Raw genomic sequence first — 57267 nt, forward strand, 5'->3', positions numbered from 1 at the left:
TGGTGGCGTTTCTCCTTTTTCGCGCCCACCCGGTTGCCCCCCCCGACCTTGTGTGTGTGGCGGCAAAATCACTGCCACACATGGGGGGCCGGCGCGCCCCGGGTCGGCGTGGCGCCGGGTCGGCCCGGGGCGGGCCGGGCTCCTCGACGTCGTGCCGGTGCGACGCACACGGCCCCGCGGGGCGCCTACTCGGCGGCCGCCGCGGACGCCTTCGGCGAGCCGCTCGCCTTGTCACCGGGCTCGGCGCTCTTGCCGCCGTTGGCCTTGCCCACCGCGGCGACGGCCTCCTTGGCGGCCTTCTCGGCGTCCTTGCGGATGGTGTCGGCCTTCGGGGCCTCGGCGCCCGCGTAGCCGGCGCCGTTGTAGTCGAGCGTCACGATCACGTTGCCCGTGCGGGCCACGACGACGGCGAACTTGAAGGTCTCGCCCGTCTTGCTCAGGTCGTAGGTCACGACGGTGGCCGCGTCGCCGATGCCGTTCACGGCCTCGGACTTCACCGCCTTCGCGCCCTCGGCGCCCTTCGCCGCGCCGACCTGGTCCTCGTACTTCGCCGCGGCCTGCTGGTCGCCGCTGCCGAGCTGCTGGTCGCTCTCCCAGCGCTGGAAGCTCACGTCCAGCCAGCGGTACTGCGAGCCGTCGACGCCCTTGTCGTCCAGGCCATTCCACGCGCAACTGCCGCGCGAGGACACGTCACTGGACTTGCCCGCGTCGCCCGACTTGTCCTTCGCCCCGGGCACCAGGTCCTCGATCGTCTTCTTCCCGACCGCCTTGCAGGGCTCCGGCAGCTCTGCGTACGTCGCCTCGGCGACCTCGGGCTGCTGCGAGGGCTTCGCGGACGCCTCCGCCGACCGGGGCGCGGAGCTCTCGGACTTCGCGTCCGAGCCGGAGTCCGACGAGCAGCCGGAGACGACGAGGATCGCCGGGACGGCCGCGGCGGCGAGGATGCGGGTGATGCGGGCGGATGAACGGTGCATGGTGCCTACAGGTCCTCTGGGGCTTCGGGGGCATGCGGTGCTTCTGCACGGGTCGGGGGTGCGGGGACCGCGTGGGGATCCGGTGTCCTGCTGTTCACAGGTCACGACACCGTAGCCCGACGCGCATCTCCGCGTCCGGTCCGCGGGCGGGGGCGAGGGGGCTACTCGTCGAACAGCTCGGACAGCTTCCGGGCCAGGCCCTGGGCCTTCTCCTGCATGTTCTTGCTGCTCGGAGGCTCGGCCAGGGTGGTCGGCTGCTCGTCGTAGGCGACCGTCACCAGCACGTTCGACGTGCGGAAGACCACAGTCACCGTCCGGTGCCGGGACGCCTCGGCCAGTTCGTCGTCGATGAAGGCGTCGTCGCCGAGGTCCTTGAGGACGCGGGGTTCGAGGCCGTCGGCGGGCGGGGTGGCCGAGGGCTCGCCCGGCGAGGGGGCCCCCGCCGAGGGCTCACCGGACGACGACTCCCCGGCCGACGGTTTCCCGGCCGACGACTTCCCGGCCGACGGTTTCCCGGCCGAGGGCGACGGCGAGGCGGCCGGGCTCTCCGGGCGGCGCGGGTCGGACGGCGCCGGCAGGTCGGCGGCCAGCTCCCGCCGCGTGTACAGGCCCTCCGCGCGGGACGCGTCGCTGACGCCGGGGTCGTACGACACGACGCGCTCGAAGTCGAGCCGCAGCCGGTGGATCGCCTCGTCGCGCTCGGACGGCGCCTTCCAGGTGCAGCCGACCCTGCGGTCCGTGTCGTACGTCACCTTCGGCTCGCCCGCGAACAGCTTCGCGCGCTCGGTGCGGTCGAGGTCCTTCGCGCCGGGCAGCAGCGAGGTGAGCGTGGCGTCGTCGACGGCGCGGCAGGGGTCGGACAGCGTCCGGTACTTGCCCGGCGGGGCGGCGTCGGGGGTGCCGTCGGACGAGCCGGGCTTCGCGTTGCCCCCGTCGTCGGGCCCGCCGGAGCCCCCGGTGCAGCCGGCGAGCAGCGTCGCCGACAGCGCGATACCGAGTGCGTACGCTCTGCGCTGCACGTTCCCTGGCCTCCCTGCGGGGGGCCCGCGGGCGCCCCTCCGTCCGGAAATTCGTTGTCGGCCCCGGGGGGCCGCCGCCCACAATGTCTATCGCACGCATGGCCGTGCATGCCGAACCCGCGTACCTTTTGCCGCTTTCGGCACCTTTTCCAGTCGTGAGAATCACCGGGGGCGGAGTCATGTCGTACGTGGAGGTGCCGGGGGCGCGTGTCCCCATCCGGATGTGGGCCGACCCGGCGTCGGTCGAGCCCGGGGCGATGCAGCAGCTGCGCAACGTGGCGACCCTGCCGTGGGTGAGGGGCCTGGCGGTCATGCCGGACGTCCACTACGGGACGGGGGCGACCGTCGGGTCCGTCATCGCGCTGGAGGGGGCGGTCTGCCCGGCGGCGGTCGGCGTCGACATCGGCTGCGGGATGTCCGCGGTGAAGACCTCGCTGACCGCGAACGACCTGCCGGGGGACCTGTCCCGGCTGCGCTCGAGGATCGAGCAGGCGATCCCGGTCGGCCGCGGGACGCACGACGCGCTCGTGGATCCGCGGCGGTTGCACGGCTATCCGACCGCGGGGTGGGACGACTTCTGGGGGCGGTTCGAGCGGACGGCGGAGGCGGTGCGGTTCCGGCGGGGGCGGGCCGAGCAGCAGATGGGGACGCTCGGAAGCGGAAACCACTTTGAGGAGGTCTGTGTCGATACGTCCGGTTCGGTGTGGCTCATGCTCCACTCCGGCTCCCGAGGCATCGGCAAGGAACTCGCCGAGCACCACATCGGCATCGCGCAGAAGCTCCCGCACAACCAGGGCCTGGTCGACCGCGATCTCTCCGTCTTCGTCGCCGACACCCCGCAGATGGCGGCCTACCGCGAGGACCTGTTCTGGGCGCAGGAGTACGCCCGCCACAATCGCTCGATCATGATGGCGCTCCTGAAGGACGTCGTCCGGCGGGAGTTCAGGAAGGCGCGGGTCACCTTCGAGCCGGAGATCAGCGCGCACCACAACTACGTGGCGCAGGAGCGCTACGAGGGCGTGGACCTGCTGGTCACCCGCAAGGGCGCGATCCGCGCGGGGACCGGTGAGTACGGGATCATCCCCGGCTCGATGGGCGCGGGTTCGTACATCGTGAAGGGCCTCGGGAACGAGGCCGCGTTCAACTCCGCCTCGCACGGCGCCGGTCGGCGGATGAGCCGCAGCGCGGCGAAGCGGCGGTACACGGTCAAGGACCTGGAGCGGCAGACGCGGGGCGTCGAGTGCCGCAAGGACGCGGGGGTGGTGGACGAGATCCCGGCCGCCTACAAGCCGATCGAGCAGGTCATGGAGCGGCAGCGGGACCTCGTCGAGGTCGTCGCGAAGCTGAAGCAGGTTGTCTGCGTCAAGGGCTGAGATGCGGCCCGGGCGGACGGCGCGCCCGCGCCGGGGGCCCTGCACCCCGCGGCCCGTGCCCTCCCGCGCTCACTGCTCGCGGTGGACCTTCGCGTTCGACGCCTGGGCGCGGGGGCGGACGACGAGGAGGTCGATGTTGACGTGGGAGGGGCGGGTGACGGCCCAGGTGATGGTGTCGGCGACGTCGTCTGCGGTGAGGGGGGCGGCGACGCCGGCGTAGACCTTCGCCGCCTTCTCCGCGTCACCGCGGAAGCGGGTCGTGGCGAACTCCTCGGTGCGGACCATGCCGGGCGCGATCTCGACGACCCGCACCGGCGTGCCGACGATCTCCAGCCGGAGGGTCTCCGCCAGCACCCGCGCCCCGTTCTTCGCGGCGACGTACCCCGCCCCGCCCTCGTACGTCGCGTGGCCGGCCGTCGAGGAGACGATCACCACCGTGCCGTCCCCGCTCGCGGTGAGCGCGGGGAGCAGCGCCTGGGTGACGTGCAGCACGCCGAGGACGTTCGTCTCGTACATCGTGCGCCAGTCCTCGGGGTCCCCGGTGGCCACCGGGTCCGCGCCGAGCGCGCCGCCCGCGTTGTTGACGAGCACGTCGCAGCGGTCGAGGCCGGCGGCGAAGGCCTGGACGGCGGCGCGGTCGGTGACGTCGAGCGGGTGCGCGGTGGCCTGGTGCCCGGCCGCGACGAGCTCCGCGGCGAGCGCCTCGATCCGGTCCTTGCGGCGCGCGGCGAGCACGACGTGGTGGCCGGCCGCGGCGAGCTGCCGCGCGGTCGCCGCGCCGATGCCGCTGCTGGCTCCGGTGACGACGGCGATGGGGCTCCCGGCGACGCTCATGACCTGACTCCTCGTGCGCGTGATCGACGTGATCGAATCGATATGCGGCCAGGATAGGACCCCCCACCGACAGCGGTCCGCTCCCGTCCACACGCCGGACCGCCCCGGAGCGCGCGGGCGGCCTCCGGTACCGGCGGGGACACTGGGGAACGTGATCGTGGAACGCGCGTACGTGACGCCGCCCGTCTCCGGCCGCGAGTCCGGCGCCTGGCCCTGGACGGTGCCCGCCGTCCGGCAGTTCGCGGCCGACGGGCTGCGCTTCCGGGCCCCGGTGACGTTCCTCGTGGGGGAGAACGGCTCGGGCAAGTCGACGCTCGTCGAGGCGTTCGCCGAGAGCTTCGGCCTGGACTCCTACGGCGGTTCGCACGACTGGCGCTACGCCTCGCACCGCGAGAAGTCCCCCCTCGGCGAGCGCGTCCGCTTCGACGCGGCCGCGCGGGGACGGCGGATGGCGACGAGCTGGTCCGCACGCAAGGGCTTCTTCCTGCGCGCGGAGACGGCGCTGGACGCGCTCGGCCGCGAGCGGCTGCGCTGGGACGCCTGGGACGGCGACCGCAGGGGCCCGGACGAGGTCAGCCACGGCGAGGGCTTCCTGACCGCGTTCCGCCAGAAGTTCTCCGCGGTGGGCCTCTATGTCCTCGACGAGCCGGAGTCGGCCCTGTCGTTCTCGTCCTGCCTGGAGCTGATCGGCCACCTCGACCAGCTGGCCCGTGCGGGCGGCCAGGTGGTGTGCGCCACGCACTCCCCGCTGCTCACCGCGCTGCCGGGGGCGGACATCGTCGAGCTGGACGGCGAGGGCATGCATCGCACGGCCTGGGCGGACCTGGCGCTGGTCGACCACTGGCGGCGGTACCTGACCGAGCCGCGGGCCTACCTGCGGCACGTGCTGGAGGGCTGAGGCCGGTCAGCGGAGGGGGAGGTCGGGGGCGGTGGTGTAGCCGTCGGGGCGGACGAGGAGGGTGTCCCGATGGGGGAGCCGGGGCGCCAGTGGACGCGGAGCGCGTCGGGGACGGCGAGGGGCGTTTCGGTGCCGAGCGGGCTGATCTCGACGAAGCGTCCGGCGCGCAGGGCTTCGTGGAGTCGGCCGCCGCCGTGGAGCGCGATGTCGGGGACGCGGCGGGTGGCGGGTCCGTAGGACAGCGCGATGCCGCTGATCTGGCCCGCGCCCCGCCGGGCGGCGGAGCGGGCGTGCCGCAGCACGGCCGTGGCGAGGGTGCGGGCGGCGCGGCGGGCCGGGGTGCGGGCGGTGGCGAGCCGGATCAGCGCCCCGCTGCTCCACGGGAACCCTGACGCCTCCCGCACGGGTGTGGCGACTCTTGTCGGCCGATCCAGGCCACCCGGGTCTGCTCGTCGCCGCGTCCGAGTCCGACCTGCGGCTCCCGGACGCCGGTCTCGTCCCCGGTCAGGGCCAGACGAGGCAGTACGCCTGGTGCCCGGCGTCGTGGAGCCGGTGGCTGAAGTCCTGCCACTCGTGGAGCAGCTGGTAGACGTTGAACGCGTCCCGGGGGCCGCCGCGGTCGGGGACGGTGGACCAGATGAACGCGGCGGCGCCGACGGTCTCCTCGCCGATGCCGCGCAGCGGGTCGACGACGGTCATGGGGAGCTTGACCACCGCGTAGTCGGGGTGGAGCACGACGAGCTCCAGCGGGGGGACCTTGTGCAGCGGTATGCCCTGGATGCCGGTGAGCACCATGGCGGCCATGGTCTCCGGCTTGATCTTGGTGAACATGCCGCCCATGCCCAGTTCGTCGCCGCCGAGTTCCTCGGGGCGCATGGTCACCGGGACCCGGGCCGCGGTCTTGCCGTCGGGCGCGCCGAAGTACTTGTACGTCACCCCCACCCGGCCCTCACTCCTGCTTCCGCTTCCGCTCCCGTCGACCGGGTGGCCCTCGGCCTGCGCGCCGGCCTCCGCCTCGCGCCGGTGCCTGCCTGCCCGTCGGGCGCGCCGCGGGCCGAGGTCGTCGGTTCCCCCGCCCAGTCCACCACCGCGATGCATATCTCCACCCGACTGCTTGCGTGTCCGCGGGCACGGCCGCGCGACCCGATGATCGTGACAGTGACCTCCCCCACGGGCGTGCGGTGAAACACCTCTCCGCAATACCGTCCGGGCCTCTGACACCATGGCCTGTGTGAGCCTTCCGTATAGCGCCCCAGTTTCGCAGAATCTTTTCGACCGTGCGGCGGTCGTCACGCCCGGCGGCGTGAACTCCCCGGTGCGGGCGTTCCGCGCCGTGGGGGGTACGCCCCGGTTCATGGTGTCCGGTACCGGTCCGTACCTGACGGACGCCGACGGCCGTGAGTACGTCGACCTCGTGTGCTCGTGGGGACCGATGATCCTCGGTCACGCGCACCCCGAGGTGACCGCCGCCGTCCAGGCCGCCGTCGCGCGCGGCACGTCGTTCGGCACGCCCGGCGAGGGCGAGGTCGCGCTCGCCGAGGAGATCGTGGCGCGGATCGCCCCGGTCGAGCAGGTGCGGCTGGTGTCCTCGGGCACCGAGGCGACGATGTCCGCGATCCGCCTGGCCCGCGGTTTCACGGGCCGCGCCAAGGTGGTGAAGTTCGCCGGGTGCTACCACGGCCACGTCGACGCCCTGCTCGCCGCGGCCGGCAGCGGTCTGGCGACGTTCGCGCTGCCGGACACGCCCGGGGTGACCGGTGCGCAGGCCGGCGACACGGTGGTGCTGCCGTACAACGACCTGGACGCCGTCCGGGAGGCGTTCGCCGCGCACCCGGGCGAGATCGCGTGCGTGATCACCGAGGCGTCGCCGGGCAACATGGGCGTCGTGCCGCCCGCCCCCGGCTTCAACGCCGGTCTCAAGGAGCTGTGCCGGGAGAACGGCGCCCTGTACGTCTCCGACGAGGTGATGACCGGCTTCCGCACGTCCAGGGCCGGCTGGTTCGGCGTGGACGGCGTGGAGCCGGACCTGATGACGTTCGGCAAGGTGATGGGCGGCGGGTTCCCCGCGGCGGCGTTCGGCGGCCGCAGGGACGTCATGGCGCACCTGGCGCCGGCCGGCCCCGTCTACCAGGCGGGCACCCTGTCGGGGAACCCGGTGGCGACGGCGGCGGGCCTGGCGCAGCTGCGGCTGCTCGACGACGCGGCGTACGCGAAGGTCGACGCGGTGTCCCGCGAGATCCAGGAGCTGGTCACCGCGGCGCTCACCAAGGAGGGCGTCGCCCACCGGGTGCAGAACGCGTCCAACATGTTCTCGGTGTTCTTCACCGCGGACGAGGTCAGGAACTACGAGGACGCCAAGCGGCAGGAGTCCTTCCGCTTCACCGCGTTCTTCCACGCGATGCTGTCCCACGGGGTGTACCTGCCGCCGTCGGCCTTCGAGTCGTGGTTCGTGTCCACGGCGCACGACGCGCGGGCGGTCGAGCGGATCGCCGACGCCCTCCCGGCGGCGGCCCGGGCGGCCGCGGAGGCGACGGCATGAGCACGGACGGCAGCGGCACCTCCACGCGGGACATCACCGTCGTCCACCTGATGCGGCACGGCGAGGTGGAGAACCCCGACGGGCTGCTCTACGGGCGGCTGTCGGGCTACCACCTGTCCGACCTCGGCCGGAGGATGGCCGACCGGGTCGCCGAGCACCTGGCGTCCAGGGACATCACCTACGCGGTCTCCTCGCCGCTGGAGCGCGCCCAGGAGACGGCGACGCCGATCGCCAAGGCGCACGGCCTGGACCTGGCGACGGACGCCCGGCTGATCGAGGCGGAGAACGTCTTCGAGGGCAAGGCGTTCGGCGTCGGCGACGGCGCGCTGCGCCGGCCGGAGAACTGGAAGCACCTGACGAACCCGTTCAAGCCCTCCTGGGGCGAGCCGTACCTGGAGCAGGTGGTGCGGATGAAGGGCGCGCTGGACGCGGCCAGGGACGCCGCGCGCGGCCACGAGGCGGTGTGCGTCAGCCACCAGCTGCCGATCTGGATCGTGCGCAGCTTCGTCGAGCGGCGCCGGCTGTGGCACGACCCGCGCAAGCGGCAGTGCACGCTGGCCTCGCTGACGTCGTTCACGTACCAGGGGGACGCGATCGTCTCCGTCGGGTACAGCGAGCCGGCGCTCGACCTGGTGCCCGAGCACCTGCGGGCGGGCGCGAAGCCGGCCAAGGGCAAGTCCAAGGCGTTCGGCGCCTGACGGGCCCTCGGGACGCGTGACCGGTCGGCCGCGGCAGCGCCTCCTCGGGGGAGCCGCCGCGGCCGACCCGTATTCGGGTGCGCCGGGAATTCGCATTCCAGGACGCGGATTCGCGGCCCTTTCCGCGCATTACCGAATTCGCTTAACTCCGCCCGACAACGGGTGATAAGGGTCACCCAGGGGGGTGGGAAAGATCCCCCGGAAGGTCATGCGAAACTTTTCACATGGCTCTTATCCGTGCCCCGCGCCGTCATGCCCTCCGCAGCGGCGGCCGCCGGCCCCGCATCGCCCTGGCCACCGCCGGCATCGCGGTCGCCGCGCTCACGCTGTCGGCGTGCGGGGGCGACAACCCCGGCTCGACCGGTGCCGGCGGCACCAAGTTCATCACCGGGAAGACCGGGGTCGAGACCGTCGCCGAGGGCGACCGGAAGCCCGCCCCGACGCTCGACGGGAAGACCCTCCAGGGCACGGCGCTGAGCACCGACGACTACAAGGGCAAGGTCGTCGTCCTGAACGTCTGGGGCTCCTGGTGCGCCCCCTGCCGGGCCGAGGCGAAGTACCTGCAGGAGGTCTCGCAGGAGACGAAGGACAAGGGCGTGCAGTTCGTCGGGATCAACACCCGCGACCCGGAGAAGGGCCCCGCGATCGCCTTCGAGGAGGAGCAGGGCGTCACCTACCCGAGCCTCCACGACCCGACCGGCAAGCTGCTGCTGCGCTTCCCCAAGGGCAGCCTGAGCGCCACCCGGGTGCCCTCCACGCTCGTCCTGGACCGCGAGGGCCGGATCGCCGCCCGCTCGCTCACCCGCGTCAACGACACGGACCTGCGCCGCATGATCGACCCGCTGCTCGCGGAGAAGTGAGCCGGTGTCCGCTGTGATCCCGCTCGCCGCCGGCCCGGCCGCGCACCTGCTCGCCGTCGACACCGCCGAGACCGTCACCCACGGCGCGCTGCTGCTCGCCCTGCCGATCGCCCTGCTCGGCGGCCTGGTGTCGTTCTTCTCGCCGTGCGTCCTGCCGCTCGTCCCCGGATACCTCAGCTACGTCACCGGGATGAGCGGGGCCGACCTCGCGGACGCCAGGCGCGGGCGGATGGCGACCGGAGCCTCGCTGTTCGTGCTCGGCTTCACCGTCGTGTTCGTGTCCGGCGGGGCGCTGTTCGGTTACTTCGGCCAGGAACTGCAGGCCCAGCAGGAGATCCTCACCAAGGTGCTGGGCGGGGTGATGATCCTGCTCGGACTGTTCTTCATGGGGCTGATGCCCTGGATGACGCAGCGCGAGTTCCGCATCCACAAGAAGCCCGCCGTGGGCCTCGCGGGCGCCCCGCTGCTCGGCGCGCTGTTCGGTCTCGGCTGGGTGCCGTGCATCGGGCCCACGCTGGGCGCCGTCAACGCGCTCGCGTTCAACGAGGGCAGCGCGGGCCGGGGCGCGCTCCTGAGCGTCGCCTACTGTGTGGGGCTGGGCGTTCCCTTCGTGCTCGCCGCGGTCGCGTTCCGCAAGGCGCTGGGGGCGTTCGCCTGGGTCAAGCAGCACTACGTGTGGGTGCTCCGCGCCGGCGGGCTGATGATGATCGCCGTCGGGCTGCTCCTGCTCACCGGCGTCTGGGACACGCTCGTCCAGTCGATGCAGGTATGGACCGCCGACTTCACTCCTGGGATCTGAACCAATGGGAAAGACCGAAGCACGCCGGACCGCGGACGGTCCCGCCGAGGACGGCACGGACCGGGACCTCGGGGCAGCCGGCTCGCGGCTGTCCACCGCCCCCCAGGAGGAGGCCGCGCCCCCGCCCGGCGGCGCGGCGCCCGCGATGGGCGTCGTCGGCTGGGCCCGCTGGTTCTGGCGGCAGCTCACCTCGATGCGGGTCGCGCTGATCCTGCTCTTCCTGCTCTCGCTCGGCGCGATCCCCGGCTCGCTCATCCCGCAGAACAGCGTGGACTCTTTCAAGGTGCAGCAGTTCCAGGAGCTGCACACCACGGTCACGCCGATCTACGAGAAGCTCCAGCTGTTCGACGTCTACTCGTCGGTCTGGTTCTCCGCGATCTACATCCTGCTGTTCGTGTCGCTGATCGGCTGCATCGTGCCGCGCACCTGGCAGTTCGTCGGCCAGCTCCGCTCGCGGCCGCCGGGGGCGCCCAAGCGGCTCGACCGGCTCCCCGCCTACACGACGTGGCGCACGACGGCCGCCCCGGACGAGGTGCGCACCGCCGCCGCCTCGATGCTGCGCAGGCGGCGGTTCCGTACGGACGCGGGCGAGGGGGCCGGGGCGGTCGCGGCCGAGAAGGGCTTCCTGCGGGAGGCCGGGAACCTCGTCTTCCACGTGGCCCTGATCGTCATGCTGGTCGCGTTCGCGTCCGGGCAGCTGTTCAAGTCCGAGGGCGGCAAGCTGATCGTCGAGGGCGACGGCTTCGCCAACACGCTCTCCCAGTACGACGACTTCCGCTCCGGCTCGCTCTTCTCGACCGACGACCTGGAGCCGTTCAGCTTCGACCTGAAGAGCTTCACCGGGACCTACGAGCGCAGCGGTCCGCAGAAGGGCACCCCGCGCACGTTCGAGGCGGACGTCACCTACTCCGAGGGCGCCGACGGGCCCGTCCGGAAGAAGACCATCGAGGTCAACAAGCCGCTCGAGGTCGGTGACTCGAAGGTCTTCCTGATCTCGCACGGCTACGCGCCCGTCGTGACCGTCCGCGACGGCCGCGGCAAGGTCGTCTACAGGTCGGCCGTCCCGCTGCTGCCCGTCGACGCCAACGTCTCCTCCAACGGGGCCGTCAAGGTGCTCGACGGGTACCGCGACGCGAAGGGCAGGAAGGAGCAGCTCGGCTTCCCCGCCTTCTTCGTGCCGACGTACCCCGGCAAGGGGCAGATGTTCAGTGCGTACCCCGGACTGGACTTCCCCGTCCTCAACCTCGGCGCGTACCACGGCGACCTGGGGGTGGACGCGGGCATCCCGCAGAACGTCTACCAGCTGGACCGCAAGGAGATGAAGCCGTTCAAGGACGCCGACGGCAACATCCTGAAGAAGACGCTGCTGCCCGGCGAGACCATGACGCTCCCCGACGGGGCCGGCTCGATCACCTTCGAGAAGGACGTCAAGGAGTGGGCCAGCTTCCAGATCTCCCAGCAGCCGGGCAACTCCGCCGCCCTGTTCGGGGCGATCGCCGCGATCCTCGGCCTCATCGGCTCGCTGTTCGTCCAGCGCCGCCGGGTGTGGGTGCGCGCGACCCCGGGCCCCGACGGCGTCACCGTCGTGGAGATGGCCGGCCTCGGCCGCTCGGAGTCCGCGCGCCTGCCCGAGGAGCTCGCCGACCTGGCCGCCACCCTCTACGAGCGCGCCCCGGGCGCCCCGGACGCGCCCGGGCCCGCGGACACCTCCGACACCGGCGCGACCCCGCACGACACCGCCCGTACGCCCACCCCCGCAGCCGAAGGGGCCGAGAAGTGAATCTCGCCGCCGCAACGACCAACGAGAGTCTGGCGAACATCAGCAACACGCTGATCTATTCGGCCATGGCCGTCTACACCCTGGCGTTCCTCGCGCACATCGCGGAGTGGACGCTCGGCAGCCGCAGCAAGGTCGGCCGGACGGCCGCCGCGCTGACCGCGACCGGCCGGCCCGCGGCGGCCGTCCCGCCCGCCGTGCAGGTCAAGGACGCGGCGGGCGGGACGGTCGTGCTCGACAAGCCGCGCGTCGTCGTCCGCGCGGCCGCCGGGTCGCGGGACGTCCCCGACGGGCCCGGCGCCGCCGGCGGCACCGAGCAGGGCGACCTCTACGGCCGGATCGCCATCTCGCTCACGGTCCTCGCGTTCCTGATCGCGGCGGGCGGGGTGCTCGCCCGCGCGCTCTCGGTGCAGCGGGTGCCGTGGGGCAACATGTACGAGTTCTCGATCACCTTCTCCACGGTGGCCGTCGGCGTCTACCTCGCGCTGCTGCTCGCGAAGAAGAACATCCGCTGGCTCGGTCTGCCCCTGGTCACCACCGTCCTCCTCGATCTCGGTCTGGCCACTACTGTTCTCTACACCGCCAGCGACCAGTTGGTTCCCGCGCTCGACTCGTACTGGCTCGTCATCCACGTCTCCACCGCGATCTTCTGCGGCGCGGTGTTCTACGTCGGCGCGGTCGCGACCCTGATGTACCTGCTGCGCGACTCCTACGAGACCAAGCTGTACGGCGGCGGCACCCCGGGGAGGTTCGCGAACTCGGTGCTCAGCCGGCTCCCCTCGGCCGCCTCGCTCGACAAGTTCGCCTACCGCGTCAACGCGGCCGTCTTCCCGCTGTGGACGTTCACGATCATCGCGGGCGCGATCTGGGCCGGCGACGCCTGGGGCCGCTACTGGGGCTGGGACCCCAAGGAGGTCTGGTCCTTCATCACCTGGGTCGCCTACGCCTGCTACCTGCACGCCCGCGCCACGGCCGGGTGGAAGGGCCGCAAGGCCGCGTACCTGGCGCTGCTCGCCTTCGGGTGCTGGCTGTTCAACTACTACGGCGTGAACATCTTCGTCACCGGCAAGCACTCGTACGCGGGCGTCTGAGCCGGTCGCCGCACGTCGAAGGGCCCGTACCCCCGCCCGGGGGTGCGGGCCCTCAGTCGTCGCCGATGTCCTCGTTCCACAGCGCGGGGTTCTCGGCGGTGAAGTCGCGCATCAGGGCCCGGCACTCGGCGTCGTCCAGGAGCACGATCTCGACGCCGTGCTCCGCGAGCCAGTCGTGCCCGCCGTGGAAGGTGGCCGCCTCGCCGACCACGACCCGGGAGATGCCGAACTGGCGGACCAGGCCCGAGCAGTACCAGCAGGGCGAGAGGGTGGTCACCATGGTGGTGCCCCGGTAGGTGCGCTGCCGGCCGGCGGCGCGGAACGCGGCGGTCTCGGCGTGGACCGACGGGTCGCCGTCCTGCACGCGGCGGTTGTGGCCGCGGCCCAGGAGCGCCCCGTCGGGGCCGTAGAGGGCCGCGCCGATGGGGATGCCGCCGGTCGCGAGCCCGGCCAGAGCCTCGTCGCGCGCGGTCGCCAGCCAGGCCTCGTACAGCGCGCGGGCGTCGTCGCTCATGTGCGGGCCGCCGCTCAGGCCTCGTCCTCGGCCTTGCCCGGCTCCCGCTTGCGGGGGTCCGCCTCCCCGGGGGCGGCGGGGTCGGAGGCCTCGTCCTCGGGGGCGGGCCGGTCGCCGTTCGGGGACGGCGGCCTGCGCAGGGAGTCGAGGAAGTCGGGGTTGTCGTCCGGGGCGACCCAGCGGGCGCGCTGGCCGCCCCACCGGTCGCCGCCCCCGCGTCCGCCCGCCGGCTGCCGGGTCTTCCCGGTGGCCAGCCACGCGACCGGGCCGACGATCCAGAACAGCAGGACGATGAACACCCAGGCGATCTTCGGCAGGTGCTTGACCTCGTCTTCCGGGGTGTTGAGGCAGTCGATAAAGGCGTAGATGGTCAGCGCGAGCGGGATGACGAACATCAGGACCCTGAGCATGTGGCGCTTCCCCCTGGAGAGCGGCGGCGGACCCGCGACGGAGCCCCGGTGGTACCCGCCAGGTTAATCGCTCGCGCGGACGGACGACCGCGGTTCGCCCCCTTCCCGGACGCCCGCGCTCCGCCCGCCGGTCGGCGACCGGCGGGCGGGTCGCCACCCCGGCAGCGCGCCCGCGCCTCCGCGGCGGCACCTCGCGCTCCGCCACCCGTCGTCGCGCTGCCCCGCGTCGCCGCCCGCCGCCCGCCGCCCGCCACCCGCCGTCCCGCCACCCGCCGTCCCGCCGCTCGCCGCCACGCCGTCCCGCCGCCCGCCGTCCCGCCGCTCGCCGTCCGCCGTCCGCCACTCGCCGCCGCGCCGTCCCGCCACCCGCCGTCGCGGCGCCCGCCGCCCCACGCCCGCCGTCCGCCGCCCGGACCCGCCGTCCCGTGACCTCGGTCGGGTGCCGGATACTGGCCCCATGGCTTACGACGATCTCCGCTCGCTCCTCCGGGCGCTCGAGCGCGAAGGCGACCTCAAGCGCATCAAGGCCGAAGTCGATCCGTACTTGGAGGTCGGGGAGATCGTCGACCGGGTGAACAAGGCCGGCGGTCCCGCGCTGCTCTTCGAGAACGTCCGCGGCTCGTCGATGCCGCTCGCGATGAACGTCTACGGCACCGACCGCCGCCTCCTGAAGGCGCTCGGCCTGAAGTCGTACGCGGAGATCAGCGAGAAGATCGGCGGACTGCTCAAGCCGGAGCTGCCGCAGGGCTTCGTCGGGATGCGGGAGGCGTTCGGCAAGCTCGGCGCGATGACGCACGTCCCGCCGAAGAAGGTCAAGGCGTCCGACGCGCCCGTGCAGGAGGTCGTGCTCCAGGGCGACGACGTCGACCTGGAGGCGCTGCCGGCGCTGTTCACCTGGCCCGAGGACGGCGGCTCGTTCTTCAACCTGGGCCTGACCCACACCAAGCACCCCGAGACCGGGGTGCGCAACCTCGGCCTGTACCGCCTCCAGCGCCACGACAAGCGCACGATCGGCATGCACTGGCAGATCCACAAGGACAGCCGCAACCACTACGCCGTGGCCGCCGAGCGAGGCGAGCGGCTGCCGGTCGCGATCGCCTTCGGCTGCCCGCCGGCCGTCACCTACGCCTCCACCGCCCCGCTGCCGGGCGACATGGACGAGTACCTGCTCGCCGGGTTCATCCAGGGCAAGCGGGTCGAGATGGTCGACTGCAGGACCGTTCCGCTGCAGGTGCCCGCGCACGCCGAGGTCGTCATCGAGGGCTGGCTGGAGCCCGGCCGGATGCTCCCCGAGGGCCCGTTCGGCGACCACACCGGCTTCTACACCCCCCAGGAGCCGTTCCCGGCCCTCACGATCGACTGCGTGACCATGCGCAAGCGCCCGCTGCTCCAGTCGATCGTCGTGGGCCGCCCGCCGACCGAGGACGGCCCCCTGGGACGGGCCACCGAGCGGTTCTTCCTGCCGCTGCTCAAGGTGATCGTCCCGGACATCGTCGACTACCACCTGCCCGAGGCCGGCGGCTTCCACAACTGCGCGATCGTCTCGATCAGGAAGAAGTACCCGAAGCACGCCCAGAAGGTGATGTCCGCGATCTGGGGCGCGCACATGATGTCGCTGACCAAGCTCATCGTGGTCGTCGACGACGACTGCGACGTGCACGACCTGCACGAGGTCGCCTGGCGGGCCCTCGGCAACACCGACTACGCGCGCGACCTCGTCGTCGCCGAGGGCCCGGTCGACCACCTGGACCACGCCTCCTACCAGCAGTTCTGGGGCGGCAAGGCGGGCATCGACGCCACGAAGAAGCTGCCCACGGAGGGCTACACGCGCGACGGCGGCTGGCCGGAGATGGTGGTCTCCGACCCGGAGACGGCCGCCACGGTCGACCGGCGCTGGAAGGAGTACGGGCTGTGAGCGCGGCGACAGGGGACGCGGCCGCCGCCCCGGAGACCCCCGGCCGGACGAAGGCGTTCCTTCGGCTCGTGATGATCGAGCACTCGGTCTTCGCGCTGCCCTTCGCGTACATCGCCGCCCTCACCGCGATGTTCCAGCTGGACCGGAACATCCACTGGCTGGACCTGCTCCTGGTCACCCTCGCCATGGTCGGCCTGCGCACGTTCGCCATGGCCGCGAACCGGATCATCGACCGCGAGATCGACGCCCGCAATCCGCGCACCGCGCACCGCGAGATCGTCACCGGGGCGGTGTCCGTCCGCTCGGCGTGGACCGGTGCGCTGATCGCGCTCGCGGTGTTCCTCGGCGCGGCCGCGCTGCTCAACCCGCTGTGCCTGGCGCTCGCGCCGGTCGCGGTGGTGCCGATGGTGGTCTATCCCTACGGGAAGCGGTTCACGAACTTCCCGCACGCCATCCTCGGGATCGCGCAGGCGATGGGCCCGATCGGCGCCTGGATCGCGGTGACCGGGGAGTGGTCCTGGGACGCGGTGATCCTGGGCGTCGCGGTCGGGGTGTGGATCGGCGGCTTCGACCTGATCTTCGCCTGCCAGGACGTGCAGGCGGACCGCGCGCACGGTGTGAAGTCCGTCCCGGCCCGCTTCGGCATCCCGGCCGCGCTGCACGGCGCGCGCGCCTGCCACGCGGTGACGACGGCGCTGCTGGTCTGGTACGCGCTGGCCACGGACGCCGGGGTGTTCTTCTGGCTCGGCCTGGCGATCGTCGTCGCGGCGTTCCTCTACGAGCACACCCTGGTCAAGCCGCACGACCTGTCCAAGCTGAACCGGGCGTTCTTCACGGTGAACGGCTTCATCGGGATGGCCCTGTTCGGCTGCGCGCTGATCGACCTCCTGGTGCGCGGTCTCACCCTCTGAGGGTCACGTCCCGAGCCCGGGCGCGGCGCGGCGGCGCCGGAAGAGGTAGGCCGCCGCGACGCCCGTGACCAGTCCGAAGAGGTGCCCCTGCCAGCTGACGCCGCTGTCGGTGGGGGATATGCCCAGCAGGATCGAGCTGCCCCAGACCGCGCCGATGACGACGCCGACGGCCATGTCGAGCGGGGAGGCGTCGACGAAGCCGCGGACCACGAGGTAGCCGAAGAGGCCGAAGATCAGGCCGGACGCGCCCGCGGTGTTGGTGTTCTCGGGGGAGACCAGCCACACCCCGAGGCCGTCGACCACCACGATCAGCGCGCACACCGCGAGGAAGCGCCGTATGCCGCCGAGGGCGGCGAGGAAGCCGAAGACGAGCAGCGGCAGGCTGTTGGCGGCGAGGTGCCCGAAGCCGAAGTGGACGAAGGCGGAGGGGACGACGTCGCCCAGGTCGCCGGTGTCCCGGGCGGTGATGCCGAAGGTGTCCAGGGAGTGGCCCGTGACCGTGTCCACGCCTTCGAGGACCCAGAGCAGGACCAGCCAGCCGGCCATGAGCAGGCCGGCCGCCTTGGCGCGCTCGGCGCGGCCCCATCTCGCCCCGTTCTCGACCGCCATCGCGGACCCCCGTGCCTCCCGGCCGCCGGCTCGGCCTCCTTCAGGGGACAACGCCCGGAGCCCGGCTCCCGGTTCCCGCCGGCCCTCCCGCGCGGGCGGGATGTCCGACCCGCCGGATAGGCTCGGGGCCATGGACGAGGGCACGGCAGATGACTGACGGCGAGCGCGTTCCCTGGGTCGTGGGCGTCTCCGGCGCCTCGGGCACGCCGTACGCCGCCGCCGTGCTGCGCGGGCTGCTCGCGGCCGGCGAGAGCGTCGACCTGGTGGTCAGCCGCGCCTCCCGGCTCACGCTGCTCGACGAGACGGGCATCGCGTTCCGCGACGCGCACGCGGCCGACGACCTGCGGGCCTGGCTCGCGCGCGGCGCCGACGGCAAGCCGGACACCTTCGACGTGGACGTCTCGGGGGTGCGGCACTGGCCGGCCGGCGACCTGGCGGCCGGTCCGTCGTCCGGCTCGTACCCCGTGCGCGGGATGCTGATCGTGCCCGCGTCGACGGCCTGTGTGGCCGGGGTGGCGCTCGGGCTCTCCAAGGACCTGCTCCAGCGGGCCGCGAGCGTCACGCTCAAGGAGCGGCGCAGGCTGGTGGTCGCGGTCCGCGAGACGCCGCTGAGCGGTCAGACGCTCAGGCAGCTGGTCGCGCTGGACGAGGCGGGCGCGGTGGTCCTTCCCGCGTCCCCCGCCTTCTACGCGGGCGCGACCCACATCCAGGACCTCGTCGACTTCGTCGCCGGCCGGGTTCTGGACGCGGCCGGCGTCCCGCACGGGCTCTACCGCCGCTGGGAGGGCGGGCTGGGCGGCGGGCGCGCCTGAGTTCTGCCCCGGCAGCGACGCCGTGCAGAAAAGATTTGCAGGATCTATGCCTTTCCTGCCTTGGATTCTATACTCGGGTCCATACGACTCTGAACAATGAAAGGTCTCGTGCGCATGGACGCGGTGGACAGGCAGCTCATCCAGGCTCTGCGGGAGAACGGCAGGGCCTCGTACGCCGAGCTCGGCCGGCTCGTCGGCCTCTCCGGGCCCAGCGTGACCGACCGCATCAACCGCCTGGAGGGCGCCGGGGTCATCACCGGCTACCGCGCGACGGTCGACTCCAAGTCGCTCGGCCTGGGGGTGACCGCCCTGATCGGCATCTCCCTCTCCGACGCCGCCGACCACGAGGACGTGGCCCGACGGCTGAAGGACCTGGAGGAGATCGAGGACTGCTGGTTCATCGCCGGCGACGACTCGTTCATGCTCAAGATCCGCTGCGGCGACGTCGACGAGCTGGAGCGCACCATCCGCCGCCTCAGCGGCACCCGGGGCGTCTCCCGCACCCGCACCACGATCGTGCTCTCCACGAAGTGGGAGAACCGGGTCGGGGAGCTGCCGGAGGAATGAGGGGGTCCGGGGGTCACCCCCGGCAAAGGGGCGTGGCGTACGGTTGACAGCAGCCTGAACGGCACGGAGAAACAGGAGGCGCCAGGTGGACGCGGGACTCAAGCGCGAGCTGGAGCAGAAGGTGCGAGCGGGCGAGCGGCTCACCCGCGAGGACGGCATCGCGCTCTACGAGAGCGACGACCTGGCCTGGCTGGGCGGCCTGGCGCACGAGGTCCGCACGCGCAAGAACGGCGACGTGGTCCACTTCAACGTCAACCGCCACCTGAACATGACCAACGTGTGCACCGCGTCGTGCGCGTACTGCTCGTTCCAGCGCAAGCCGGGCGAGAAGGACGCGTACACGATGCGCATCGAGGAGGCCGTGCGCCTGGCCAAGGCCATGGAGAACGAGAACCTCACCGAGCTGCACATCGTCAACGGCCTGCACCCGAACCTGCCGTGGCGCTACTACCCGCGCTCGCTGTCCGAGCTGAAGAAGGCCCTGCCGAACGTCTCCCTCAAGGCGTTCACCGCCACCGAGATCCACCACTTCGAGACGATCTCGGGCATGTCCGCCTCCGACATCCTCGACGAGCTGATCGAGGCCGGCCTGGAGTCGCTGACCGGCGGCGGCGCGGAGATCTTCGACTGGGAGGTGCGGCAGCACATCGTCGACCACCGCACCCACTGGGAGGACTGGTCGCGCATCCACCGCCTCGCGCACCAGAAGGGCCTCAAGACGCCCTCGACGATGCTCTACGGGCACATCGAGGAGCCCCGCCACCGCGTCGACCACGTGCTGCGGCTGCGTGAGCTGCAGGACGAGACCGGCGGCTTCCAGGTCTTCATCCCGCTGCGCTACCAGCACGACTTCGAGGACATGAAGGACGGCAAGATCCGCAACCGCCTCCAGGCCCGCACCACGATGGCCAGCGGAGCGGACGTCCTGAAGACCTTCGCCGTCTCCCGGCTGCTCTTCGACAACGTGCCCCACGTCAAGGTCTTCTGGGTCATGCACGGCGTGCAGACCTCGCAGCTCGCGCTCCAGCACGGCGCGGACGACATGGACGGCTCGGTCGTCGAGTACAAGATCACCCACGACGCCGACAACTACGGCACCCCGAACAAGCTCGGCCGCGAGGACCTGCTGGAGCTGATCCGGGACGCCGGCTTCCGGCCGGTCGAGCGCAACACGCGCTACGAGGTCATCCGCGAGTACCCGGGCCCGGACGCCGAGCGCCGCGAGTCGCCGCAGCTCATGCGCTTCTGACGGTACGCCCCGATCCCCGCCGTCTTGCGGGGGTCCGGGCCGTGCTGTACTGGATGCGACGCACCGTTCGACGTCGCGCGCGGAGCACCGCGCGCCGGCGTAGCGCACAGAGAGAAGACCGGACCGTGGCCCTGAAGACGAGCGCAACCCTCCGCTACACCGCGATGCGCCTCGGCGTCTTCGCGGTCACGCTGCCCGTCGTCTGGCTCCTCGTGTGGGTCGGCGGCTTCCCGGCCGGGCTCGGCGACTCGAACCTGCTGTGGGTGCTGCTGCTCGCGATCGTCATCTCGGCGCCGCTCAGCTTCGTGCTGCTGCGCAAGCAGCGCGAGGCGATGAGCGAGCAGATCGTCGCCCGCGTCGACCGCACCAAGGCGCGGATCGAGGCCAACCGCTCCCAGGAGGACGGCGTGACCCGCTGAGGGTCCGTTCCGTCTGGTTCGTCACACCGTCTCGTCACCGGGCCCCGGCCGGAGTTCACCGCTCCGGACCGGGGCTCCGTGCTGTCCGCGCACGTGGCCACGGGGCCGCGCGGGAGGCGCGGTCGTGCCGGGCGGGCCGCCGTCCCAAAGAACGTCTTTGGGATTACCAAAGTACAAGTGTTAACGTCATCGCCATGACGACCGCCGCCGCGCCCCGCACCACCATGAGCGTCCCGCTCGTGGCGCGCCTGCACGTCGACCTCTGCCGCCGCGTGTCCGCGGCCTGTCGTCGCGTCTGAGCCGTCCGGGCCCCCACAGCCCGCGCGACGACGCGGCGACGCCCCACGGCGGCATCAGCCGGAACCCCGTGTGCCTCCAGCGCCGCGCGTCCCCCCCCGTACCGAATCCCCCGCCCCCGCGCGTCCCCCCACCGGAGTGTGTCCGTGTCCGCGAATTCCGCCCCCGTCGACGAGAAGCCCCAGCAGCCCGGTGACCCCGGGCAGCCGGCGCGCCGTCGCCGCATATCCTTCGGCCCGTTCTGGGCCCAGATCCTCGCGGGTCTGGTCCTCGGCGTGCTGCTCGGCTGGCTGGCCCGCAGCCAGGACGTCAGCTGGCTGGTCACCACCCTGGACAAGGTCGGCGGCATCTTCGTCCAGCTCCTGAAGCTGGCCGTCGCCCCGCTGGTCTTCTTCGCGATCCTGATCTCGATCACCAACCTGCGGCAGGTCAACAACGCGGCCCGGCTCGCCTACCGCACCCTCCTCTGGTTCATGATCACCTCGCTGATCGCGGTCGCCATCGGCCTCGCGATCGGCCTGGTCACCAACCCGGGCGAGGGCACCGGCCTGACCCCGAAGGACGGCGGCCTGTCCGACACCAAGGGCACCTGGATCGACTTCCTGACCGGGATCGTCCCCGAGAACGTGATCGCCCCGTTCACCGACCTGAACGTCCTGCAGATCGTCTTCATGGCGGCCGTCGCCGGCATCGCCGCGCTCCAGCTCGGCGAGAAGGCCCAGCCGATCCTGACGCTCTCGCAGTCGATCCTGGAGCTGCTCCAGAAGGCCCTGTGGTGGGTCATCCGCCTCGCCCCGATCGGCACCATCGGCCTCATCGGTTACGCGATCGCCACCTACGGCTGGGACCTCATCAGCAAGTACGCCGTGTTCACCGCGGACGTGTACATCGGCTGCGCCCTGGTGATGTTCGGCGTCTACCCGCTGCTGCTCGCCACCGTCGCCAAGGTCAGCCCGCTGCAGTTCTTCAAGGGCGCCTGGCCCGCGATCCAGCTCGCGTTCGTCTCCCGCTCCTCCGTCGGCACCATGCCGGTCACCCAGCGGGTCACCGAGCGCCTGGGCGTCCCGAGGAACTACGCCTCCTTCGCGGTGCCGTTCGGCGCGACGACCAAGATGGACGGCTGCGCCGCGATCTACCCGGCGCTGGCCGCGATCTTCATCGCGCAGATCTTCGGCATCGACCTCGGGATCGGCGACTACCTGCTGATCGCGTTCGTCTCGGTCATCGGCTCCGCCGCAACCGCCGGCCTCACCGGCGCGACGGTCATGCTGACGCTGACCCTTTCCACGCTGGGCCTGCCCCTGGAGGGCGTCGGCCTGCTGCTCGCCATCGACCCGATCCTGGACATGATGCGCACCGCCACCAACGTGGCCGGCCAGGCGCTGGTCCCGGTGATCGTCTCCGCCCGCGAGAAGATCCTCGACCTGGACGCGTTCAACTCCGCGTCCGCGTCGCCGATCGACGACGACGAGTACGACACCGACGCCGAGCGCGACCGTCAGCTGGTCGCCGCGTAACGCCGCTCCCGGCACCGCGAGGACGTGCTCCTGGAGCGCGATGCGGCGGGCCCACCCCTGGACGGGGGGTGGGCCCGTCTTCGTCTGTCAGCAGTCGCCCGGTTCGGGGACGCCCGCGAAGCGGTCGGAGAGCCAGTCCGCGGCCCGGGGGGACTCGGCGAGCGCCGCGTCGACGTGCCCGCCGGCTTCGACCGCCCGCCACCGCACCGCCGCGCCGCGGCGGCACCAGTCCGCGCGGATCCGCCGCCCGGCGTCGTACGGGATCAGCTCGTCCTCGCGGGCGTGGTAGAGGTACACCGGTCGGTCCGGGCGGTCGGTGCCGACGGCGGACTCCCCGAGACGCCGCTGCCAGTCGGGGCGCCCCAGGGGGTCGCGCACGGTCAGGTCGGCGAGGCGCTTGGAGGAGCCGACGGTGGAGCCGAGCGCGACGCAGTGGGCGCGCAGGTGGCCGAGCAGGGCCCGGCCCGCCGGGTTGAGGTCGTCGTCGAGCCGCAGCTCGGGGAAGGCGGCGTCCTGCCCCGACAGGGACATCCACACCAGCGCCGAGCCGCGCCCGCCGTCGTTGGCCCGGGCCGTCTCCGCCAGGTCGCCGGGGACGCCGCCGGCCGCCGTGCCCGCCAGGTCGAGCTCGGGCGCGTAGGACGCGTGCAGCTCGGCGGCCCAGCCGGCGGCCTGGCCGCCCTGCGAGTAGCCCATGACGCCGACGGGCGCGTCCGGCCGCAGGCCCGCCTCCGGCAGCCGCAGGGCGGCGCGGACGGCGTCCAGGACGGCGTGCCCGGCGGAGCGGCCCACGGTGTACGTGTGCTCGCCCGGGGTGCCGAGGCCCTCGTAGTCGGTCACGGCGACCGCCCAGCCGCGCCGCAGCAGCCCCTGGATCAGCGGCCCCTCGACGGCCGTCCCGCGCGGGAACGCCGCGCTCGGCGCGCACGGGTCCGCGAGCCCCACCGTGCCGACGGCGTAGCCGACGAGCGGGCGCGGGCCCGCGTGGTCGTCGTCCGGGACGAGCACGGTGCCGGAGACGGTGTTCGGCGCGCCGGTCGCGGTCGTCGAGCGGTAGCGGATCCTCCAGGCGCGGGCCTCGACCGGCCCCAGCGGCAGCACGCGGAAGGCGGTGGGCTCGACGCTGACGACGTCGCCGGGCCGGGCGGGCGGACGGTCGGTCGCGGTGGGTGCCGCCGCACCGGTCGTGTCCGCCGCCCCCGCCGCCCCCGCCGCCCCCGTCGGTTCCGGCGGCGGGGCGGCGCGGGCGGCCGGTACGGGCCCGGACACCGACAGCGCGGCCGACAGGGCGAGCGCGGCGAGGGTACGGGCGGCCGGCGCGGGCGCAGCCGGGCCGAGCGGGCCGCGGCGGCGGGGGCGGGAGCGGACGAAGCGCATCCGCCCAGCTTCGCCGACGCTCCGTCACCGGGGGGCGATGCGCGCCGGGAGTGCGACCGGACAAAGGCAGGAGCCCCGCTCGTCGCCGAACGGGGCTCCTTGGGTACTGCTGTTCCGACCGCGATCCGATCGGCCCGGGCAACTAGGCCGGGGTGACGTTCTCCGCCTGCGGGCCCTTGGGGCCCTGCGTGACGTCGAAGTTCACGGTCTGGTTCTCCTCGAGGGAGCGGAAGCCAGACGCGTTGATCGCGGAGTAGTGGACGAAGACATCCGGGCCGCCGCCGTCCTGGGCGATGAAGCCGAAGCCCTTTTCAGCGTTGAACCACTTCACGGTTCCGGTAGCCATAAGCCCTCCTTGGGCCAAAGGGTTGCCCTGCTCCAGAACCTGCGAGAAGTCTGAAAACGACGAGCCCGCGGTTACACGCTCCGCAGGCTCTGTACTGCAAGGGAAACCAAACTGCAACTTGCGGCGAGCGTAGCACGCGGCTTCGCGCGGGCGATAGAGGGAAAGATCACCGCGGCGGGAGGTTTCGAGGGCCCCCGGAGGAGCAGGGGAAACGGTTTCATGGCCGTGCTGCGAGGGCCGGTCCGCCGAGCGCGGGACGCCCGTCGGGCGTCACCGTGCGTGACAGGACTAGCCTCGTGATGTGGACACAAAATCGGACACGCACTCCCGGCCGCGCGTCGGCCACATCCAGTTCCTCAACTGCCTACCGCTGTACTGGGGACTGGCCCGCACCGGATCGCTGCTCGACTTCGAGCTGACGAAGGACACCCCGGAGAAGCTCAGCGAGCAGCTGGTGCGCGGCGACCTGGACATCGGCCCCATCACCCTCGTCGAGTACCTCAAGCACGCGGACGAACTGGTCGCGCTGCCCGACATCGCGGTCGGCTGCGACGGCCCCGTGATGTCCTGCGTGATCGTCTCCCAGCGCCCGCTCGCGGACCTCGACGGGGCGCGGGTGGCGCTCGGCTCCACCTCCCGCACCTCGGTGCGGCTCGCCGAGCTGCTGCTCTCCGAGCGCTACGGCGTGCGCCCTGACTACTACTCCTGCCCGCCCGACCTCGGCCTGATGATGCAGGAGGCGGACGCCGCCGTCCTCATCGGGGACGCGGCGCTGCGCGCCTCCCTGCACGACGCCCCGAGGCTCGGCCTGGAGGTGCACGACCTCGGGCAGATGTGGAAGGAGTGGACCGGCCTGCCGTTCGTCTTCGCCGTCTGGGCCGTCCGCAAGGACTACCTGGCGCGCGAACCGGAGATCACCGCCAAGGTGCACGAGGCGTTCCTCGACTCCCGGGACGTGTCCCTGGAGGAGGTCGCCAAGGTCGCCGAGCAGGCGGCCCGCTGGGAGGCCTTCGACGCCGCCCTCCTGGAGCGCTACTTCACCACCCTGGACTTCCGCTTCGGCCCCGCCCAGCTCGCCGGGGTCACCGAGTTCGCCCGCCGCGTCGGCCCGGACACCGGATTCCCCGCGGACGTGGAGGTCGAACTCCTCACGGGGTGACTACGCTGCCCGCAGCGGTCCCGTGGACCGGCCGTACCGGTGCCGCGGACCTCACGGATCTCACGGGGGAGTGGGCATGCAGCCGCTGGACGCGGGCGAACCGACGGTCATAGGCCCCTACCGGCTGCTCGGGCGGCTCGGAGCGGGCGGCATGGGGCGCGTCTACCTGGGGCGCAGCGCCGGCGGCCGGACGGTCGCCGTGAAGCTCGTTCACCCGCACTTCGCGACGGACGGCGAGTTCCGCGCCCGCTTCCGGCGCGAGGTGGCCGCCGCGCGGCGGGTCGGCGGGGCCTGGACCGCCCCCGTCATCGACGCCGACCCCGAGGCCGCGGTCCCCTGGGTGGCGACCGGCTACGTCGCCGGGCCGCCGCTGGACCGCGCGGTCGCCGACCACGGCCCGCTTCCGCCCGCCGGGACGCGCGCGCTGGGTGCGGGCCTCGCGGAGGCCCTGGAGCACGTCCACGGGCTCGGCCTCGTGCACCGGGACGTCAAGCCCTCCAACGTGCTCCTGACGCTCGACGGCCCCCGGCTGATCGACTTCGGGATATCCCGGGCGACCGACGGCACCCACTCCCTGACCGCGACCGGCGTCTCCGTCGGCTCCCCGGGGTTCATGGCCCCGGAGCAGGTCCTCGGCAAGGGCGTCACCACGGCCGCCGACGTGTTCTCCCTGGGCGCCGTCCTCGCTTACGCGGCGACCGGCCGGGCGCCGTTCCCCGGCGACTCCTCCGCGGCGCTGCTCTACAAGGTGGTGCACGAGGAACCCGAGCTCCAAGGGCTCCGCGCCGTCGATCCCGCACTGCACGACCTGGTGGCGCGGTGCCTGTCCAAGGAGCCCGCCGCCCGCCCCACCCCCGCTGCGCTCGCCGCCGACCTCGCCCCGGGCGGTGCGGCGGAGCTGATCGCGGCCGGCTGGCTGCCCGCCGCGCTGGTGGCGCAGGTCAGCCGGAGCGCGGTGGCGCTGCTCGACCTGGACGCGGGCCCCGAACCGTCCGCGTCGCCGCTCTCGGGACCGCTGCCCTTCAGCGGACCGGTCGCGACCCCCTCGGGCGGCGTGTTCGGGCCGCCCGACCCGTCCTACGGCGCCGGCGCGGGCGGGGTGTCCGCAGCTCGGGACGGCTCCGGGGCCGAGGTGCCGCCCAGGCCGTCCGGGCCGCCGACCCCGCCGCCGGGGGAGCCGATGAGGCCGCGGGGGCCGGGGGAGCCGGGGTATCCGGGCGAGGGGAAGAGGGCGGCTGACCAGGGGCGCGGCGGCATCGCGCTGTCGATGACCGCGGACAACCGGCGCCACGAGACCGGCGGCCGCCGGATGAGCTGCACCCTCGCGCTGTCCCTCGCCGCCGCGGTGGCCGCGGTGGCGCTCGGCGGGGTCTTCGTGCTGCCGATGCTCGGGGGCGACGACGAGGGCGGCGGCGACCGGGCGGGCGCGGCCAGGTCGTCCTCGGCGGACTCCTCCCCGCCGGACGCCGCCCAGCCGCGGCCGTCCGGGGAGGCGTCACCGTCGGCCACCGCCTCCCGGCCGCCCGCGACCGGGTCCGCGTCCGTGCCGAAGGAGTTCCTCGGCACCTGGAAGGGCCCCTTCACCATCGAGGTGTTCGGCACCCGCACCCAAGGGGGCACGTTCACCGTCACGATCGGCGAGGGCCGCACCGGGAAGCGGTTCGCGACCGTGGACCAGTACGACGCTCTCGGCAACTTCACCTGCCAGGACGCGCTCACGCTGCGCAGCGCCCCCTCGGAGAAGGAGCTCGTCACCGACGCCCGGCACACCGGGAAGTCCGGCGGGGCGCCCTGCACGACCGGCACCCACGGCGTCACGCTGAAGCTGTCCGGCGAGCAGCTGACGATGGTCTCCGACGACGCCCGCGCGGGCCGGCCGGAGGCGGAGCTGACCAGGGACGGAGGCTGAGCCGCCGGGCGCGGAGCGGGCCGCGGGCGGGCGGGGACGGGTGCCGCCGGGGACTGTCGGTGGGCTGGCGTAGGCTGAATCGGTAAGTGCTCACCCCCGCCGAAGGGACCGCCCGGTGACCGAGAACGCCGACCTTGCGACCGTGGACGTCGCCGCCGTGCTCGACCGTGCGGCGGCCGGCGGGCGGATCAGCCCCGAGGAGGCGCTGGAGCTCTACCGGCACGCCCCGCTGCACGCCCTCGGCAGCGCCGCCGACGCCGTGCGCCGCCGCCGCTACGCCGGCACGGAGCACATCGCCACGTACATCATCGAGCGCAACATCAACTACACGAACCTGTGCGTCACCGCGTGCAAGTTCTGCGCCTTCTACGCCGCGCCCAAGGACACCGAGAAGGGCTGGACCCGCGACCTCGACGACATCCTGCGCCGGTGCGCGGAGACCGTCGAGCTGGGCGGCACCCAGATCATGTTCCAGGGCGGCCACCACCCGGACTTCGGCGTCGAGTACTACGAGGAGAACTTCGCCGCGATCAAGAAGGCCTTCCCGGAGCTCGTCATCCACTCCCTCGGCGCGTCCGAGGTCGAGCACATGGCGCGCATCTCCAAGGTCTCGGTCGAGGAGGCGATCACCCGCATCCACGCCGCCGGCCTCGACTCCTTCGCGGGCGCCGGCGCGGAGCTGCTGCCCGCCCGCCCGCGCAAGGCCATCGCCCCCCTGAAGGAGAGCGGCGAGCGCTGGCTGGAGATCATGGAGATCGCGCACGGCCTGGGCGTCGAGTCCACGTCCACGATGCTCATGGGCACCGGCGAGACCAACGCCGAGCGCATCGAGCACCTGCGCATGATCCGCGACGTGCAGGACCGGACGGGCGGCTTCCGCGCGTTCATCCCGTACACGTACCAGCCGGAGAACAACCACCTCAAGGGCCGCACCCAGGCCACGCTCTTCGAGTACCTGCGGATGATCGCCATCGCCCGCCTCTTCCTCGACAACGTGGCCCACATCCAGGGCTCCTGGCTCACCACCGGCAAGGAGGTCGGCCAGCTCTCCCTGCACTACGGGGCGGACGACCTCGGCTCGATCATGCTGGAGGAGAACGTCGTCTCGTCGGCCGGCGCGAAGCACCGCTCCAACCGGCTGGAGATCATCGACCTGATCCGCAAGGCCGGCCGCGTCCCCGCCCAGCGTGCGACCACCTACGAGCACCTCGTCGTCCACGACGACCCGGCGAACGACCCGGTCGACGACCGCGTCGTCTCGCACATCTCCTCCACCGCGATCGCCGGCGGCACAGCCCACCCCGAGCTCAAGCTCCTCGACGCCAACTGAGGCGGGACGGGAGCGCGCGGCGGTGCGGACGATCCACGTCGCGGACGGCGGCCCGGCGGTCGCCGCCGACGGCGCGGTGATCGCGGCGGTCGGCCCGTACGACGAGGTCGCGGCCGCGTGCCCCGGTGCGCGGGTGCGCCGTTGGCCGGGCGTACTCGGCCCCGGCCGGCTGTACGAGGGCAGCCTGCGCGCCCTCCTGGTGGACACCTTCCACCCCGACGCCCACCTCCCCGAGCGCCCCGACGACACCGGGGAGTCGGCCCGCCGCGGCATCCACACCCTGCTCGCCGCGGGCGTCACGGCCGTCGTCGACGACCTCCCGGGACCGGACACCCTCGCCCCCGCCGTCCGCGCCGCCCTCACCCGCTCGGGACTCCGCCGCGTCCCGGCGGGCCGGGCACCCCGCCTGGAAGCGGGCGCCCCCGCCGACCTGTCCGTCCACGACGCGGACGGCTGCGTGGTGACGGTCCTCGGCGGCCGCATGGTCCACCGCCGCCGCTGAGCCGGTACAGCGCCCGGCCCCCGCACCCCCGCGGCCTCCCGTCTCCGTGGCCCGCCACGCCCCCGTCGTCCCGCCGACCCGCCCGCCGCCCGCCGACGGCCGCCGCGCGCCTGCTTGAATGGGCCCGTGACCCGCGCATCCCTGGACAAGCAGCCGCACGAAGTCGCCTCGATGTTCGACGGCGTGGCGGCGAACTACGACCTGACCAACGACGTGCTCTCCCTCGGGCAGGCGCGGCTGTGGCGCAAGGAGGTCGCGAAGGCGGTCGACGCGCGGCCCGCGCAGAAGATCCTCGACCTCGCGGCCGGCACCGCGACCTCGTCGCTGCCGTTCGCGGCGAGCGGCGCGTACGTGGTGCCGTGCGACTTCTCGCTCGGCATGCTGCGGGTGGGCAAGCGCCGCAACCCGTGGCTGCCGGTGACGGCCGGCGACGCGACCCGGCTGCCGTTCCGGGACGACGCCTTCGACGCGGTGACGATCTCGTTCGGGCTGCGCAACGTGCAGGACACCCAGGGCGCGCTGCGGGAGCTGTACCGGGTGACGAAGCCGGGCGGGCGGGTCGTGATCTGCGAGTTCTCGCACCCGACCTGGGCCCCGTTCCGGACCGTCTACACCGAGTACCTGATGCGGGCGCTGCCCCCGGTCGCCCGCGCGGTGTCGTCCAACCCGGACGCGTACGTCTACCTCGCCGAGTCGATCCGTGCCTGGCCCGACCAGGCCGGGCTCGCGCGCGAGCTGCAGGGGGCCGGCTGGTCGGACGTGGCCTGGCGGAACCTGACCGGGGGCGTCGTCACCCTGCACCGGGGGACCAAGCAGGTCTGACCGGGGCCGAGGGGCCCCGGGCGGGGCCGGGCGCCGTGCGGGCGCCCGGGCACCGCGTGCGCCTACGCCCGGTCGACCGCCGGGGCCAGACCGTCGTCCGGCTCGTCCAGCGGCCGCTGCGGGGCCGGGCGCGGCTCGTCCAGCTCGACGCGGAGTCCGCCGTCCGGCGGGCCGGGCAGCCGGGGCTCGCGGACGCCGGCGCCGCCGCCGGGATCCTCGCCGCCGAAGTCGAACCACACGGTGACGACCGCGCCCCAGGGCACGTACACACCGGGCTCGGGGTACTGGCGGACGACGTACTCGAGGGAGAGCCCGGGCAGATCGGGCGTGGTCGGCGACTCCAGGACCAGATCGCGCTCGGCGGCGGCCTCACGCGCGTCCAGCGCGACCATCCCGACGAACTTCGGGACCTTCACCTCAGGTACCTCGGGCACCTCAGGTACCTCGGATGGTTCTCGCATAGTGCCTCATCCCCAACCGTACGTACTCGAAGGGTACGGGCCGCGACCCGTCGCCCGGAAGTCCGGCGCTCCCCGTCGCGTGCCCGCCGGGCCGCCGCCGTACGCCTCCCGCGCCCCCGACGCGCGCGCCCCCGGAGCCCCGGCCGGTGCGGGCGGGGGCCGGACCGTGCCCGTTCCGCGGACGGCGCGACCGGCTGAATAGACTTGTCGCAGTCCCAGTGCCGCGGCCCTGTCGCGCGTACGCCGATTCCGAGCCCTCGGGGGTCCACGCCGTGACCGAGCTCCTGTCCGAACACACCGCAGATGTGATCGTCGTCGGGGCCGGTCCCGCCGGGTCCACGACGGCGTACTACCTCGCCAAGGCGGGGCTCGACGTGCTGCTCCTGGAGAAGACCGCCTTCCCGCGCGAGAAGGTGTGCGGCGACGGTCTGACGCCGCGGGCCACCAAGCAGCTGGTGTCGATGGGCATCGACATCTCCGAGGAGGCCGGCTGGCTCCGCAACAAGGGCCTGCGGATCATCGGCGGCGGGGTCCGCCTCCAGCTCGACTGGCCCGACCTCGCCTCGTACCCGGACTACGGCCTGGTCCGCAAGCGCGACGACTTCGACGAGCAGCTCGCCCGGCAGGCCCAGAAGGCCGGCGCGCGCCTCTACGAGCGCTGCAACGTCGGCGAGCCGATCCGCGACGAGCGCACCGGCCGGATCACCGGCGTGCACGCGAAGCTCGGCGAGGAGAAGCTCCCCGTCACCTTCCACGCCCCGCTCGTCGTCGCCGCCGACGGCAACTCCACCCGGCTGTCGCTCGCCATGGGCCTGCACCGCCGAGAGGACCGCCCCATGGGCGTCGCCGTGCGCACCTACTTTCAGTCGCCGCGCCACGACGACGACTACCTGGAGTCCTGGCTGGAGCTGTGGGACCGCCGCGGCGAGCAGGACCGGCTGCTGCCCGGCTACGGCTGGATCTTCGGGATGGGTGACGGCACGTCCAACGTCGGCCTCGGCATCCTGAACTCGTCCTCCGCGTTCAAGGAGCTCGACTGGCGCGAGGTCCTGAAGGCGTGGTGCGCCTCGATGCCGGAGGACTGGGGCTTCACCCCGGACAACATGACCACCCCGATCCGCGGCGCGGCCCTCCCCATGGCGTTCAACCGCCAGCCGCACTACACCAAGGGCCTGCTCCTGGTCGGCGACGCCGGCGGCCTGGTCAACCCGTTCAACGGCGAGGGCATCGCCTACGCGATGGAGTCCGGCCAGATCGCCGCGGACGTCATCGTCCAGGCCCACGCCCGCGCGACCGACGCCCAGCGCGAGCTGGCGCTCCAGAACTACCCGCGCATCCTCAAGGAGACCTACGGCGGCTACTACACGCTCGGCCGCGCCTTCGTGAAGCTGATCGGCAACCCGAAGGTCATGAAGATCGCGGCCCAGCGCGGCCTGACCCATCCGGTCCTCATGCGCTTCACCCTCAAGATGCTCGCCAACCTCACCGACCCGACGGGCGGCGACGCGATGGACCGCATCATCAACGGCCTGAGCAAGGTCGCGCCGAAGGCCTGAACCGCATCTGGTGCGGGGGCGCTCCCGCGCCCCGGCACCGCACGGCCGAGGGCCGCCGTCTCCGAGCGGGGAGACGGCGGCCCTCAGGTGTGTCCGGGTGTCGCGCCGGGTGTGCTGACCGGGGGGAGCGGGTCAGAGGACGCGGACCGCGCCGGTCGGCGGGTCGTAGTCCAGGCTGGCCTGGACGGTGCCGGTGCCCGGGTTCTGGGCGCCGACGAACTGGCCGCCGCCCACGTAGATCGCGGTGTGGTACGCGCTGCCGGCGGAGCCCCAGTAGAGGATGTCGCCGGGCTGGAGGTTGTCGAGGCCGACCTGGGTGCCCGCGGTCGACTGGCTCTGCGAGACGCGCGGCAGGCTGACGCCGGCCTGCTGGTAGGCGGCCTGGACGAGGCCCGAGCAGTCCCACGAGTTCGGGCCGGTGCCGCCGGAGACGTACGCGTCGCCGATCTGCGCCTTGGCGAAGGCGACCACGGCGGCGGCGGAGCCGGAGGCGACGGAGGAGCTGCCGGAGTCGGAGGACGAACCGGCGGACGTGCCCGAGCCGTTCGAGGCCGGCGCGGCGGCGCTGAGGGTCGTGCGGGCCTCGGAGCGGGAGGCGCGCTCGGCGGCGGCCTCCTTCGCGGCGGCCTCGCGCGCCTCGGCGGCGGCCTCGGCCTTCTGGCGGGCCTCCTCGGCCGCCTTCTCGGCCTTGGTGTGCGCCTTCTTCGCGTCCTTGGCGGCCTGGGTGGCGGCGGCGTCCTGCTGCGCCTGCCGGGCCTGGACGTCGATGGCGTCCGCGGCGGTCTGGGTGGCCGTCGCCGACCGCGCCGTGAAGGAGGCGAGTTCGGAGGTCAGCGTCGGCATCTCTATGGTCTCGGTCACCGGCTCCGAGGCGTTCGCGGGGCCGGCCGCGCCGGTCACGGCGAGGGTGCTGAGGACGCCGCCGGCCACGCTGGAGGCGATGGCGCGCTTGGCGCCGGCACGGCTGGGCTTCCGGTGGCGGGGCGTGTGAGCGGTGTGGGACATGGGACAACCGGTATCAAGGCTTCCGGGACGAGCTCAAGAAACGTGTGGTGCGCCACAGTTGGCCGTGTTCACAGCCGCAGCCGAAGATCACCCCTCTTTATTGCCGCCTTATCGGGAATTTCGGGCATTGTGAATTGCCGCTGTGAGCACGGGGTTTCAACATAATGTCCGAAATGGCCGCGTCCTACCACCGATTGAGGAGCTTGGCCAAGCCCGCTTTTCGCGGGCCGCCGGAGGCGTGGCGCAGGTCACGAAACCGAAACGGTCGCCACCCGTGACCCCGCCCGGCGCGCGCCCCCGCACCACCCCGCCGCACTCCGGTCACCACCCCGCCGCCCCGCCCTCACCGCTTCTCCACGCCTCCCCGCGGGGCCGCGCGGACAAACGTCCCGTCTTGTCCGGTACGCGTCCGCCGTGCGCCGCCCGCCTGCACCGCTCGTGAACGTGAGCACGCGCACGAGCGGGGGTGCGGCGAGAGGGGTGGGACGACCTCCGGGCGCCGGCCGGACCCCGGCCGGCGCACCTCGCGGAAGCGGTCCGAGGGCCTATACCAGCCTCCCCGGTCCAGCTCCAATTTGCTTGAACGTCGTACTCTTGGTAGAGAACGCACGTCCCCGACCTGCAGTTTCTCGTCCGAATGTCACCTCTCGTGATCACTTCGGAGCTTCCGGTGCGTAGCTCACCGCTCATCCGGCTTCATGATCCTTCGTCAGGTGGCCGAGATCACAAAGTCGCTCCCCCACCCCGTGTCGCAGATCACAGACGGACAGGCATAGGATGCACGGCAGTTGGGCTTGTGACGTGCTTCACAAAAGCACGATCTTCGACGTCCGCACCGGTGCAAGGCGCCGGCCGCGGACGGGGAGAAGGGCCCGGCGCCGCCGATGCAGTCAGTGCCGACTGAGAGGAGCGAGGACTGGTGAACGCGTACGTGCCCATCCTCGTACTGGGAGCCCTCGGGGCAGGCTTTGCGATCTTCTCCGTGGCCGCGGCCGCGCTGATCGGACCGAAGCGCTACAACCGGGCCAAGCTCGAAGCCTACGAGTGCGGAATCGAGCCGACCCCGACCCCGGCCGGTGGCGGACGGTTCCCGATCAAGTACTACCTGACGGCGATGCTCTTCATCATCTTCGATATCGAGATCGTCTTCCTCTACCCCTGGGCCGTGAGCTTCGACGCCCTGGGGCTGTTCGGGCTCGTGGAGATGCTGCTCTTCGTGCTCACCGTCTTCGTCGCCTACGCCTACGTCTGGCGGCGCGGCGGCCTGGAATGGGACTGAAGGGCTGAGGGACAGACACCATGGGCATCGAAGAGAAACTCCCGAGCGGCTTTCTGCTCACCACCGTCGAACAGGCCTCGGGCTGGGTACGCAAGTCCTCCCTCTTCCCCGCGACCTTCGGCCTCGCCTGCTGCGCGATCGAGATGATGACGACCGGCGCCGGCCGCTACGACCTGGCCCGCTTCGGCATGGAGGTCTTCCGCGGCTCGCCGCGCCAGGCCGACCTGATGATCGTCGCCGGCCGGGTCAGCCAGAAGATGGCGCCGGTCGTCCGCCAGGTCTACGACCAGATGGCGAACCCCAAGTGGGTCATCTCGATGGGCGTCTGCGCGTCCTCGGGCGGCATGTTCAACAACTACGCGATCGTCCAGGGCGTCGACCACATCCTCCCGGTCGACATCTACCTGCCCGGCTGCCCGCCGCGGCCCGAGGCGCTGATGGACGCGATCCTCAAGCTCCACCAGAAGATCCAGGGCGGCAAGCTCGGCGTCAACGCGGAGGAAGCGGCCCAGGAGGCCGAGCAGGCCGCGCTCACCGCGCTCCCGCTGATCGAGATGAAGGGGCTGCTCCGGTGAGCGAGGAGTTCAACGGCCGCACCGGCCCCGAGGCCCTCCCCGCGCAGCGCGGCGACGCCGGCGACGAGGTCATCGGCGTCCGCAAGGGCATGTTCGGCGCGAACAACGGCGGCGACACCAGTGGTTACGGCGGACTGGTCCGCACCGTCGCCCTGCCCGGCGCCTCGTCCCGGCCCTACGGCGGCTGGTTCGACGAGGTCGCCGACGAGTTCGAGGGCGCGCTGGAGGAGCAGGGACTCGTCCCGGAGAACGTCATCGACCGGACGGTCGTCGACCGCGGAGAGCTGACGTTCCACATCGAGCGCGAGCACCTGCTCACCGCCGCACGGACGCTGCGCGACGACCCCGCGCTGCGGTTCGAGCTGTGTACGGGCGTCTCCGGGGTCCACTTCCCAGGAGACAAGGGCCGCGAGCTGCACGCCGTCTACCACCTGCGCTCGCTGACCCACAACCGGCTGATCCGGCTCGAGGTCACCGCCCCGGACGCCGACCCGCACCTCCCGTCGCTGGTCAGCGTGTACCCGACCAACGACTGGCACGAGCGCGAGACGTACGACTTCTTCGGGATCGTCTTCGACGGGCATCCGGCGCTGACCCGGATCATGATGCCGGACGACTGGCAGGGCTTCCCGCAGCGCAAGGACTACCCGCTCGGCGGTATCGCCGTCGAGTACAAGGGCGCCCAGATCCCGGCTCCGGACCAGCGGAGGTCGTACTCGTGACCACACCACCCACAACTCCCCGCGAGACCACCGAGGGCAGCGTCTACACCGTCACCGGCGGCGACTGGGACGAGCTGGCCGAGTCGGTGACCAAGGCCGACGACGAGCGGATCGTCGTCAACATGGGCCCCCAGCACCCCTCCACGCACGGCGTGCTGCGGCTGATCCTGGAGATCGACGGCGAGACCGTCACCGAGGCCCGCTGCGGCATCGGCTACCTGCACACGGGCATCGAGAAGAACCTCGAGTACCGCACGTGGACGCAGGGCACCACCTTCGTCACGCGCATGGACTACCTGACGTCGTTCTACAACGAGACGGCGTACTGCCTGGGCGTCGAGAAGCTGCTCGGCATCGAGGACCAGATCCCCGACCGGGCGTCCGTCATCCGCGTGCTGCTCATGGAGCTGAACCGGATCTCCTCGCACCTGGTGTGCATCGCCACCGGCGGCATGGAGCTCGGCGCGACCACGATCATGATCTACGGCTTCCGCGATCGTGAACTCGTTCTCGATCTCTACGAGCTGATCACCGGCCTGCGCATGAACCACGCGTTCATCCGCCCCGGCGGGCTCGCCCAGGACCTCCCGGCGGGCGCGCTGGAGAAGCTGCGCGAGTTCGTGAGGACGATGAAGAAGAACCTCCCGGAGTACGACAAGCTCGCCACCGGGAACCCGATCTTCAAGGCGCGCATGCAGGACGTCGGCTACCTGGACCTGACCGGGGCGATGGCGCTCGGCGCCACCGGCCCGATCCTTCGCTCCGCCGGCCTCCCCTTCGACCTCCGCAAGGCGCAGCCGTACTGCGGCTACGAGACGTACGACTTCGAGGTGCCGACGTCCGACACCTGCGACGCGTACGGGCGGTTCCTGATCCGCCTGGAGGAGATGCGGCAGTCGCTGCGGATCGTCGAGCAGTGCCTGGACCGGCTGAGCCCGACGGGCCCGGTCATGGTCGCGGACAAGAAGATCGCCTGGCCGGCGCAGCTGGCCATCGGCGCGGACGGGCTCGGCAACTCGCTCGACCACATCAAGACCATCATGGGCACCTCCATGGAGGCCCTGATCCACCACTTCAAGCTGGTGACCGAGGGCTTCCGGGTCCCCGCCGGCCAGGCCTACGCCGCGGTCGAGTCGCCGAAGGGCGAACTCGGCGTGCACGTCGTCTCCGACGGCGGCACCCGCCCCTACCGGGTCCACTTCCGCGACCCGTCCTTCACCAACCTGCAGGCCATGGCGGCGATGTGCGAGGGCGGCCAGGTCGCCGACGTCATCGTCGCCGTCGCGTCCATCGACCCCGTGATGGGAGGCGTCGACCGGTGACCGCACCGACCGGAAACCAAGGCGTCAGCCTGGGCATGCCACAGCTGCCCGCCCCCGCCTACCCGGCCGACGTCCTCGCCCGGCTGGAGACGGACGGGCGCGAGATCGTCGCCCGCTACCCGGACTCCCGCTCGGCGCTGCTGCCGCTGCTGCACCTGGTGCAGTCCGAGGAAGGGCACGTCACCCGCACCGGGATGGCCTTCTGCGCGGAGTTCCTCGGCCTGACCACGGCCGAGGTCAACGCGGTGGCGACCTTCTACAGCATGTACCGGCGCAAGCCCTCGGGCGACTACCAGGTGGGCGTCTGCACCAACACGCTCTGCGCGGTGATGGGCGGCGACCAGATCTTCGACGAGCTGAAGGAGCACCTCGGCGTCGGCAACGGCGAGACCACCGAGGACGGCAAGGTCACCCTGGAGCACATCGAGTGCAACGCGGCCTGCGACTTCGCCCCGGTCGTGATGGTCAACTGGGAGTTCTTCGACAACCAGACGCCCGCCTCCGCCAAGGCGCTCGTGGACGACCTGCGGGCCGACCGCCCGGTCGAGCCCACCCGCGGCGCGCGGCTGTGCACGTTCAAGGACACCGCCCGCATCCTGGCCGGCTTCCCCGACCAGCGCCCCGGCGCGGTCGAGGAGTCCGGCGGGGCCGGCGCGGCCTCGCTCGCCGGACTCCGGCTCGCCAAGGGCGAGTCGGGCCCCACCCGGGTGGTCACCCAGCGCTCGCAGTCCGGCGACGAGGCCCCCGGCAGCCCGGCGGACAAGGGCGCGGAGCACCTCAGCGCGAACGACGCCGGCGAGCGCACCGCCGCCTCCGACCCGGCCAACCCCGCGGAGCCCGTGCACAAGGAGGGGGACAAGTGATGACCGTCGAATCCCCGGAGAAGCTGCTCTCCCCGGTGCTCTCCGCGTTCTGGGACGACCCCAGGTCGTGGACGCTGGAGACCTACCGCCGCCACGACGGCTACGAGGGCCTGCGCAAGGCGCTCGCGATGTCGCCGGACGACCTGATCGCGTACGTGAAGGACTCCGGTCTGCGCGGACGCGGCGGGGCCGGCTTCCCGACCGGCATGAAGTGGCAGTTCATCCCGCAGGGCGACGGCAAGCCGCACTACCTCGTCGTCAACGCCGACGAGTCCGAGCCCGGCACCTGCAAGGACATCCCCCTCCTCTTCGCCAACCCGCACAGCCTGATCGAGGGCATCGTCATCGCCTGCTACGCGATCCGGTCCTCGCACGCGTTCATCTACCTGCGCGGCGAGGTCGTGCCCGTCCTGCGCAGACTGCACGAGGCCGTCCGCGAGGCGTACGAGGCGGGCTACCTGGGCGAGAACGTCCTCGGCAGCGGGCTCGACCTCGACATCACGGTGCACGCGGGCGCGGGCGCGTACATCTGCGGTGAGGAGACCGCGCTGCTCGACTCGCTGGAAGGCCGCCGTGGGCAGCCGCGGCTGCGTCCTCCCTTCCCCGCCGTCGCCGGTCTCTACGCGTGCCCCACTGTCGTGAACAACGTGGAGTCCATCGCGTCGGTTCCCGCGATCCTGAACCGTGGCAAGGACTGGTTCAAGTCGATGGGCAGCGAGAAGTCCCCCGGCTTCACGCTCTACTCGCTCAGCGGCCACGTCGCGGGTCCCGGCCAGTACGAGGCCCCGCTCGGCATCACGCTCCGCCAGCTCCTCGACATGAGCGGCGGGATGCGCCCCGGGCACCGCCTGAAGTTCTGGACCCCCGGCGGCTCCTCCACCCCGATGTTCACCGACGAGCACCTCGACGTCCCCCTGGACTACGAGGGCGTCGGCGCCGCCGGCTCAATGCTCGGCACCAAGGCGCTGCAGTGCTTCGACGAGACCACGTGCGTGGTCCGCGCGGTGACCCGGTGGACGGAGTTCTACGCCCACGAGTCCTGCGGCAAGTGCACTCCGTGCCGCGAAGGCACCTACTGGCTGGTCCAGTTGCTCCGCGACATCGAGGCCGGCAAGGGCTCGATCGACGACCTCGACAAGCTGAACGACATCGCCGACAACATCAACGGCAAGTCCTTCTGCGCCCTCGGCGACGGAGCCGCGTCGCCGATCTTCTCCTCGCTGAAGTACTTCCGCGAGGAGTACGAGCAGCACATCACGGGCCAGGGCTGCCCCTTCGACCCGGCCAAGTCGACCCTGTGGGCCGACGAGCACCAGGAGGTGAACGCATGACGGTGACCACGTCCGCCCCCTCGGGCGGCGGGGCAGCGGTCCCGCCGGAAGATCTCGTCGCGGTGACCATCGACGGGTTCGACATCCGGGTCCCCAAGGGCACCCTGGTGATCCGGGCCGCCGAGCTCCTCGGCATCGAGATCCCCCGCTTCTGCGACCACCCCCTCCTGGACCCGGTCGGCGCCTGCCGGCAGTGCATCGTCGAGGTCGAGGGCCAGCGCAAGCCGATGGCGTCCTGCACCATCACCTGCACCGACGGCATGGTGGTGCGGACCCAGCTGACCAGCCCCGTCGCCGAGAAGGCGCAGCACGGGGTGATGGAGCTGCTGCTCATCAACCACCCGCTGGACTGCCCGGTCTGCGACAAGGGCGGCGAGTGCCCGCTGCAGAACCAGGCGATGTCCCACGGGCAGGCCGACTCCCGCTTCGAGGGGCGCAAGCGCACCTACGAGAAGCCGGTGCCGATCTCCCAGCAGGTGCTCCTGGACCGCGAGCGGTGCGTGCTGTGCGCGCGCTGCACCCGCTTCTCCAACCAGGTGGCCGGCGACCCGATGATCGAGCTGATCGAGCGCGGTGCGCTCCAGCAGGTCGGCACCGGGGACGGCGACCCGTTCGAGTCGTACTTCTCCGGCAACACCATCCAGATCTGCCCGGTCGGCGCGCTCACCTCGGCCGCCTACCGCTTCCGCTCCCGCCCCTTCGACCTGGTCTCCGCGCCGAGCGTGTGCGAGCACTGCGCGGGCGGCTGCGCGACCCGCACCGACCACCGGCGCGGCAAGGTCGTCCGGCGGCTCGCGGCGGACGACCCGGAGGTCAACGAGGAGTGGCTCTGCGACAAGGGCCGCTTCGGGTTCCGCTACGCGCAGCAGCGTGACCGCCTGGACACGCCCCTCGTGCGCGACGCCGGGACCGGCGCCCTGGAGCCCGCCAGCTGGCCGGAGGCCCTGGAGGCCGCCGCCCGGGGGCTGCTCGGGGCGCGCGGCCGGGCCGGCGTCCTGACCGGCGGCCGGCTGACCGTCGAGGACTCCTACGCGTACGCCAAGTTCGCGCGGGTCGCCCTCGACACCAACGACATCGACTTCCGGGCCCGCCCGCACAGCGGCGAGGAGGCCGACTTCCTGGCCGCCCGGGTGGCCGGCCGCGGCCGGGACCTGGACGGCTCGGGCCTCACGTACACCCTCCTGGAGCAGGCCCCGGCCGTGCTCCTGGCGGGCATCGAGGCCGAGGAGGAGGCCCCGGGCGTCTTCCTGCGGCTGCGCAAGGCCCACCGCAAGCGCGGCCAGCGCACCTACGCGCTCGCCACCCACGCGACCCGCGGGCTGACCAAGGCGGGCGGCACCCTGCTGCCCGCCGCGCCCGGCACGGAGACCGAGTGGCTCGACGCGCTGGCCGGCGGCAGCGGCCTGGAGGCCGACGCCGAGGCGGCCGCGCAGGCGCTGCGCGAGAGCGGCGCGGTGATCGTCGTCGGCGAGCGGCTGGCGTCCGTCCCCGGCGCGCTCACCGCCGCCGTACGGGCCGCCGCGTCGACCGGGGCGCGGCTGGTGTGGATCCCGCGCCGCGCGGGCGAGCGCGGGGCCCTGGAGGCGGGGGCGCTCGCCGCCCTGCTGCCCGGCGGCCGCCCGGCCACCGACCCGCGCGCCCGCGAGGAGGTCGCCGCCCTGTGGCGGGTGCGCGAACTGCCGCACGGCTACGGGCGCGACACCGGCCAGATCCTGGAGGCCGCGACCACCGGCGAGCTGGGGGCGCTCGTCGTCGCCGGCGTCGAGGTCGCGGACCTGCCCGACCCGGCCCGCGCGCGGGCCGCCCTGGACGCGGTCGGCTTCCTGGTCTCCCTGGAGCTGCGGCCGAGCGAGGTGAGCGACCGCGCGGACGTCGTGTTCCCGGTCGCCGCCGTCGCCGAGAAGGCGGGCACCTTCCTCAACTGGGAGGGACGGGCCCGGATGTTCGAGGCGGCGCTCAAGCCCGAGCACATGACCCGCACCCTGCCGCCGACCGACACCCGCGTGCTGCACATGCTCGCCGACGCCATGGACACGCACCTCGCGCTGCCCGACGTCCGCGCGGTGCGCCGCGAGATCGACCGGCTCGGTCCCTGGGAGGGCCCGCGGGCCGGCGAGCCGCGCGAGCTGTCGGCCGCGCTGCCGAAGCCCGCCCCCGGAGAGGCGGTCCTCGCCGGCCACCGGCTGCTGCTCGACCAGGGCCGGCTCCAGGAGGGCGACAAGGCCCTGGAGGGCACCCGGCACGCCGCCCTCGCCCGCCTCTCGGAGGCCACCGCCGCCGAGGCGGGGGTCGCGGACGGCGAGCTGCTGACCGTCGCGGGCTCCGCCGGCACCGTGACCCTGCCGCTGCGGGTGACCGCCATGCCCGACCGGGTGGTCTGGCTGCCGCTCAACTCCCGCGGCGACGGCGTGTACTCCGATCTCGGCTCCCGCACCGGCGAGGTCGTGCGGCTCGCCGCCGCCGAGCCCGCGCCCGCGCCGATCGAGACACCGGAGGTGTCCGCGTGATGTCCCTCGCCGCACTCCCGCTCGCCGCGGCAGACCCGGCGTACCTGGCGGCGGAAGACCTGTCGGTGTTCGGCACGGACCCCTGGTGGCTCGTCGCGGTCAAGGCCGTCTTCTGCTTCGCGTTCCTGATGGTGACGGTGCTCTTCTCCATCGTGTGGGAGCGCAAGGTCGTCGCCTGGATGCAGCTGCGCATCGGCCCCAACCGGCACGGTCCCTGGGGGCTGCTGCAGTCCCTCGCCGACGGCATCAAGCTGATGCTTAAGGAGGACCTGGTCGTCAAGCGCGCCGACAAAGTCGTCTACGTCCTGGCGCCGGTCGTCGCCGCGATCCCGGCGTTCATGGCCATCGCGGTCATCCCCTTCGGACCGGCCGGCAACGAGGTCTCGATCTTCGGCACCCGCACCGCGCTGCAGCTCACCGACCTGCCGATCGCGATGCTCTACGTCCTCGCGGTCGCCTCGGTCGGCATCTACGGCATCGTGCTGGCCGGCTGGTCCTCGGGCTCGACGTACCCGCTGCTCGGCGGACTGCGCTCCTGCGCGCAGATGATCTCCTACGAGATCGCCATGGGAGCCGCCTTCGCGTCGGTGTTCCTGTACTCGGGGTCCATGTCGACCTCCGCGATCGTCGACGCCCAGGCGGACCGCTGGTTCGTCGTCCTGCTGCCGGTCTCGTTCATCATCTACGTGGTGACGATGGTCGGGGAGACCAACCGGGCGCCGTTCGACATGCCGGAGTCCGAGGGCGACCTCGTCGGCGGCTTCAACACCGAGTACTCGTCGATCAAGTTCGCGATGTTCATGCTCGCCGAGTACGTCAACATGGTGACCGTCTCGGCGGTGGCCGTGACGCTGTTCCTCGGCGGCTGGCGGGCCCCGTACCCGGTCTCGACGTTCTGGGAGGGCGCGAACCACGGCTGGTGGCCGATGCTCTGGTTCGTCGTCAAGGTCCAGCTGCTGCTGTTCTTCTTCATCTGGCTGCGCGGCTCGCTGCCGCGGGTCCGCTACGACCAGCTGATGAAGCTCGGCTGGAAGGTGCTCATCCCGGTCTCGCTGGTCTGGCTGATGATGGTCGCCACCGTGCGCACCCTGCGCGACGAGGGCTACGACTTCTCGCAGATCGTGCTCTACGTCTGCGGAGCCGTCGTCGGCCTGCTGCTCGTCCTGTGGGTGGTCGACATCCTCCGCGACCGGAAGGCGGCCGCCGAACCGAGGCCCGGGCCTGCCGAGTTCGACCCGATGGCGGGCGGGTTCCCCGTCCCGCCGCTGCCCGGGCAGACCCTCCCGCCGGTGCCCAGGCGCCGCTCGCGGCAGGAGCGGGAGCTCGTTGTCAGTGGTGCCCCCGATACTGAGAGTGACCGTGACGGAAAGGGGGTGGCCGGAGATGTCTGAGCAGGACGGGCGCGGTGAGGTGCAGCGCCGGGAGCCCGAGCAGGGCATGAGCACCGCCAGTGACAAGTTCATGAACCCGGTGGCCGGTTTCGGCGTGACCTTCAAGGCCATGTTCAAGAAGCGGCTGACCGAGCAGTACCCGGAGACGCCGAAGGAGACGGCGCCGCGCTTCCACGGCCGGCACCAGCTCAACCGGCACCCCGACGGTCTGGAGAAGTGCGTCGGCTGCGAGCTGTGCGCATGGGCCTGTCCCGCCGACGCGATCTACGTCGAGGGCGCGGACAACACCGAGGAGGAGCGCTACTCGCCCGGCGAGCGGTACGGCCGGGTCTACCAGATCAACTACGCCCGCTGCATCCTGTGCGGGCTGTGCGTCGAGGCCTGCCCGACCCGGGCGCTCACCATGACGAACGACTTCGAGCTCGCCAACACCACCCGCGCCAGCCTCATCTACACCAAGGACGAGCTGCTGGCGGGCCTGGAGGAGGGCATGGTCGAGGCCCCGCACTCGATCTTCCCCGGCACCGACGAGCAGGACTACTACCGCGGACTCGTCACGAAGGCCGCCCCCGGCACCGAGCGCCAGGTCCCCGCCTCGCGCGGCGAGGGCGTCTACCCGAAGGACGAGCCCGCGCCCGACGCAGGCACGATCGCCCACAAGGGAACGGGGGCCCACGCGTGAACGCGATGACCTCCACCGGGGAAGCCGTCCAGTTCTGGGTCCTCGGCACCGTCGCCGTCATCGGCGCGCTGTGCACGATCCTGATGCGGCGCGCCGTCCACAGCGCGCTCTGCCTGGCCGGGACCATGATCATCCTCGCGGTGTTCTACCTGGCCAACGGGGCGTACTTCCTGGGCGTCGTGCAGATCGTCGTCTACACCGGCGCGATCATGATGCTGTTCCTCTTCGTCGTCATGCTGGTCGGCGTCACCGCCGCCGACTCGCTGACCGAGACCCTCAAGGGGCAGCGCTGGATGGCCGCCCTCTGCGGGCTCGGCTTCGGCGTCCTGCTCATCGGCGGCATCGGCAACGCCTCGCTGACCACTTTCAGCGGCCTCGGCGCGGCCAACGCCCGCTACGGGGGCAACGTCGAGGGCCTCGCCCAGAAGATCTTCACCACCTACGTCTTCGCCTTCGAGATCACCGGCGCGCTCCTGATCACCGCCGCCGTCGGCGCGATGGTGCTCACCCACAAGGAGCGCACGGAGCGCGCGCTGAACCAGCGCGAGCAGGCCGTCCGCCGCATCCGCGAGGGCAAGCACCTGCCGCCGCTCCCCGCCCCCGGCGTCTACGCCCGGCACAACGCGGTGGACGTCCCCGGCCTGCTGCCCGACGGCACGCCGGCCGACCTGACCGTCATGCAGACCCTGCGGCAGCGCGGCCAGATCCGGGACGTGTCCCAGGAGGCGCTGGAGGACCTCAGGGCGCTGGAGCAGCGCGCGGAGGAGCGGCTCGGCCGCGACCGGCCGCCGCGACCGGCCGGACGGTCCGGTGCTTCCGGAGCGTCCGGTGCGGACGCCGCCGACCGCTCCCCGAAGGACTCGCGCGCAGAGGGGGTCTCCCAGTGAACCCGGTCAACTACCTCTACCTGGCCGCCCTGTTGTTCACCATCGGCGCCGCCGGTGTCCTCATCAGGCGCAACGCCATCGTGGTGTTCATGTGCGTCGAGCTGATGCTCAACGCCTGCAATCTGGCGTTCGTCGCCTTCTCCCGCATGCACGGCAATCTCGACGGGCAGGTCATCGCGTTCTTCGTGATGGTCGTGGCCGCCGCGGAGGTCGTGGTCGGGCTGGCGATCATCGTGTCGCTGTTCCGTTCCCGCCACTCGGCCTCGGTCGACGACGCCAGCCTGATGAAGCTCTGAGGGGTCGCTGAATCGTGGAGAACCTGATCGCGCTGCTGGTAGCGGCGCCCTTGCTCGGAGCGGCGGTGCTGCTGTGCGGCGGCCGCCGGCTCGACCGCGCGGGCCACTGGCTCGGCACCCTGCTCGCCGCCGCCTCCTTCGCCGTCGGCGCGGTGCTCTTCCTCGACATGCTCGGCCGGGACGCGGAGGACCGGGCGCTGCACCAGCACCTGTTCAGCTGGATCCCGGTCGGCGACTTCCGTGCGGACGTCGCCTTCCAGCTCGACCAGCTGTCGATGACGTTCGTGCTGCTCATCACCGGCGTCGGCACGCTCATCCACGTGTACTCGATCGGGTACATGGAGCACGACGAGCGCCGCCGGCGCTTCTTCGGCTACCTGAACCTGTTCCTCGCGTCGATGCTGGTCCTGGTCCTCGCGGACAACTACCTGCTGCTGTACGTCGGCTGGGAGGGCGTCGGCCTCGCCTCGTTCCTCCTGATCGGCTTCTGGCAGCACAAGCCCAGCGCGGCCACCGCCGCGAAGAAGGCCTTCCTGGTCAACCGGGTCGGCGACGTGGGCCTGTCGATCGCGATCATGCTGATGTACACGACCTTCGGGACGTTCGCCTTCACGGCGGTCGACGAGGAGGTCGGCGGCGCCGGCGAGGGCGTGCTCACCGGCATCGGCCTGATGCTGCTGCTTGCCGCCTGCGGCAAGTCCGCCCAGGTGCCGCTGCAGTCCTGGCTCGGCGACGCGATGGAGGGCCCGACCCCGGTCTCGGCCCTCATCCACGCCGCCACCATGGTCACCGCGGGCGTCTACCTGATCACCCGCTCCGGCGCGGTCTTCGACGCCGCCCCCGACGCGCAGACCGCCGTCGTCGTGGTCGGCGCGGTGACGCTCCTGTTCGGTGCGATCGTCGGTTGCGCCAAGGACGACATCAAGAAGGCGCTGGCCGGCTCCACGATGTCGCAGATCGGCTACATGATCCTGGCCGCCGGGCTCGGCCCGATCGGCTACGCCTTCGCGATCATGCACCTGGTCACGCACGGCTTCTTCAAGGCCGGGCTCTTCCTCGGCGCCGGCTCGGTCATGCACGGCATGAACGACGAGGTCGACATGCGGAAGTACGGGGGCCTGCGGAAGTACATGCCGGTCACCTTCGTCACCTTCGGCCTCGGCTACCTCGCGATCATCGGCTTCCCGGGCCTGTCGGGCTTCTGGTCCAAGGACAAGATCATCGAGGCGGCGTTCTCGGCCGGCGGCGCCCAGGGCTGGATCCTCGGCGCGGTCACCCTCCTCGGCGCCGGGCTCACCGCGTACTACATGACGCGCGTGATGCTGCTGACGTTCTTCGGCGAGGAGCGGTGGCGCAACCGGCCGACGCCGTCCCCCGCCGACCCGGACGTCGAGCCCGCCGCCGAGACGGCCGGCGCGCACTCCGAGCCACACCCGCACGAGTCCCCGAAGTCCATGACCCTGCCGATGATCGTGCTCGCCTTCGGCTCGGTCTTCGCGGGCGGCCTGTTCAGCCTGAACGAGTCCTTCGTGAAGTGGCTGGAGCCGGTCACCGCCTACAAGCACGGGCACCCGCACCTGAGCGTCCCGGTCATCACCGGCCTCACCATGGTGGTCCTGCTGATCGGCGTCGGCGCCGCCTGGGCGATGTACGGCAGGAAGCCCGTCCCGCTGGTCGCCCCGCGCGGCAGCCTGCTCACCCGGGCCGCCCGCCGCGACCTGCTCCAGGACGACTTCAACCACGTCGTCCTCGTCCGCGGCGGCGAGCACCTCACCCGGTCGCTCGTCTACGTCGACCACTCGCTGGTCGACGGCGTCGTCAACGGCACGGCGGCCTCGGTCGGCGGGCTCTCCGGGCGGCTGCGCAAGCTCCAGAACGGCTACGCCAGGTCGTACGCCGTCTCGATGTTCGGAGGTACGGCGGTGCTGATCGCCGCGACCCTGCTGATGAGGGCGGTGTGACCCAGATGTCGTTCCCTCTGCTCACGGCCACGGCGGCGCTCCCCGCGCTCGGCGCGATCGCCGTCGCGGCGGTCCCGGCGGCCCGCCGCACGGCGGCCAAGTACCTGGCCCTCGCGGTCTCGCTGGGCACCCTGGTGCTCGCCGTGCTGATCGCCGTCCGCTTCGAACCCGGCGGCGACCGCTTCCAGCTCACCGAGTCGCACGCCTGGATCGCCGAGTTCGGCGTCCGCTACGAGCTGGGCGTCGACGGCATCGGCGTCGCGATGCTGCTGCTCACCGCGGTGCTCATCCCGTTCGTCATCCTGGCCGGCTGGCACGACGCCGATCCCCTGGAGACCAAGAGCACCCGCTGGCGGCCCACCCAGGGCTTCTTCGCCCTGATCCTCGCCGTCGAGGCGATGGTGGTCCTCTCCTTCGAGGCCACCGACGTCTTCCTCTTCTACATCCTCTTCGAAGCCATGCTCATCCCGATGTACTTCCTCATCGGCGGCTTCGGCGACCGGGCGCACTCCGGCACCGAGGAGAACGCGGCGGCCCAACGCTCCTACGCGGCCGTGAAGTTCCTGCTCTACAACCTCATCGGCGGCCTGATCATGCTGGCCGCCGTCATCGGCCTCTACGTCGTCGAGGGGACGTTCTCGCTGACCGAGATCGCCGCCAACGACACGGGGATGGCGACGAACACCGAGCGGCTGCTGTTCCTGGGCTTCATGTTCGCCTTCGCGATCAAGGCCCCGCTCTGGCCGCTGCACACCTGGCTGCCGAACGCGATGGGGGAGTCGACCACCCCGGTCGCCGTCCTCATCACCGCGGTCGTCGACAAGGTCGGCACCTTCGCGATGCTCCGCTTCTGCCTCGGCCTGTTCCCGAACGCCAGCGAGTGGGCCACGCCCGTCATCCTGGTGCTCGCGCTGGTCAGCATCGTCTACGGCGCCCTGGTCGCCGTCGGTCAGCGGGACATCAAGCGGCTCGTGGCGTACGCGTCGATCTCGCACTTCGGGTTCATCGTCATGGGCATCTTCGTGATGACCGTGCAGGGCCAGTCCGGCGCGACGCTCTACATGGTCAACCACGGCATCTCCACGGCCGCGATGATGCTGGTCGCCGGCTTCCTGATCTCCCGGCGCGGCTCGCGGCTCATCGCGGACTACGGCGGGGTGCAGAAGGTGGCCCCGGTCCTGGCGGGCACGTTCCTCATCGGCGGGCTCGCGACCTTGTCGCTGCCCGGACTCGCCCCGTTCGTCAGCGAGTTCCTGGTCCTCGTCGGCACCTTCAAGGTCTACCCGGTGATCGGGATCATCGCGACCTCCGGCATCGTCCTCGCCGCGCTCTACGTCCTGGTGCTCTACCAGCGCACCATGACGGGACCGGTGAAGGCGCAGGTGGAGGGCATGCCCGACCTCAAGGCCCGTGAGCTGCTGGTGGTCGCCCCGCTGATCGCACTGCTGATCTTCCTGGGCGTCTTCCCGAAGCCGCTGACGGACATCGTCAACCCGGCCGTGACGCACACCGTGTCCGACGCGGAGAAGAAGGACTACGACGCAGTGGAGGCGGCCAAGTGAGCGCGACCCGATCCGCTGTCCACAGCCTGTGGACACTCGCCGCCGAACCGGGGACGAAGTTCGAGACCCCGAAGATCGAGTACGGGCAGCTCGCCCCGACCCTGATCATCGTCGGGGCGGCGATCCTCGGCATCCTGGTCGAGGCCTTCGTCCCGCGGAAGGCCCGCTACCTCACCCAGGTCGCCCTCGCGATCGCCGCGCTCGGCGTCGCCTTCGCGGCCGTGGTCAAGCTCGCGGCCGACGGCTACGCCACGGACGAGGCGAACATCGCGGCCATGGGCGCGATCGCCGTCGACGGCCCCGCGCTGTTCCTGCAGGGCACGATCCTGCTGGCCTCGGTCGTCGCCGTCCTCACCTTCGCCGAGCGGCGGCTCGACCCCGAGGCGCACGGCAACCGGGTCGACTCCTTCGTCGCCCAGGCCGCGTCCGTGCCCGGCAGCGAGAGCGAGAAGGCCGCGGTCCGAGCCGGGTTCACCACCACCGAGGTCTTCCCGCTCGCGCTGTTCGCGGTGGCCGGCATGCTGGTCTTCCCGGCCGCCGACGACCTCCTGACGCTCTTCATCGCCCTGGAGGTCTTCTCCCTCCCGCTGTACCTGCTCTGCGCCCTGGCCCGCCGCCACCGGCTCATGTCGCAGGAGGCCGCGGTCAAGTACTTCCTGCTCGGGGCGTTCTCCTCCGCGTTCATGCTCTTCGGGATCGCGCTCCTGTACGGGTACTCGGGCTCGTTCGCCTACGCCGACATCGCCGCCGTCGTCGACGGCACCTCCGGAGCGACCACGCCCGTGCTCGCCCAGACCGCCGGCAACGACGCGCTGCTGCTCATCGGCGGCGCGATGGTCCTGATGGGCCTGCTGTTCAAGGTCGGCGCCGTCCCGTTCCACATGTGGACCCCGGACGTCTACCAGGGCGCTCCCACCCCGGTCACCGGCTTCATGGCCGCCGCCACCAAGGTCGCCGCCTTCGGCGCGCTGCTGCGGCTGCTCTACGTGGTCCTGCCGGGGCTGCGCTGGGACTGGCGGCCGGTGATGTGGGGCGTCGCGATCGTCACCATGCTGGCGGGCGCGATCATCGCGATCACCCAGACCGACATCAAGCGGCTGCTCGCCTACTCCTCGATCGCGCACGCCGGCTTCATCCTGGCCGGTGTGATCGCCACCAACCCCGACGGCGTCTCCTCGGTGCTCTTCTACCTGGGCGCGTACTCCTTCGTCACGATCGGCGCCTTCGCGGTCGTCACGCTGGTGCGCGACGCGGGCGGGGAGGCGACGCACCTGTCGAAGTGGGCGGGGCTCGGGCGGCGCTCGCCGCTGGTCGCTGCGGTCTTCGCGGTCTTCCTGCTGGCGTTCGCCGGCATTCCGCTGACCTCGGGGTTCACCGGGAAGTTCGCCGTGTTCAAGGCGGCGGCGGAGGGCGGCGCGGGAGCGCTCGTCGTGGTCGGTGTGATCTCCTCGGCGATCGCGGCGTTCTTCTACATCCGGGTGATCGTGCTGATGTTCTTCAGCGAGCCGAAGGCCGACGGGCCGACGGTGGCGGTGCCCAGCGTGTTCACCTCGACGGCGATCGCCGTCGGTGTGGCCGTCACGCTGGTCCTCGGCCTCGCCCCGCAGTACTTCCTCGACCTGGCAGGACAGGCGGGGGTCTTCATCCGCTGACCTGCGGTTCCTCCGCTCCGGAAGCCCGGCGCCCGCCCTCGCGGGACGCCGGGCTTCCGCATGCGGGTCCGAATTGTCAGTGCGGGGTCCTATGGTGGCGGAGTAGACAGCGAACGGTGAGTGACGGGTGAGTCCGGTACGGGGGACGGCGCGATGGACGGAACAGGTGTGGTGACGGTGCAGGACGGTCCGGCGGGACAGGCCGAGGGATCCGGGGGCGCCCCCGCCCGGAGCGAGGCGCTGGCGGTGCTGCACCGCGTCTTCGGCTACGACGCGTTCCGCGGCGAGCAGGAGGCCGTCATCGAGCAGGTGGTCGGCGGCGGCGACGCGGTCGTCCTGATGCCGACCGGCGGCGGCAAGTCGCTCTGCTACCAGATCCCGGCGCTGGTCCGCCCCGGCACCGGCGTGGTGGTCTCCCCGCTGATCGCGCTCATGCAGGACCAGGTCGACGCCCTGCGGGCGCTCGGCCTCCAGGCCGGCTTCCTCAACTCCACCCAGGACTTCGACGAGCGCCGCGTCACCGAGGCGCAGCTCCTCGCCGGCGAGCTCGACCTGCTGTACCTGGCCCCCGAGCGGCTGCGGCTGGACTCCACGCTGGACCTGCTCTCCCGCGCCAAGGTCTCCGTCTTCGCGATCGACGAGGCGCACTGCGTGGCCTCCTGGGGCCACGACTTCCGCCCCGACTACCTGGCCCTCTCCGTCCTCGGCGAGCGCTGGCCCGAGGTCCCGCGGATCGCCCTGACGGCGACGGCCACCCGGGCCACCCACCGTGAGATCACCGAGCGGTTGAGGATGCCGGAGGCGCGGCACTTCGAGGCCAGCTTCGACCGGCCGAACATCCAGTACCGGATCGTCCCCAAGGACGACCCGAAGAAGCAGCTCCTGAAGTTCCTCCGCGACGAGCACGAGGGCGACGCGGGCATCGTCTACTGCCTCTCCCGGAAGTCCGTCGAGGCCACCGCCGAGTACCTCTCCAGGAACGGCATCCCGGCCGTCCCGTACCACGCGGGGCTCGACAGCCGGACCCGCGCGGAGCACCAGTCCCGCTTCCTGCGCGAGGACGGCCTCGTCGTCGTCGCGACCATCGCGTTCGGCATGGGCATCGACAAGCCGGACGTCCGCTTCGTCGCCCACCTCGACCTGCCGAAGTCCGTCGAGGGCTACTACCAGGAGACCGGCCGCGCGGGCCGCGACGGGCTGCCGTCGACGGCCTGGATGGCGTACGGGCTGCAGGACGTCGTCCAGCAGCGGAAGCTGATCCAGGGCGGGGAGGGCGACGAGGTCTTCCGGCGGCGGGCCATGGCGCACCTGGACGCGATGCTCGCGCTGTGCGAGTCCGCGGACTGCCGTCGGGGGCAGCTGCTCGCCTACTTCGGCCAGGAGAACGCGGCCGCGGCGACCTGCGGGAACTGCGACACCTGCCTGACCCCGCCGGAGACGTGGGACGGGACGGTCGCCGCGCAGAAGGTGCTCTCCACCGTCGTGCGGCTGAAGCGGGAGCGGGGGCAGAAGTTCGGGGCGGGCCAGATCGTGGACATCCTGCTCGGGAAGCGGACCGCGAAGGTGATCCAGTTCGACCACGACCAGCTCTCCGTGTTCGGGATCGGCCAGGAGCTGTCCGAGGCCGAATGGCGGGGCGCGGTCCGGCAGTTGCTCGCGCAGGGGCTCCTGGAGGTCGAGGGCGAGTACGGCACGCTCGTGCTGACGGACGCGAGCGGTTCCGTGCTGCAGCGCGAGCGCGAGGTGCGGCTGCGCAAGGAGCCGAAGCGGGCGCCGCGGGCGCGCGGCGAGCGGGGCGGGAGGTCCGACCGCGCCGACCGGGCCGCGAAGGCGGTCGCGGACCTGCCGGAGGAGGCGGTGGCGCTGTTCGAGGCGCTCCGCGCCTGGCGGGCGGCGCAGGCCAAGGAGCTGGGGCTCCCGGCGTACATCGTCTTCGTCGATGCGACGCTGCGGGAGATCGCGACGGTGCGGCCGAAGTCCCTCACCGAGCTGGGCGGGATCAGCGGACTCGGCGAGAAGAAGCTGGCGACGTACGGGGAGGCGGTCCTCGGGGTGCTCGCGGAGTTCGACGGCGGCGGCCCCCCGTCCCCGGCAGCCGGTTCCCCGTCCCCGGCGGCGGGCCCCTCGCCCTCGGACGCCCGCTCGTCGCCCGCCGCGGCGGACGACGAGCCCTGGCCCGACGAGGAGTTCCCGTACGACGAGGGGTAGCCGGCCGTCAGGACGGGGCGGGCACGATCCGCCCCGTCACCTCGCCGAGCCCCACCCGGACCCCGTCCGGACCCGGCGCCCAGGCCGTCAGCGTCACCACGTCGCCGTCCTCCAGGAACGTGCGCTTGCCGTCGGGGAGTTCGAGGGGCTCGGTGCCGTTCCAGGTCAGCTCCAGGAGGGAGCCGCGCTGGGCGCGGTCGGGGCCGCTGACGGTGCCGGAGCCGAAGAGGTCGCCGGTGCGCAGCGAGGCGCCGTTGACCGTGAGGTGGGCGAGCTGCTGGGCGGCCGTCCAGTACATGCCGGCGAAGGGCGGCTCGGCGACGGTGTGGCCGTTGAGGGTGACGGTGATCCGCAGGTCGTAGCCGCCGGGCTCGACCGCGGCGGGGTCGGTGTCGTCGAGGTAGGGCAGCAGCGCGCGGTCCCGCGCGGGCGGGGCGACGCGTGCGGCGTCGAGCGCGTCGAGCGGCGTGATCCAGGGCGAGACGGAGGTCGCGAAGGACTTGCCGAGGAACGGGCCGAGGGGCACGTACTCCCAGGCCTGGATGTCGCGCGCGGACCAGTCGTTGAGCAGCGTGAGCCCGAAGACGTGGTCGCGGAAGTCGCCGAGCGGGACGGGCGTCCCGAGCGCGGACGGCGTGCCGACGACGAAGCCGACCTCGGCCTCGATGTCGAGCTTGACCGAGGGCCCGAAGACGGGCGCGGCGTCGGCGGGCGCCTTGCGCTGCCCGGACGGCCGGACGACGTCGGTCCCGGAGACGACGACGGTGCCGGAGCGGCCGTGGTAGCCGATCGGCAGGTGCTTCCAGTTGGGCGTGAGCGCGTCGCCGTCGGGGCGGAAGATCCGGCCGACGTTGGTCGCGTGGTGCTCGCTGGCGTAGAAGTCGACGTAGTCGGCGACCTCGAACGGCAGGTGCAGTGTCACCGCGTCCAGCGGGTGCAGGTGGGGCACGACCTCCGGGCGGGCGACCCACGCGGTCAGCGCGCGGCGGACGTCCCGCCAGGTGTCGCGGCCCGCCGCGAGCAGCGGGTTGAGCGTCGGCTGCGCGAGGAGCACGCCGTAGGGCGAGCCGAGCACCAGCGCCGCCGCGCCCGCGTCGAGGACGTGGTCGCCGATCCGCACCCCCACCCGCCGCCGCGCGTCCGGGTCCGCGTGCGGGGTGAAGACGCCGTACGGCAGGTTGTGCGGGCCGAAGGGGTGGCCTTCGGGCAGATCGAGCGGGGTGGGCTCGGTCATGGGACGCGCCTCGCTTTCCGTGGGTGATCACACCGTACGGGGGCGGTGGCGCACCGACCAGGGCCCGTGATCAGCGCCGGGCGGCGCTCACCCCGCCGTCCGCGGGATCCGCCGCTCCCACACGCGGTGGAAGACGACGTCGTCCCCGTCCCTGCACGTCACCTCGTTGCGGGTGAGGAAGTGCGTGGCGTCGCACCGGATCTCCGAGTGGGTCTCGACGCTCGCGTCCCAGCCGATGTCAGGGCGGCGCAGCCGGACCGTCCAGTCGGAGCGGGTGTGCGCGGCGAGCGGGTCGGACTCGGAGATCACGTACGTCTCCAGCGCGTCCTCGGTGAACTCCAGGCCGTCGGGGTAGACGCGGGTGCCGCCGTAGCGCGGGTCGACCTCCAGGCGCCAGGTGCCGGCGGCGACGTCGCGGACGACGACGCGCTCGGGGCGTTGGCCTGGGTCGTCGGGGAAGACGACCGCGAGCGGTTCGGACTGCTCGGGCTCCTCGAAGGCGATCGTGTCGGACTCGCCCGGGACCGGGTCGCGCATCGGCAGGTCGAGCGAGCCGGCGGCCGGGTCGACGGACCAGCCGGCGCCCTCGGGGGAGGGCCAGATCCACGGCCAGTACGCGGAGGAGAGGGCGAGCCGGATCCGGTGGCCGGGGGCGAAGGCGTGGCCGACGCCGTTGAGTTCGAAGGTGACGTCCTCGGTGGCGCCGGGCTCCCAGAGGTCGACGCGGTCGCGGCCGTTGCGGGCGGTGAGGTTGAGGACGCCTCGGGTGACGAGCGTGGAGGAGCCGTCGGGGGCGACCTCGCACAGCCGGGCGATCACGTGCCCGCGCGGGGCGTCGCAGCGGAGCCGCAGCCGGACGCGCGGGCGGCCGAGGATCTCGATCCGGCCGTCGAGCGGCGCGGAGTCGAAGCACACCGACCGGCCGTCCTCCTCGCGCTGGTCAGGCGGCAGGTCGGAGTCGTTGCCGAACGGGAAGAAGCGGCCGGCGTCGATGCCGGTGTGCTGCGGGGAGCGGACCGGGACCAGGCCGTCGAGGTCCGGGGTGTCGGTGCCCAGCTCCGCGTCGAGGCCGAGCGGCGTCAGCGTGACGTGCGGCGACGGCCACCGCGGGTCGCCGACCCAGCGGCCCGGCAGCTCCGGGTAGACGGTGGCGGGCGGGTGCGACTCGCTGATGTACGACCGCAGCAGCGGCTCGGCCAAGGGGTCGTCGGCTCCCGGGGGATCGTCCCTCAGCCACCGGTCCCACCACCGCAGCGTCTCCTGCAGGAACCCGATCGCCGGCCCCGGCGGCAGCCCGCGGTCCGGGTACTGGTGCGACCAGGGCCCGACCAGCCCGCGCACCCGGTCGGCCGGCAGGTGCTCGACCAGCCGCAGCACGGTGTCGCGGTACGGGTCGTGCCACCCGCCGACGGCCAGGACGGCCGCTTGGATCGCCCCGTAGTCCTCGCAGACGCTGCCGTGCCGCCAGTAGTCGTCGCGGGTCTGGTGGTCCAGCCAGGTGTGGATGAACGGGTCGACCTGCGCGAGCCGCTCGGTCCACATCGCCCGCCAGCCCTCGCCCGCGAACTTCGGGTCCGGCGGCCGGGAGACGAACGCGAGCATGGTGGCCGCCCAGGCGTGCATGTCGACGGCGAGGACCGCGCCGCCCATGTAGTGCACGTCGTTGTCGTAGCGGTCGTCGGCCGAGCAGACGGTGACGATCGCCTTGAGCGGCTCCGGGGCGAGCGCGGCGATCTGGAGCGCGTTGAACCCGCCCCAGGAGATGCCGAACATGCCGACCCGGCCGTTCGACCAGTCCCGCTCCGCCAGCCAGTTCACGACCGCGACCCCGTCGGCCAACTCCGTCGCGTCGTACTCGTCGCCGGGCATGCCCTCGCTGTTGCCGTGGCCGCGCACGTCGACGCGGACGGAGGCGTAGCCGTGGCCCGCGTACCAGGGGTGGCGCTGGGAGTCGCGCGGGGCGGTCCAGTCGCTGAGCCGGTAGGGCAGGTACTCCAGGAGGACGGGCACGGGGCGGTCGGTCACCGGCCGCCAGATCCGCGCGAAGAGCCGGGTGCCGTCAGGCAGCGGGACGCGGACGTCCTCGACGGTGGTCCCGTAGGGGAACTCGGTGCGGATGCGCATGGCGGTCCTCGGGGGAGCGGGGGTCAGTGGACGGGGTGCATGGTGCGCCGCAGCCACGGCGCCATCGCCATGACGATCAGGCCGGCCGCGACCGCGATCCCGCCGTTGACGCCGAAGTAGACGGGGTTGGAGACCTCGCCGTAGAGCTTCACGATCTGGGCCTGGATGCCGTTGGCGAGGGCGAGCGAGAGGAACCAGAGCGCCATGGTCTGGCTGGCGAAGGCGTGCGGCGCGAGCTTGCTCGTCGCGGAGAGGCCGGAGGACTCCAGGAGCACGTCGCCGAGGCCGAGCAGCAGGTAGGACAGGACGATCCACCAGGCGGACATCCGCCAGTCGGTGCCGCTGTGCCCGGAGGTCGGGAAGACCATGATCAGGAAGGAGAGGCCGCCCAGAATCACGCCGAGCGCGATCTTGTTGGACGCGTGCGGCTGCCGGCGGCCCATCCGCACCCACACCGCGGCGACGACCGGGGCGAGCGCGACCTCGAAGGCGCCGAGCGCGGAGTTGTACCAGCCGGAGGGGAACTCGAAGCCGAAGACGGTGTTCTGGGCGTTGCTGGTGGCCAGCAGGATCACCGTCGAGTACGCCTGGAAGAGGATCATGTTGAACACGGCGGAGGCCAGGAAGAGCACGATGTAGGGCCTCAGCCTCCCCTTCTCCTCAGGTGTCACCCGCGGGCTGCGGAAGAGCACCGCGAAGAACGCGATCGGGGCGAGCACGGAGATCAGCGTCAGGCCGTCGACGAACCGTTCGAGCGACAGCCAGCCGGCCAGCCCGAGCACCGCGGCCAGGACCCCGAGCGCGACGACGCCGCCCACGATGAGCCGCACCGCGCGCCGCATCGCGGCCGGGGACAGCTTCTGCTCGGCGCCCTGCTCCCGGCCGGCGATGGTCCTGCGGCCGAGGACGTACTGGACCAGGCCGAGCGTCATGCCGATCGCGGCGGCGCTGAAGCCCCAGTGGTAGCCCTCGTTGTCCGCGAGCCAGCTGGTGATCAGCGGGCCGGCGAAGGCGCCGATGTTGATGCACATGTAGTAGATGGCGAAACCGGCGTCCCGCCGCTCGTCCTCGGTGCGGTACAGCTTGCCGACGAGGGTGGCGACGTTGGGTTTCAGCAGGCCGGTGCCGGCGCTGATCAGCCCGAGGCCGGTCCAGGTCGCCCAGTCCGCGGCGATGGCCATGGCGTAGTGGCCGAACGCGATGAGGATGCCGCCGTACAGGACCGCCCGGTAGCTGCCGAGGATGCGGTCGGCGAGCCAGCCGCCGGCCACCGAGACCAGGTAGACGAGGGTGCCGTAGGCCGCGGAGAGGGAGGCGGCGGTGTTCTGGGCGAGGCCCATGCCGCCGCTCGCGACGGTGTCGGCGAAGTAGAGGACCAGGATGGTCTGCATGCCGAGGAACGAGAAGCGCTCCCAGATCTCCAGGCCGGAGAGGGTCGCCAGGCCGCGGGGGTGGCCGAAGAAGGAGTGGTCCTCGCCCGGCGGGGTCGGCGGCGGGGCGGGAGCGGGATCGGTCGCTGATGTGGACAAAAGCCTCACTCCTGTACTTAGCGGACTCAGGTCGAACATACCGGGGGGCGCGGGCGGCCGCCCGAGGTGATCCACAGGCGACCGGATACCCTGGCAGGTGAGCAGGCTGATGAGCAGTGCAAGCGACACATCGACGAACCGTGTGATCGTCAGCAGACAGGAGTACCCCTCGTGACCGTCGTCGGGCCGTTCGGGCTGAGCGTGCGGGACCAGGCTCTGGAAACCGATGTCCAGACCGGACTGGCGGCCGTCGAGGCGGGCCTTCTGGAGGCCACCAAGAGCGACGTCCCGTTCATCACGGAGGCGGCGCAGCATCTCGTGCGCGCGGGCGGCAAGCGCTTCCGCCCGCTGCTGACGATGCTGGCCGCCCAGTTCGGCGACCCGCACGCGCCCGGCATCGTGCCCTCGGCGGTGGTCGTCGAGCTGACGCACCTGGCGACGCTGTACCACGACGACGTGATGGACGAGGCCGACGTGCGCCGCGGGGTGCCCAGCGCCAACGCCCGCTGGGACAACTCGGTGGCCGTCCTCACCGGCGACTTCCTCTTCGCCCGGGCCTCGCACATCCTGGCCGACCTGGGACCCGCGGCCGT

At 72.2% G+C, this 57267-nt stretch carries 52 protein-coding genes (1 of these 52 only partly in view); 37 read left to right on the forward strand and 15 right to left on the reverse strand.

Annotated elements, in window-relative coordinates; all coding sequences use genetic code 11:
- Positions 1-185: 185 nt before the first annotated feature.
- Positions 186-974 (reverse strand): DUF3558 domain-containing protein, encoded by a 789-nt coding sequence (locus tag ACFWEG_RS00005; RefSeq protein ID WP_387207339.1) that lies wholly within the window; start codon positions 972-974, stop codon positions 186-188.
- Positions 975-1135: 161 nt separating this feature from the next.
- Positions 1136-1993 carry a DUF3558 domain-containing protein gene (locus ACFWEG_RS00010; protein WP_387207341.1) on the reverse strand — a complete coding sequence of 286 codons (858 nt, stop codon included), beginning with the start codon at positions 1991-1993 and terminating at the stop codon, positions 1136-1138.
- 179 nt (positions 1994-2172) lie between these two features.
- Between ACFWEG_RS00010 and ACFWEG_RS00015 the strand changes: the two genes are divergently transcribed.
- Complete coding sequence (locus tag ACFWEG_RS00015; protein ID WP_387207343.1) at positions 2173-3366, forward strand: RtcB family protein; 1194 nt, start codon at positions 2173-2175, stop codon at positions 3364-3366.
- 69 nt (positions 3367-3435) lie between these two features.
- On the opposite strand, the gene ACFWEG_RS00020 is transcribed toward ACFWEG_RS00015, so the two are convergent.
- Positions 3436-4200 carry an SDR family NAD(P)-dependent oxidoreductase gene (locus ACFWEG_RS00020; RefSeq protein WP_387207345.1) on the reverse strand — a complete coding sequence of 255 codons (765 nt, stop codon included), beginning with the start codon at positions 4198-4200 and terminating at the stop codon, positions 3436-3438.
- A gap of 151 nt (positions 4201-4351) precedes the next feature.
- Between ACFWEG_RS00020 and ACFWEG_RS00025 the strand changes: the two genes are divergently transcribed.
- Positions 4352-5098 carry an AAA family ATPase gene (locus tag ACFWEG_RS00025; RefSeq protein WP_387207347.1) on the forward strand — a complete coding sequence of 249 codons (747 nt, stop codon included), beginning with the start codon at positions 4352-4354 and terminating at the stop codon, positions 5096-5098.
- Here ACFWEG_RS00025 and ACFWEG_RS00030 read toward each other — a convergent pair.
- Positions 5071-5502 carry a hypothetical protein gene (locus ACFWEG_RS00030; RefSeq protein WP_387207349.1) on the reverse strand — a complete coding sequence of 144 codons (432 nt, stop codon included), beginning with the start codon at positions 5500-5502 and terminating at the stop codon, positions 5071-5073. The two genes, ACFWEG_RS00025 and ACFWEG_RS00030, sit on opposite strands and share 28 nt — an antisense overlap.
- A 100-nt stretch (positions 5503-5602) precedes the next feature.
- Positions 5603-6196, reverse strand: coding sequence for a hypothetical protein (locus ACFWEG_RS00035; RefSeq protein ID WP_387207351.1), 594 nt, complete (start codon positions 6194-6196; stop codon positions 5603-5605).
- Positions 6197-6320: 124 nt separating this feature from the next.
- Between ACFWEG_RS00035 and hemL the strand changes: the two genes are divergently transcribed.
- The 6 genes from hemL (at position 6321) to ccsB (ending at position 12862) form a co-directional block, all read left to right on the forward strand.
- Positions 6321-7637 carry a glutamate-1-semialdehyde 2,1-aminomutase gene (gene hemL, locus ACFWEG_RS00040; protein ID WP_387207353.1) on the forward strand — a complete coding sequence of 439 codons (1317 nt, stop codon included), beginning with the start codon at positions 6321-6323 and terminating at the stop codon, positions 7635-7637.
- Positions 7634-8335: a histidine phosphatase family protein gene (locus ACFWEG_RS00045; RefSeq protein ID WP_387207355.1), complete on the forward strand. Its 702-nt coding sequence runs from the start codon at positions 7634-7636 to the stop codon at positions 8333-8335. The genes hemL and ACFWEG_RS00045 overlap by 4 nt, the downstream gene beginning before the upstream one ends.
- A 224-nt stretch (positions 8336-8559) precedes the next feature.
- Positions 8560-9195 (forward strand): TlpA family protein disulfide reductase, encoded by a 636-nt coding sequence (locus ACFWEG_RS00050; protein WP_387207357.1) that lies wholly within the window; start codon positions 8560-8562, stop codon positions 9193-9195.
- A gap of 13 nt (positions 9196-9208) precedes the next feature.
- Positions 9209-9994, forward strand: coding sequence for a cytochrome c biogenesis CcdA family protein (locus ACFWEG_RS00055; RefSeq protein ID WP_387207533.1), 786 nt, complete (start codon positions 9209-9211; stop codon positions 9992-9994).
- 4 nt (positions 9995-9998) lie between these two features.
- Positions 9999-11774 (forward strand): cytochrome c biogenesis protein ResB, encoded by a 1776-nt coding sequence (locus ACFWEG_RS00060; RefSeq protein WP_387207359.1) that lies wholly within the window; start codon positions 9999-10001, stop codon positions 11772-11774.
- Positions 11771-12862 carry a c-type cytochrome biogenesis protein CcsB gene (ccsB, locus tag ACFWEG_RS00065; protein ID WP_387207361.1) on the forward strand — a complete coding sequence of 364 codons (1092 nt, stop codon included), beginning with the start codon at positions 11771-11773 and terminating at the stop codon, positions 12860-12862. The genes ACFWEG_RS00060 and ccsB overlap by 4 nt, the downstream gene beginning before the upstream one ends.
- Positions 12863-12914: 52 nt before the next feature.
- Here ccsB and ACFWEG_RS00070 read toward each other — a convergent pair whose 3' ends face one another.
- Together ACFWEG_RS00070 and ACFWEG_RS00075 are read right to left on the reverse strand one after the other, a co-directional pair.
- On the reverse strand, positions 12915-13376 hold the full coding sequence (locus tag ACFWEG_RS00070; RefSeq protein ID WP_387207363.1) for a nucleoside deaminase: 462 nt from the start codon (positions 13374-13376) through the stop codon (positions 12915-12917).
- A 14-nt stretch (positions 13377-13390) separates the two neighbouring features.
- Positions 13391-13786: a PLD nuclease N-terminal domain-containing protein gene (locus tag ACFWEG_RS00075; RefSeq protein WP_387207365.1), complete on the reverse strand. Its 396-nt coding sequence runs from the start codon at positions 13784-13786 to the stop codon at positions 13391-13393.
- A gap of 457 nt (positions 13787-14243) precedes the next feature.
- Between ACFWEG_RS00075 and ACFWEG_RS00080 the strand changes: the two genes are divergently transcribed.
- Positions 14244-15701, forward strand: coding sequence for a menaquinone biosynthesis decarboxylase (locus ACFWEG_RS00080; protein ID WP_387207367.1), 1458 nt, complete (start codon positions 14244-14246; stop codon positions 15699-15701).
- Entirely contained in the window at positions 15698-16612 is a 915-nt protein-coding gene (gene mqnP / locus ACFWEG_RS00085; protein ID WP_387207369.1) for a menaquinone biosynthesis prenyltransferase MqnP, read from the forward strand. Before ACFWEG_RS00080 ends, mqnP begins: the two co-directional genes overlap by 4 nt.
- 3 nt (positions 16613-16615) lie before the next feature.
- Here the strand turns inward: mqnP and ACFWEG_RS00090 are convergent, their stop codons facing one another.
- Positions 16616-17221: a rhomboid family intramembrane serine protease gene (locus ACFWEG_RS00090; RefSeq protein WP_387207371.1), complete on the reverse strand. Its 606-nt coding sequence runs from the start codon at positions 17219-17221 to the stop codon at positions 16616-16618.
- 149 nt (positions 17222-17370) lie between these two features.
- On the opposite strand from ACFWEG_RS00090, the gene ACFWEG_RS00095 reads away from it, so the two are divergent.
- From ACFWEG_RS00095 to ACFWEG_RS00115, 5 genes are all read left to right on the forward strand, one after another.
- The gene (locus ACFWEG_RS00095; protein ID WP_387207373.1) at positions 17371-18033 is read left to right on the forward strand and encodes a UbiX family flavin prenyltransferase; all 663 of its coding nucleotides are present in this window, start codon (positions 17371-17373) and stop codon (positions 18031-18033) included.
- A gap of 114 nt (positions 18034-18147) precedes the next feature.
- Positions 18148-18600, forward strand: a complete 453-nt coding sequence (locus ACFWEG_RS00100; RefSeq protein ID WP_387207375.1) for an Lrp/AsnC family transcriptional regulator — start codon at positions 18148-18150, stop codon at positions 18598-18600.
- Between the two features lie 85 nt (positions 18601-18685).
- Positions 18686-19849, forward strand: a complete 1164-nt coding sequence (mqnE, locus tag ACFWEG_RS00105) for an aminofutalosine synthase MqnE (protein ID WP_387207377.1) — start codon at positions 18686-18688, stop codon at positions 19847-19849.
- A gap of 125 nt (positions 19850-19974) precedes the next feature.
- Positions 19975-20268, forward strand: a complete 294-nt coding sequence (locus ACFWEG_RS00110) for a DUF4229 domain-containing protein (protein ID WP_387207379.1) — start codon at positions 19975-19977, stop codon at positions 20266-20268.
- 443 nt (positions 20269-20711) lie between these two features.
- Complete coding sequence (locus ACFWEG_RS00115; RefSeq protein ID WP_387207381.1) at positions 20712-22082, forward strand: dicarboxylate/amino acid:cation symporter; 1371 nt, start codon at positions 20712-20714, stop codon at positions 22080-22082.
- 87 nt (positions 22083-22169) lie between these two features.
- Here ACFWEG_RS00115 and ACFWEG_RS00120 read toward each other — a convergent pair whose 3' ends face one another.
- The gene (locus ACFWEG_RS00120; RefSeq protein WP_387207383.1) at positions 22170-23459 is read right to left on the reverse strand and encodes a lipase family protein; all 1290 of its coding nucleotides are present in this window, start codon (positions 23457-23459) and stop codon (positions 22170-22172) included.
- A 142-nt stretch (positions 23460-23601) separates the two neighbouring features.
- Positions 23602-23805, reverse strand: a complete 204-nt coding sequence (locus tag ACFWEG_RS00125) for a cold-shock protein (RefSeq protein WP_030012116.1) — start codon at positions 23803-23805, stop codon at positions 23602-23604.
- Between the two features lie 301 nt (positions 23806-24106).
- Here ACFWEG_RS00125 and ACFWEG_RS00130 point away from each other — a divergent pair, with 301 nt between their 5' ends.
- From ACFWEG_RS00130 to ACFWEG_RS00150, 5 genes are all read left to right on the forward strand, one after another.
- Complete coding sequence (locus ACFWEG_RS00130) at positions 24107-24964, forward strand: menaquinone biosynthetic enzyme MqnA/MqnD family protein (protein WP_387207386.1); 858 nt, start codon at positions 24107-24109, stop codon at positions 24962-24964.
- A 76-nt stretch (positions 24965-25040) separates the two neighbouring features.
- A complete protein-coding gene (locus ACFWEG_RS00135; protein ID WP_387207387.1) occupies positions 25041-26873 on the forward strand; it encodes a serine/threonine-protein kinase in 1833 nt (610 codons plus the stop codon).
- A gap of 115 nt (positions 26874-26988) precedes the next feature.
- The gene (mqnC, locus tag ACFWEG_RS00140; RefSeq protein WP_387207389.1) at positions 26989-28203 is read left to right on the forward strand and encodes a cyclic dehypoxanthinyl futalosine synthase; all 1215 of its coding nucleotides are present in this window, start codon (positions 26989-26991) and stop codon (positions 28201-28203) included.
- Positions 28204-28225: 22 nt separating this feature from the next.
- Positions 28226-28705, forward strand: a complete 480-nt coding sequence (locus tag ACFWEG_RS00145; protein WP_387207391.1) for a hypothetical protein — start codon at positions 28226-28228, stop codon at positions 28703-28705.
- A 126-nt stretch (positions 28706-28831) separates the two neighbouring features.
- Positions 28832-29527, forward strand: a complete 696-nt coding sequence (locus ACFWEG_RS00150) for a demethylmenaquinone methyltransferase (protein ID WP_387207393.1) — start codon at positions 28832-28834, stop codon at positions 29525-29527.
- A gap of 62 nt (positions 29528-29589) precedes the next feature.
- Here ACFWEG_RS00150 and ACFWEG_RS00155 read toward each other — a convergent pair whose 3' ends face one another.
- Entirely contained in the window at positions 29590-29961 is a 372-nt protein-coding gene (locus ACFWEG_RS00155) for a PASTA domain-containing protein (protein ID WP_387207395.1), read from the reverse strand.
- 299 nt (positions 29962-30260) lie between these two features.
- Between ACFWEG_RS00155 and ACFWEG_RS00160 the strand changes: the two genes are divergently transcribed.
- Positions 30261-31544 (forward strand): geranylgeranyl reductase family protein, encoded by a 1284-nt coding sequence (locus ACFWEG_RS00160; RefSeq protein WP_387207397.1) that lies wholly within the window; start codon positions 30261-30263, stop codon positions 31542-31544.
- 132 nt (positions 31545-31676) lie between these two features.
- On the opposite strand, the gene ACFWEG_RS00165 is transcribed toward ACFWEG_RS00160, so the two are convergent.
- On the reverse strand, positions 31677-32549 hold the full coding sequence (locus tag ACFWEG_RS00165; RefSeq protein WP_387207399.1) for a C40 family peptidase: 873 nt from the start codon (positions 32547-32549) through the stop codon (positions 31677-31679).
- A 919-nt stretch (positions 32550-33468) separates the two neighbouring features.
- Between ACFWEG_RS00165 and ACFWEG_RS00170 the strand changes: the two genes are divergently transcribed.
- The 15 genes from ACFWEG_RS00170 to recQ all read left to right on the forward strand — a co-directional run bounded on the left by ACFWEG_RS00170 (position 33469) and on the right by recQ (position 51787).
- Positions 33469-33828: an NADH-quinone oxidoreductase subunit A gene (locus ACFWEG_RS00170; RefSeq protein ID WP_387207401.1), complete on the forward strand. Its 360-nt coding sequence runs from the start codon at positions 33469-33471 to the stop codon at positions 33826-33828.
- A gap of 20 nt (positions 33829-33848) precedes the next feature.
- Positions 33849-34403, forward strand: a complete 555-nt coding sequence (locus ACFWEG_RS00175) for a NuoB/complex I 20 kDa subunit family protein (protein WP_387207403.1) — start codon at positions 33849-33851, stop codon at positions 34401-34403.
- Positions 34400-35125, forward strand: a complete 726-nt coding sequence (locus tag ACFWEG_RS00180; protein WP_387207405.1) for an NADH-quinone oxidoreductase subunit C — start codon at positions 34400-34402, stop codon at positions 35123-35125. Before ACFWEG_RS00175 ends, ACFWEG_RS00180 begins: the two co-directional genes overlap by 4 nt.
- The gene (locus ACFWEG_RS00185; protein ID WP_387207407.1) at positions 35122-36447 is read left to right on the forward strand and encodes an NADH-quinone oxidoreductase subunit D; all 1326 of its coding nucleotides are present in this window, start codon (positions 35122-35124) and stop codon (positions 36445-36447) included. The genes ACFWEG_RS00180 and ACFWEG_RS00185 overlap by 4 nt, the downstream gene beginning before the upstream one ends.
- A gap of 35 nt (positions 36448-36482) precedes the next feature.
- Positions 36483-37310 carry an NADH-quinone oxidoreductase subunit NuoE gene (gene nuoE, locus ACFWEG_RS00190; RefSeq protein WP_387207409.1) on the forward strand — a complete coding sequence of 276 codons (828 nt, stop codon included), beginning with the start codon at positions 36483-36485 and terminating at the stop codon, positions 37308-37310.
- Positions 37310-38641, forward strand: a complete 1332-nt coding sequence (gene nuoF, locus ACFWEG_RS00195; protein WP_387207411.1) for an NADH-quinone oxidoreductase subunit NuoF — start codon at positions 37310-37312, stop codon at positions 38639-38641. The genes nuoE and nuoF overlap by 1 nt, the downstream gene beginning before the upstream one ends.
- A complete protein-coding gene (locus tag ACFWEG_RS00200; protein WP_387207413.1) occupies positions 38638-41148 on the forward strand; it encodes an NADH-quinone oxidoreductase subunit G in 2511 nt (836 codons plus the stop codon). Before nuoF ends, ACFWEG_RS00200 begins: the two co-directional genes overlap by 4 nt.
- Positions 41148-42539, forward strand: coding sequence for an NADH-quinone oxidoreductase subunit NuoH (gene nuoH / locus ACFWEG_RS00205; protein ID WP_387207415.1), 1392 nt, complete (start codon positions 41148-41150; stop codon positions 42537-42539). Before ACFWEG_RS00200 ends, nuoH begins: the two co-directional genes overlap by 1 nt.
- Positions 42540-42585: 46 nt before the next feature.
- Entirely contained in the window at positions 42586-43221 is a 636-nt protein-coding gene (nuoI, locus tag ACFWEG_RS00210) for an NADH-quinone oxidoreductase subunit NuoI (protein WP_387207535.1), read from the forward strand.
- A 5-nt stretch (positions 43222-43226) separates the two neighbouring features.
- Positions 43227-44108, forward strand: coding sequence for an NADH-quinone oxidoreductase subunit J (locus ACFWEG_RS00215; RefSeq protein ID WP_387207537.1), 882 nt, complete (start codon positions 43227-43229; stop codon positions 44106-44108).
- Entirely contained in the window at positions 44105-44404 is a 300-nt protein-coding gene (gene nuoK, locus ACFWEG_RS00220) for an NADH-quinone oxidoreductase subunit NuoK (protein WP_387207417.1), read from the forward strand. Before ACFWEG_RS00215 ends, nuoK begins: the two co-directional genes overlap by 4 nt.
- Positions 44405-44418: 14 nt before the next feature.
- A complete protein-coding gene (gene nuoL, locus ACFWEG_RS00225) occupies positions 44419-46365 on the forward strand; it encodes an NADH-quinone oxidoreductase subunit L (protein WP_387207419.1) in 1947 nt (648 codons plus the stop codon).
- 5 nt (positions 46366-46370) lie between these two features.
- The gene (locus ACFWEG_RS00230) at positions 46371-47927 is read left to right on the forward strand and encodes an NADH-quinone oxidoreductase subunit M (protein ID WP_387207421.1); all 1557 of its coding nucleotides are present in this window, start codon (positions 46371-46373) and stop codon (positions 47925-47927) included.
- Positions 47924-49579 (forward strand): NADH-quinone oxidoreductase subunit NuoN, encoded by a 1656-nt coding sequence (gene nuoN, locus ACFWEG_RS00235; protein ID WP_387207423.1) that lies wholly within the window; start codon positions 47924-47926, stop codon positions 49577-49579. The genes ACFWEG_RS00230 and nuoN overlap by 4 nt, the downstream gene beginning before the upstream one ends.
- Before the next feature lie 153 nt (positions 49580-49732).
- The gene (gene recQ, locus ACFWEG_RS00240; protein ID WP_387207425.1) at positions 49733-51787 is read left to right on the forward strand and encodes a DNA helicase RecQ; all 2055 of its coding nucleotides are present in this window, start codon (positions 49733-49735) and stop codon (positions 51785-51787) included.
- Between the two features lie 7 nt (positions 51788-51794).
- Here the strand turns inward: recQ and fahA are convergent, their stop codons facing one another.
- The 3 genes from fahA to ACFWEG_RS00255 all read right to left on the reverse strand — a co-directional run bounded on the left by fahA (position 51795) and on the right by ACFWEG_RS00255 (position 56674).
- A complete protein-coding gene (gene fahA / locus ACFWEG_RS00245) occupies positions 51795-53021 on the reverse strand; it encodes a fumarylacetoacetase (protein ID WP_387207427.1) in 1227 nt (408 codons plus the stop codon).
- Positions 53022-53108: 87 nt separating this feature from the next.
- Positions 53109-55145, reverse strand: coding sequence for a CocE/NonD family hydrolase (locus tag ACFWEG_RS00250; protein WP_387207429.1), 2037 nt, complete (start codon positions 55143-55145; stop codon positions 53109-53111).
- A gap of 23 nt (positions 55146-55168) precedes the next feature.
- Complete coding sequence (locus ACFWEG_RS00255; protein WP_387207431.1) at positions 55169-56674, reverse strand: peptide MFS transporter; 1506 nt, start codon at positions 56672-56674, stop codon at positions 55169-55171.
- Between the two features lie 171 nt (positions 56675-56845).
- On the opposite strand from ACFWEG_RS00255, the gene ACFWEG_RS00260 reads away from it, so the two are divergent.
- Positions 56846-57267: the beginning of a polyprenyl synthetase family protein gene (locus tag ACFWEG_RS00260; protein ID WP_387207433.1), read on the forward strand. It continues 589 nt past the right edge of the window; 422 of the gene's 1011 nt are visible here — the first part of the coding sequence; its start codon is at positions 56846-56848; its stop codon lies beyond the right edge, outside the window.

This window comes from Streptomyces sp. NPDC060194 (assembly GCF_042728285.1).
GTDB lineage: Bacteria > Actinomycetota > Actinomycetes > Streptomycetales > Streptomycetaceae > Streptomyces.

Excerpts from the sequence above, each read along its gene's own strand:
- ACFWEG_RS00005 (WP_387207339.1), bottom strand. The coding sequence starts at position 974 with ATGCACCGTTCATCCGCCCGCATCACCCGCATCCTCGCCGCCGCGGCC.
- ACFWEG_RS00015 (WP_387207343.1), top strand. The coding sequence starts at position 2,173 with ATGTCGTACGTGGAGGTGCCGGGGGCGCGTGTCCCCATCCGGATGTGG.
- ACFWEG_RS00020 (WP_387207345.1), bottom strand. The coding sequence starts at position 4,200 with ATGAGCGTCGCCGGGAGCCCCATCGCCGTCGTCACCGGAGCCAGCAGC.
- ACFWEG_RS00035 (WP_387207351.1), bottom strand. The coding sequence starts at position 6,196 with ATGCATCGCGGTGGTGGACTGGGCGGGGGAACCGACGACCTCGGCCCG.
- hemL (WP_387207353.1), top strand. The coding sequence starts at position 6,321 with ATGGCCTGTGTGAGCCTTCCGTATAGCGCCCCAGTTTCGCAGAATCTT.
- ACFWEG_RS00045 (WP_387207355.1), top strand. The coding sequence starts at position 7,634 with ATGAGCACGGACGGCAGCGGCACCTCCACGCGGGACATCACCGTCGTC.
- ACFWEG_RS00050 (WP_387207357.1), top strand. The coding sequence starts at position 8,560 with ATGGCTCTTATCCGTGCCCCGCGCCGTCATGCCCTCCGCAGCGGCGGC.
- ACFWEG_RS00060 (WP_387207359.1), top strand. The coding sequence starts at position 9,999 with ATGGGAAAGACCGAAGCACGCCGGACCGCGGACGGTCCCGCCGAGGAC.
- ACFWEG_RS00070 (WP_387207363.1), bottom strand. The coding sequence starts at position 13,376 with ATGAGCGACGACGCCCGCGCGCTGTACGAGGCCTGGCTGGCGACCGCG.
- ACFWEG_RS00075 (WP_387207365.1), bottom strand. The coding sequence starts at position 13,786 with ATGCTCAGGGTCCTGATGTTCGTCATCCCGCTCGCGCTGACCATCTAC.
- ACFWEG_RS00080 (WP_387207367.1), top strand. The coding sequence starts at position 14,244 with ATGGCTTACGACGATCTCCGCTCGCTCCTCCGGGCGCTCGAGCGCGAA.
- ACFWEG_RS00090 (WP_387207371.1), bottom strand. The coding sequence starts at position 17,221 with ATGGCGGTCGAGAACGGGGCGAGATGGGGCCGCGCCGAGCGCGCCAAG.
- ACFWEG_RS00095 (WP_387207373.1), top strand. The coding sequence starts at position 17,371 with ATGACTGACGGCGAGCGCGTTCCCTGGGTCGTGGGCGTCTCCGGCGCC.
- ACFWEG_RS00100 (WP_387207375.1), top strand. The coding sequence starts at position 18,148 with ATGGACGCGGTGGACAGGCAGCTCATCCAGGCTCTGCGGGAGAACGGC.
- ACFWEG_RS00120 (WP_387207383.1), bottom strand. The coding sequence starts at position 23,459 with ATGCGCTTCGTCCGCTCCCGCCCCCGCCGCCGCGGCCCGCTCGGCCCG.
- ACFWEG_RS00125 (WP_030012116.1), bottom strand. The coding sequence starts at position 23,805 with ATGGCTACCGGAACCGTGAAGTGGTTCAACGCTGAAAAGGGCTTCGGC.
- ACFWEG_RS00135 (WP_387207387.1), top strand. The coding sequence starts at position 25,041 with ATGCAGCCGCTGGACGCGGGCGAACCGACGGTCATAGGCCCCTACCGG.
- ACFWEG_RS00165 (WP_387207399.1), bottom strand. The coding sequence starts at position 32,549 with ATGTCCCACACCGCTCACACGCCCCGCCACCGGAAGCCCAGCCGTGCC.
- ACFWEG_RS00175 (WP_387207403.1), top strand. The coding sequence starts at position 33,849 with ATGGGCATCGAAGAGAAACTCCCGAGCGGCTTTCTGCTCACCACCGTC.
- nuoE (WP_387207409.1), top strand. The coding sequence starts at position 36,483 with ATGCCACAGCTGCCCGCCCCCGCCTACCCGGCCGACGTCCTCGCCCGG.
- nuoF (WP_387207411.1), top strand. The coding sequence starts at position 37,310 with ATGACCGTCGAATCCCCGGAGAAGCTGCTCTCCCCGGTGCTCTCCGCG.
- ACFWEG_RS00200 (WP_387207413.1), top strand. The coding sequence starts at position 38,638 with ATGACGGTGACCACGTCCGCCCCCTCGGGCGGCGGGGCAGCGGTCCCG.
- nuoH (WP_387207415.1), top strand. The coding sequence starts at position 41,148 with ATGTCCCTCGCCGCACTCCCGCTCGCCGCGGCAGACCCGGCGTACCTG.
- nuoI (WP_387207535.1), top strand. The coding sequence starts at position 42,586 with ATGAGCACCGCCAGTGACAAGTTCATGAACCCGGTGGCCGGTTTCGGC.
- ACFWEG_RS00215 (WP_387207537.1), top strand. The coding sequence starts at position 43,227 with ATGACCTCCACCGGGGAAGCCGTCCAGTTCTGGGTCCTCGGCACCGTC.
- ACFWEG_RS00230 (WP_387207421.1), top strand. The coding sequence starts at position 46,371 with ATGTCGTTCCCTCTGCTCACGGCCACGGCGGCGCTCCCCGCGCTCGGC.
- recQ (WP_387207425.1), top strand. The coding sequence starts at position 49,733 with ATGGACGGAACAGGTGTGGTGACGGTGCAGGACGGTCCGGCGGGACAG.
- fahA (WP_387207427.1), bottom strand. The coding sequence starts at position 53,021 with ATGACCGAGCCCACCCCGCTCGATCTGCCCGAAGGCCACCCCTTCGGC.
- ACFWEG_RS00250 (WP_387207429.1), bottom strand. The coding sequence starts at position 55,145 with ATGCGCATCCGCACCGAGTTCCCCTACGGGACCACCGTCGAGGACGTC.